We start from the raw sequence: 40,977 nt of genomic DNA, 5'->3' as shown, positions 1-40,977 counted from the left end.
CCCGACCAGGTCATCGCCTTCCGCCTCGATCTGCTTTTGCGCCCCCGATTGAGGAATCCGTTGCCATCGTCTCCAGGAAAAGTGGGCGCAAAAGCAGATCGAGGCGAGGTGCGCTCCGGGCACGCTCTGGGCACGCTCGGGGGCGCTCACTCCGACAGACCTGGCACCCCTGCACCCGGGTCACTTCCGGTAGGACTTGAAGCATGAACCTCGCGACCACCCAGACCCGCCGGCATGGCCACACCGTCAAGGAGCACATCCTCACCGCGCCACTGGTCCACGGCAGCGCCAGAAACACAGGCGACACCAGCAGCACAGGCGGCACCGGCAGTACAGGCAGCGCAGACACCCGGACCATCGACATCTACGCCCGTCAGTACGTCCCCGACGGCGGCGAGAACCTGCCGACACTGCTGTTTCTGCAGGGCGGCCCCGGCCACGGCAGTCCCCGGCCCCAGGCCAACGGCGACGGCGGGGAACTGAGCGGCTGGCTGGGCGAGGCGTTGAAGAACTACCGCGTGATCCTCTTCGACCAGCGCGGCACCGGACGGTCCACCCCGGTCGACGTCGCCGTCCCCGAGGCCTTGGGACCCAGCCCGGCCGACCAGGCCGAGTACCTCACCCACCTGCGTGCCGACAGTATCGTCGCCGATGCCGAACTGCTCCGTGAGGCGCTGGGCGAAGATCCGTGGACGCTGCTCGGACAGTCCTTCGGCGGTTTCTGTATCACCACCTATCTTTCGCAGCGTCCCGAAGGCGTGGCCGAGGCATTCTTCACCGGCGGGCTGCCCGGCTTCGTCGGTGCGTCCGACACCCGTATCGACGACGTCTACCGTGCGACCTACGCGAAAACCGCCATCCGCAACGACCGCTTCACCGCCCGGTACCCGTGGGCGCAGCAGCGCATCGCCGAGATCTGCCGACACCTCGACGACACCGAGGAGTCTCTGCCCACCGGCGAGCGCCTGACCTCGCGACGGTTCCGCACCGTCGGCATGAACCTGGGCCGCACCGGTGGCTTCGACACCCTGGCCTACCTGCTGGAAGAACCGTTCCGCACGGTTCCGGGCAGCCCGGGTTCCGCCGGACGACGCCGCCTGCGCACCCCGTTCCTCACCGAGCTGTCCAGTCACCTCAGCGTCGCCGATGCCCCGCTGTACGCGGTGGTCCACGAGACGATCTACGGCATCCGGGGGGCGACCAACTGGTCGGCGCATCGGATCCGCGAGGAGGTCCCCGGCTTCGCCGAGGAGGACGGCCACTACCTCACCGGCGAGCACTTCTACCCCTGGCACTTCGACGAGGACCCTGCACTGCGTCCGTGGAAGGCCGTCGCTGACCTTCTCGCCGACAAGGATGACTGGACGCCGCTCTACGACGCCGACCAGCTGCGTAACACCGAGGTTCCCACCGCCGCGGCAGTGTACCTCGACGACATCTTCGTCCCCTTCGAACTGTCGATGGAGACCGCTGCGACGATCCGGGGACTGCAGCCGCACGTCACCAACCGCTGGGAGCACAACGGCATTTCGCAGGACGGTGCGTCCATCTTCAAGCACCTGCGGGCGCTGACCCAAGACCACTGACGGCAGCCCCTTCCCGAGCTATGCATGTATAATGCATGCATGGGTGTCAACATGCAGATCCGCAACGTCCCGGAGGGGGTCCGCGACCGCATCGCCGAACGAGCTGCAGCGAAAGGGCAGAGCATCCAGGCCTACCTGCTCGAGATGGTGGAACGCGAAGCCCGGTTCGCCGGCAACGCCGCAACCTTCGACATCACTTCGGGTAGGCGCACGTCAATCACCGTCGATGATGCGGTCGACGTCGTGCGCGAAGGTCGCGAAGGCGGCGCCGAGGTCGACCGAGGGGACCTCCACGGGGAACTCGGATGATCGTCGTGGACGCCAGCGTCTGGGCAGTCGCCCTCACCGCTGACTCGGCAGAAGCATCCGCCGCGCGACAGGTTCTCGCCGACGACGTGCACTGGGCCATGCCGTCCCACGGACCGCTGGAGACTCTGCGGACAATCCGCCGTTTCGAAGCCTCCGGGCGTCTGTCCCCCGCATTGTCCACCGCCGCCATCGACGCGATGTGCGCCACCGAACTGGAAGTCGCGGAACCTTCGGCATCGCTGCTGCGGGACGTCTGGGCGCTCCGGCACCACATCAGCCCCTACGATGCGGCCTATGTCGTCCTCGCCGCCCGCCATGATTGTCCTCTGGTCACCTTCGACAAGCGTCTCGCCCGGGCGGCATCCGACGTCGGGGTGGAAGCCGTTGTCCCGTCGCCGGCCCCGCCACCGGACCACTAGGGCGATTCCGCGTCGGTGGGCTAACCTCATTCCCCGTGAATGTAACCCGGGACAGTAAAGACACCGTCCGCCTCCCCGTCCTGATCTCCCTGATCCTCGGCGCCTGCATCGGCTCCGGCATCTTCGCGCTGCCGCAGAACGTGGCGAACGTTGCCTCGCCGGGTGCGGCGATCATCGGTTGGACGATCACGGGCGTCGGCATGCTGTGCATCGCCTTCGTCTTCCAGTCCCTCGCCCAGCGCAAGCCGCACCTGGACTCCGGCGTGTACAGCTATGTGCGTGCCGGCCTCGGCGACTTCGTCGGCTTCGCCTCCGGCTGGGGCTACTGGCTGGCCTCGATCATCGCCCAGGTCGGTTACGCCACGCTGTTCTTCAGCTCCCTGGCCTACTTCTTCCCCATCTTCGACGGACGCAACCTGCTGCTCAACGCCCTCTGCGTCTCCGTGCTGAACTGGACGATCTTCGCCGTACTGGCCCGGGGAATCCGGCAGGCCGCGGTGATGAACCTGATCACCACCACGGCGAAACTGCTGCCGATCGCCGCCTTCCTCATCCTGGTGGCCTTCCTGGGTTTCAACACCGAGGTCTTCACCGCAGACTTCTGGGGACGCGCCCTGACCTTCGGTGACGACGGCGACGAGGCCGCCAGCCTGTCCACCCAGGTCAAGGGCATGATGCTGTTCACCGTGTGGGCGTTCATCGGTGTCGAGGGCGCGTCGGCGTACTCCCGGCGCGCCAAGACCCGGCGGGATGTCTCCCTGGCGACCCTGCTCGGCTTCCTCGCGGTGTTCGTCCTGCTGCTGCTGGTGAGCTTCCTGTCCTACGGCGTGGCGTCCCGCGAGGACCTCGCGGCGATGGGAGACAACTCCATGGCCGAGGTGCTGAAGCTGGTCGTCGGCCCCTGGGGCGGCGGGCTGATCTCCGCCGGTCTGTGCATCTCCGTGCTCGGCGCCTACGTCTCCTGGCAGATGCTCTGCGCCGAGCCGCTGACGCTGATGGCGCAGGACAACCTGCTGCCGAAGAAGCTGGGTCGCATCAACCCCTCCGGCGCCCCGGTCTCCGCGCAGCTGCTGTCCGCGCTGGTCATCCAGCTGTTCATCGTGATCTTCTTCCTCAACGAGTCCGCCTACACCACGATGGTGCAGCTGGCGACCTCGCTCTACCTGATCCCCTACCTCTTCGGCGCGCTGTACCTGATCTTCCTCGCCACCCGTGGGGAGGGCATCCGGCACCCGGAGGCCGGCCGGTCGATCAACCTCGACGGCCCGACGGTGGGCCGGAGGACGAACCGTCTGCACCTGCTGATCGCGGTGGTGGCGTTCATCTACTCGGTGTGGCTGTTCTACGCCGCCGACCCGAAGTTCGTGCTGCTGGGGATGGTGCTCGTGGTCCCGGGCATGATCGTCTACGCCATCACCCAGATCCAGGGCGGACGCCGGGTCTTCAACGCCTTCGAGTGGTTCGTCGCCGCCGTGGTCGTCGCCGCCGCGGTGACCGCCGTGGTGCTCTGGACGCAGGGAGCCATCGACCTGTCGTAGGCCCCGGAGTCTGGCGCCTGGGCCTGGTGTCTGGGCCTGGTGTCTGGCGCCTGGTGTCTGGCACCTGGTGTCTGGGCCTGGTGTCTGGCGCCTGGTGTCTGGCACCTGGTGTCTGGGCCTGGTGTCTGGCGCCTGTCCGACCCGGCTTTATCCTCTGCGTCATCGGAGTGTGCCCAGCGTCATCGAAGAATGTCGCTCTGGCTCATCAAAACGACATTCTTCGATGACGCTGGGCACACTTTAATGACGCAACTCGGCCTGACGGGGCGCGCGCGTGCCTGAGAGCAATGAACTTGCACACCTGACCGCAGATCCAGGGGCGAGACGCGAGTGCGCATAACAGGACGTGGGTATCCCGCATCCCTGCTGGGAACTCCCCCAGACATTCAAATGCAACGGCCACGCTGACCCCCCTAGAATCGCCACCATGCGCACCCGCCCCTTCACCCAGGTCGACGTCTTCTCCCCCACGCCTTTTCTCGGCAATCCGCTGGCGGTGATCTTGGACGCAACCGGGATGACCGACGAGCAGATGCAGGACGTCGCACTGTGGACGAACCTCTCCGAGACCACCTTCGTCCTGCCGCCCACGTCGGACGGCGCGTCCGGGGGCGCCGACTACCGCGTCCGGATCTTCACGCCCGGCGGCGAAGTCCCCTTCGCCGGACACCCCACCCTCGGGACCGCACATGCGTGGTTGGAGAACGGTGGGACGCCGCGACGGGACGACGTGGTCGTCCAGGAATGCGGGGCCGGCCTGGTGGAGCTCACTGTGAACACTGGGGACACTGGGGACACTGGGGACACGGCAGGTGGGCTCGCCTTTGCTGCCCCTCCAACCACCCGGTCTGGACCCGTGTCGGACGCGGACCTGGGTGCCTTCTGCGCCGCCCTCGGCATCGACCGGGACATGGTGGTCAACCACCAGTGGGTGGTCAACGGGCCAGAGTGGGCGGTGGTCCAGCTGCCGAGCGCACAGGACGTCCTGGATCTGGGGCCGGATTTCTCCGAGCATTCTGACCTGCTGCTCGGCGTGGTCGGTTTCTACGGGGACGAGGATGGCCACGACAATGGAGACGGTGACAGCGCAGATGTTGAGGTCCGCGCCTTCGCCCCGGGCGCCGGAATCCACGAGGACCCGGTGACCGGGTCACTCAACGCCTCGATCGGCCAGTGGCTGCTGCGCTCCGGCCAGGTAACCGGGGCGTACACCGCCTCCCAGGGCACCGTCATGGGGCGCACCGGCCGGGTCACCGTGACACCCACCGCGGACGGCGGGAACGTGCTCGTCGGAGGGGCCACCACCACACTGATCCGGGGAAGCGTCGACGTCTGATCAGCGCACCGTCGGCACCACCGGGGGCTAGCCGGGGACACCTGGCTCGACTACCATTCTGGGCACCACCCGATGTACCATCACCTGCCTTTTCTTTCCCCGCGACATCATCGCGGGTGCCCCCCGCGGGAGTCGTCATGACCGTGATCCTCTGGACCATCAACATCATCCTGACCGTCGGCTTCGTCGGCTCCGGATTGATGAAGCTCGGCCGGGCGAAGGGCTCGCTGGTCGATGCCGGACTGGAGTGGGCCGACGACTACGGTGAGAACACCGTGAAGTTCATCGGCGCGGTGGAGTTCCTCGGCGCCCTCGGACTGATCCTGCCCCGCGCGCTCGGCATCGCCCCGGTCCTGTCGACCGTCGCCGCAGCCTGCCTGGCACTGGTCATGGTGGGGGCTGTGAGAACCCACGTCCGACGTGGTGAATTCCCCGGCCAGGCAGGCACCCCGGCCGCAGCATTAGGGGTTCTCGCCGTGACCAGCGCGACACTGGGGACACTCACCCTCTAGTCAAAGATACCGGGGGGGGTACCCTATCCGGCATGAATGTTACCCCGGAGCAGGTCGCCGCCGTCCACCGTCGGACGCTGAACGTGGTGATCCTCAGTCAGGTCCTCGGCGGTGCCGGACTGGCCGCAGGCATCTCCGTCGGCGCCCTGCTCGCCGCCGACATGCTGGGGTCGGACGGCCTAGCCGGTCTTCCCACCGCCCTGTTCACCCTAGGCTCCGCACTGACCGCCTTCCTGGTGGGACGCTCCACACTGCGCCTGGGACGCCGCATCGGCCTCGCCGCCGGGTTCGTCGCTGGCGGCCTGGGTGCCGTCGGCGTCATCGTCGCCGCCACCATCGACAACCTGCCACTACTGTTCATCTCCCTGTTCGTCTACGGCGCCGGCACGGCGACGAACCCGCAGGCCCGCTACGCCGGCGCGGACCTGGCACCTGCGGACAAGCGCGGCCACGGCACCTCGATGGCGATGGTCGCCACCACCATCGGCGCGGTGGCCGGACCGAACCTCATCGAGCCGATGGGACAGGTGGCGGACGCCCTGGGCATCCCCACGCTCGCCGGGCCGTTCATCCTCGCCGCCGCCGCCTACCTCAGCGCCGGTGCGGTGCTGTTCGCACTACTGCGTCCGGACCCTTACCTGTTGGCCCGGCAGCTGTCGGGGACTGTGACACCGGCCGAGAGCACAAGCACTGAAGACGCGGTACCGCACCACGGCACAGCCGCCATCCCACCGGTCGGTGCCGGCGCCTGGCTCGGTGCCACGGTCATGATCCTCACCCAGATCATCATGGTCGCGATCATGACCATGACCCCGGTCCACATGGCCGCCCACGGCCACGGCATGGGCGCGGTCGGCCTGGTCATCGGACTGCACGTCGGTGCGATGTGGTTGCCGTCGCTGGTCACCGGACGCATCGTCGACACGGTCGGACGCATCCCTGTCGCCCTCGCCGGCGGAGTCACCCTGTTGACCACCGGGGCACTGGCCGCACTCGCCCCTGGCGACAACCTGACCCTGCTGGTCATCGCACTGATACTGCTCGGACTGGGCTGGAACCTCGGGCTGGTCTCCGGCACGGCGATGGTCGTCGATGCCACGGTGCCGGAGAACCGCCCGCAGGCCCAGGGCACCATCGACGTCGGTGTGGCATTGTCCGGCGCAGTCGCCGGTCTGGGCTCCAGCGTGATGATGACCGCGACGAGTTTCCAGGTGTTGGCCATCGTCGGTGGCGCACTGTCACTGCTGATCGTGCCGGCGCTGATCCGAGAACGGCGGGCCAGGAGAAGCATTGAAAGAGCCGAAAGTACCGAAAGAACATTCGTGTGACAAAATAACATCTGCAGTTCTATCCATGACTTCTCCTCGCCGCCGACTGGCCGCACCCTTCACCACGCCCAGGGCCGTGACCGTACCCGCCGCTGCTGCTGCCCCGGGCGTCCCACCGTCCCTCATCGCCGCCGACCCGAGCATCGCCGAGCCGGCGTCCGACCCCTTCTACACCCCGCCGGCGACGATCCCGGACGCCCCCGGCTCACTGATCCGCGACCAGCGGGCATCCCACCCGTTGGACGTTGCCGCCCGCGCCGACAAGATCCTCTACACCTCCACCACGCAGGACGGTGTGCCCGTCGCCACCAGCGCCACCGTCATCGAACCGGCGGGACGGTGGCAGGGCAACGGTCCGACCCCCACCATCGTCTTCGCGCCCGGCACCCGCGGCAGTGGCGACGACTGCGCCCCCTCGAGGGCGGACAACCTGCTCGGCGCGATTACCGACGACTCCAGCCAGCCGATGAACTTCAACTACGAGTACCCGTTCTATGCCGCGGCGTCCGCCATGGGCATCCGGGTCATCGCCGCCGACCTGATCGACCTGGGAACCCCTGGTCAGCACACTTACGTCAACCACACCGAGGAAGGCCAGGCCGTACCGGACGCCGCGCGTGCCGGCGTGGAGTTCGTCGGTGCGGCGGCCGACTCGCCGATCGGCTTCTACGGCTACTCCCAGGGTGGTGGAGCTGCGGCCGGGGCGGCCGACCATGCTGCTACCTACGCCCCAGAGCTCAATGTGAAGGGCACCTTCGCCGGTGCCCCGCCCGCCGACCTGCTCGAAGTCGTCAAGGCGGTGGACAACCACATGATTGCCGGAGTCGCCGGCTACGCGCTCAACGGCGCACTCGCCCGCCACCCGGAACTCGCCGATCTGCAGGACGAGTACTTCAACGAGAAAGGCCACGAGTTCATGGCCGCCACCGCCGACGAATGCATCGGCAACTCGGTGGAGAACTGGGAGAACACCGACACCCGTACCCTGACCAAGGACGGCCGGTCGTTCTCCGGGATCGCCGAGTCCGATCCCCGCCTGCGTGATGTGCTGACCAACTCCCACTACCGGCTAGGCACCCGGGCACTCAACGCACCGATGTTGGTCCTCAACGCCGCCCACGATGACACGATCCCCTACGACCAGTCCCGTGAGATGGCGGCGTCCTACTGCGCTCTCGGAGGGTCGGACGGCGCACACGCGCCGGTGCAGTTCATCACCGACCCGATGCCGGAGATCGCACCGAAGACCGCGGCGAACCACGCCGTGCCGATGTTCTCCCAGGCCGGGACGGCGTTCAGCTGGATCGTCGACCGGTTCAACGGGGTTGCCGCGCCGAACAGCTGTGGGTCGCTGTAACGGCACCCCGGGAGACTATTTGTCGGGACGCTCCTGGTCACGCCGTCCCTGGCTCGGCCTGTCCTGTCCACGCCCGTCCTGCCCACGGCGCCGCTGCTCCCACAGCACCACCGCGGTGGAGCGCGGCACGTGCACGATCTCGCCGCGCCGGCGTCCGCCAGCGGTACCAGCACCACCGGCACCGTCCCCCTCCGCACGCCGCTCGGCCGCGGCCAGGCGACGACGCAGGGCGGCCGCCTCATCCTCCAGGTCGCGGACCCGGTTCTGCAGGTCGATGATCGCCTTGATCCCGGCGAGGTTCACACCCTCATCGTGACTCAGCCGCTGGATCTCCTGAAGCTGTTCGATGTCGCCCTGGGAGTAGCGGCGTCCACCACCGCGGGTACGCTCCGGGGAGACCAGGCCCATCCGGTCGTAGGTGCGCAACGTCTGTGCGTGCATGCCGGTGATCTCGGCGGCGACGGAGATCACGAACACCTCGCGCTCGCCCCGGTCAGGACGACCGTTGCCGTTGCTGCCTTTCTGCTCCGCCATCCTCGATCACCTCATCAGTTCCCGGACCAGTCCGCACGGGGGTCGAACCCGGCCCGCTTCTCTTCCTCGGCATAGTGGCGCAGGGCACTGGCCGCGCCCTCGTCCAGCTTCTTCGGCACCGCGACCTTCACGGTGACCAGCAGGTCACCGGAGTTGCCGTTGCGCTTGGTCACGCCCCGGCCCCGCACCCGCAGGGTGGTGCCGTCGGCGGTGCCGGCCGGGATCTTCACCCGCACCTTCGTGTCCAGCGTCGGGACGGTGACCGTCCCGCCGAGTGCGAGTTCGGTGAAACTCACCGGGACGGTCATCTTCAGGTCGTCACCACTGCGGGTGAACAGGTCGTCCGGCTTCACGTGGACGGTGACGAACAGATCTCCAGCGGGACGTCCCCGCTCCCCGGCCTCGCCCTGGCCGGCCAGCCGCACCTTCTGCCCGTCGACGACACCGGCGGGCACCCGGACGGTGATCGTGCGGGTACGCGTCACCCGACCGGTGCCGGCGCAGTCGTCACAGGGGTCCTCGATGCGGGTGCCGGTGCCGTTGCAGTCAGCGCAGGGCCGTGAGAATCCGAACGCCCCACGGTTCTCCGAGACCATGCCGGAGCCGGAGCACGTGCCGCACTTCGGTGCGGAGGTCCCCGGGGTGGCACCGGAACCGTGACAGGTGGTGCAGGCAGCCGGGCTGGTGAGCCGGATCGGGACGGTGACACCCTTGGTCGCCTCGCGGAACTCCAGGGTGATATCGGTCTCGACGTCCGCACCGCGGGTGCGGCGGGTGCGGGTGGAGCGGGCGCTGTCTCGACCTGCCCCGCCTCCGAACATGTCGCCGAAGACATCGCCGAAACCGCCACCGCCGGAGCGTCCTGACCGGTTGAACAAATCACCCAGGTCGAAGCCCTCGGACGTCCCCGCCCCGCCGAAGCCACCGGCGCCACCGGCACCGGCACCGCCGCCGGTACCGAAGCCACTGAAGCCGCCGTAGCCACCCAGACCACCGCTGGCGACCATCTGCTTCAGCTCGTCGTACTCGCTGCGCTTGTCCTTGTCACCGAGCACGGAGTAGGCCTCGGAGGCAGTCTTGAAGCGGTTCTCAGCGACAGTGTCCCCGGGGTGCGCGTCGGGGTGGTTGTCCCGGGCGATCTTCCGGTACGCCTTCTTGATCTCGTCGGCATCGGCCGTGGATGACACGCCGAGGTCAGCGTAGTAGTCCTTGTCGATCCACTCCTTCTGAGCCACCGTCGTCCTCTCTGTCTGGTACGTCTTCGTTGTATCGATGTTCTCGCGGTACAGCGTGAAACTTGAGTCTATCACGCTAAGGTCTACCTCCCTCAACGCACACCCGGCACCCCACATTCCCGGCTGTTAGGATGTGAGTCCATGTTCTTCCGAGGCCGACGCAGACGACGTGCGACACAGCAGATTCAGCAGGACGACCTGCATTCTCGCAGCGTCGTCGACACTGACGGCCCGGACCAGATGTTCCCCCACCTCACCGCCGAGCGCGCCGATCTGCTGCGCGAGGAAGCCATGCAGGCCCTCCACGACGAAGGGTTCGACACCGTCTGGCGTCCCGACGGATACATCGCCGCCACCCCGGAAGGCCGGCCCAGCGCACCCCCGCGACTCGTCGGGCTCGACAACCTGTCGCTGCGCATCGCCCAGGAGCCCGTGGACACGCCGAGGTCCGACATCGCCCGGTTCGTCCGCACCTTCGTGCGCACCGTGGTCACCGATGCCGAGGTCGACATCGACGCCCTGCCGGACGCCGACTTCCTGCGTGGCCTGAAAGTCCGGATGATGCCCACCGAGATGCTGCAGGCAACTCCCGGCAACACGGCCGGGAACCCGAACTTCCAGGACGGCGTCCGCGAGATCGCCGAGGGCCTGTCCGCCGCACTGGTGCTCGACACCGATGCCGCAGTGATCACCCTCAACGACGACCACCTCACCGCCCACGGTGGGGACACCACCGACGGCCTCTCCGACCTGCACCGTGTCGGCCACCGCAACACCTGGCAGGAACTCGTCGACACGCCCGTCAACGTCACCCGGGTCACCGGCGACGACCCCGGCGCGCGGTTCTGGGCCCTGGACTCCGAGAGCTTCTTCCTGGCCACCGCCCCGCTGTTCCTCGACCAGTTCCTGGCCCGGTACATCCCGGGACTCGACACCTCCGAGGGGGTACTCGTCGCCGTGCCACACCGCCACCTGGTGCTGGTACGCGAGGTCAGCATGGGCACCGACCTGCTGGAGGGTATCAACGCGATGACGTCGGCGGCCGTACACCAGTTCACCGAGAACCCCGGTGCGGTGTCACCCCGGCTGTACCTCGACCACAACGGCGAGCTGAACGCCTTCACCGGTGTCACCACCCGGGACAACGGCCAGCAGGTGCTGCAGGTCTACCCCGACGAACACCTCATGCGACGACTCAACGAAGGAGACGGAATCGACGGCGTGGACGGTATCGAGTACGGCAACCCCGACGACCCGGATGGTCCTGACCGGCCGAACGGCGACGACGTTTGAGGGGACCGGAACGGAAGGTGAACCGGCGCGGATTCCTCCTCGGCGGCGCCGGAGCCGTCGGGCTCGGCGCCGCCGCCGTCGGTGGCGCGATGCTGCTCGGCGGGCAGGACGGCCCCATCGGCCCCGGTGGTGGCGGTGATGATGGCGCCGACAAGATCCCGGCCATCGACCCCGGACCGCTGCAGCTGCAGGTCAACGACGCCGATCACCCGGGGCGGGTCAGCGTACTCACCGCCGACGGAACCGCGCTGGTCCACTTCGACGGCTACCGGCTGACCTCGTCGATCGGCACCCGGGCCGCCACGGTGGACGACCCGTCCGGCGGGGAGCCCGGCACCGGTCCGGTGCGCGTGGAGTTCGAGGTCACCGACGCCGACTACACCGCCGCGGTGACCTACCGGGCGGAGGGATCGACCGTCACCGCCGACTGGGAATTCTCCGTGCCCGGCACCGGCTACGCCGATGGTGACGCGCTGCTGCGCTCCGGACGTATCTACCGCACCCTCGTCGACGCCGACAGCGACACCGGCATCCACATCCCCGCGACCCGCTGGAACCGCGACCCCGGTGGCGGCGTCCCGGTACTGGACCGTGTCACCGAGCTGCACTTCATCGACTGGACCAGCAGCGACGAAGATGGGGACACCCGGATCTCCGGCTGTCTCAGCGCCGAGGGCTCCCGCTCCCGCAACACGACCACCCTCCACGCCCCGCCCACCCCGCCCGCAGACCACACCGACGACGGACTCTGGCGGGCCCACGTCGAGTTCCGCGCCGACACCACCGCCGCCGCCGCCCGTGACCTGCTGGACGACGGACGCACCCTGCTCGCTGGCGGCGTCCTGTCCCACCCCGCACTGCCGGAGCGCACCGTGGACGTCAGCGGCCCGGGCACGTACAACGTCCTCACCGAGGCCGGCGAGCAGACCTTCACCGTCGGCGTCACCGACGCCCGAAGCCGCACCAGCAGCACCAGCAGCACTGACGTCGAGGTCGTCGCACGCAGCTTCACCGGCGAGGAGGTACACCGCTCCACCCACACCGTCGAGGTCCCCGAGGACACCGACTACGTCGACACCGAGGTCACCATCGACCTGCCGGGCCCCCGCTCCTGGACCGCCGTCGAGGTCACCTGCGCCGACTCCTTCGCCCGCACCGCCGCCGCCGTGTGGCCGGAGTACGAGTACGGTCCAGCCGAACAGTCCATCGTCGGGCTGAGTGGTTTCTCCGCCCAGGCGTCCGGTTCACAGGCCCCGGCCCTGGAATCCGCCGAGGACGAGAAGGAGCTGTGGCAACGCATCGGTGTCGCCCACCTGCGCAACCCCTGGCTGAGTGCCGAGGAGTCCGTCGACCTCGGCATCAGCAACGCACTGCAGCCCGGCGGCTCACCGGGGCAGTTCAGCGATGAACGCCTCGACCGCGGCGGCCAGACCTTCACCGAATGGGCCACCGACAACATCGACCGTGGCGAGGATGCCGACGTGTCCCACTACGAGCTGCTCAACGAGTGGAACATCGACGGCACCGACATCCGGGGCCGCGCCAGGGAGTACACCAGCGACTGGTTGATCCCCTTCCGCGCCGAACTCGACCGCCGCGGCTCCTCGGCGAAGCTCATCGCCATGGCATTGGCCGGATGGGACGCGTCCTTCCTCGACATCATCGACGACGACGGCGGGTGGGACGCCCTCGACGGCATCGCCGAACACGCCGGACGCGGCAACTACGTCCCCGACTACGACAGCGGGCGCTGGAACTTCCTCGGCCAGGTCCGCACCGCGCGGGCCTACCTCGACGGACGCCTCGAACGCGGTGGCAACGCCGAAGAACTGTGGCTCACCGAGTGCTACTCCTGCACCCGGCCGAATGCCTGGTGGTACGACGATGAACGCACCGCCGCCGACTCCGTCCTGCTGTCCCTGATGCTCGCCAAAGCCGAGGGCGCGACCGGCACCCACTGGTTCCAGCTCGCCGATGGACTGTGGCACGACAAGCACGGCGTCGACCCGGTGGAGAGCGAGTACCACTACGGACTGCTGCACGCCGACCGGTCGCCGAAACCATCGCTGCCGGCCTTCGCGCACGCGGCAGAGTGGCTGGACGGCGCGGTGTTCCTGGGGTGGGTCGAGTCGCCGCACCCCGACCTGCGCGGACTACGGTTCCGGCGCGGTGACGACAAGGTGTTCTGGGTCCTGTGGAGCCGGCAGGACGGCTACCTGAACAACGCCGACCACGGCACGGACAGCGCCTTCCCCCACCCCGAGGCATGGGTTGTCCCGGAGGGCGACACGGTGACCGTGACCGTGCCCGGGATGGAGACCGCCGTCGACGTCCTCGGCGCAGCGGTTCCACTCGGCGACGGCGGTGACGGCGACGGCGATGGCGATGGCGATGGCGATGGCGGCAGTGTCGCGGTGACCGTCGGAGCGTCCCCCATCATCATCAGCGGGGACCTCGACCCCGACCTGGCTGGGCCTGAGACCGTCACCGGGGACATGCGGGTCGACCTCACCGAGGTCACCGTTCGACGGGCTGAAGACTCCGACTCTGCACTGGTCATCGAGGGTGTCAACGGCACCGACTCGCGGTTGGGGCTGCGGGTGATGGGGCGTCAGGTCGACGGCGAGATCGACGAGAAGTCGGTCATCGTGCCCGCCGGGGAGTTCACCGAGGTCGTCGACATGGGTGAGTCCATGCCCCTGGACGACTCCTCCCCGGCCGCGTCGGTCGCCGGGGCCGTCGACGGGATACGCCCGCAGGTCCGGGTGTTAGCCCAGAAGCGGGAACGCACGGTGCCGGATGCCGCGGAGACGCAGGTCTACCGCGCGGAGTACTACCGCAGCGTATGAGCGGGGCGACTGGCGGGTGTGCGCGTCCCTCCCGTCCCCGCCCCCCACCTCACCTCACCACACCTCACCCCACCTCACCCCACCACACCTCACCACACCCACTGACAAATACCCATGGCTGGAGGTACGCTGACCAGCCCACACGCGTACCTCCAGCCATGGGGATTTCTCCGATTGCGACAAAGTGAAGCACCTGTCACCTCCCCACGGTTAGATAGGCCCATGGGGACATTCGGGGGACACCTGTGGATCAACGCCGAGAAGCAAGGGCGCATCAAACCGGGACGCGGACCGTACTTCACGCGCCGCGTCTACCCGTCGCGTACTCCTCGGCGACGCCGCGACGCGCTGGCCGACGGCACTCCGCGCAGGAAGGTCGACAGTTGGGAACGACTGGCCAGCGGAATCGTCCTACCACCTGATCCCCACGGAGCAACCGGCACACCGCCGGGCCACCGGCTCGGCCCCGCTGGATGGAGCGCAGAGGACCCCGGCACCTTGACCTGGGACATCCTCACCCGGCTCCGCGCCCACTGGCTGTCCACACCGGACAGCGTCGGCGCAGGATGGTGCGCCATCGCCGCCCACGGAATGCCGTACTGGGCCGACAGCGAGCCGGTCCTCCTGTTGTCGGAACGGCGTCGCCGGAACAGGACGAGCACCGGAACAGCAACCCACCGTCAGCTGACCGAAGGAACACCGACGGTCACCATCGACCCCTACTTCCCGCACCTCGAAGTGGTCGACGCGGGGACAGCCGTCGCCCAATGTGTCGCGACTATCTGGGCGGGGAAGAAGTCGTGGTGGGTGCCGGACGTACCGGGGCTCGACGATCGCGAGGTGCGTACCATCCAGTTCATCGACGCGTCCTACCAGTGCACACATCTCGACACCGACGACATCCGGTCCCGTGCACGGAACATCGTGGACCGTAGGACCCTCGACGGGTTCCTCGAGCTCTGCGACGTCGGGGCGCAGTCACCGATGGAGACGATCACCCGGCTGGTCCTGCGTGATGAGCTGCCGGCCGGGCACGGATGGACCTCGCAGGTGACCATCTCCCTGGACAGCGGGAGAGTCAGCAACCGGTCGATGCCCGGGGACAACGTCACCACACCCGACCTGGCGTGTACGTCATTGAAGGTGGCGGTCTACTACGACGGCAACCACCACACCGGCGAGGAGCAGAAGCTGAGGGACTTCCGGCTCTACCAGCGGCTCAAGAGTCTGGGGTGGGAAGCGGTGCGCATCGACAAGGAACTGCTGCGGGACCGGGCCGACATGTTGGATCAGATTCGGGCGGCGATCAACGCCGCCCGGCGCAACGCAATATGAAATGCCCATGGCTGGAGGTACGTGAACCGGGTGGTTCATGTACCTCCAGCCATGGGTATTCAGCGTGGAGAGCCGGAGGACGCGGCGGCGCTAGCGGTCGGCGATGACGACCATGGCGGTCCGCAGCACGCGGTCGCCGAGGCGGTAGCCCTTGCGCAGGACGGTGCCCAGCGCCTTGTCGTCGCCGGTCGACATGTCCTGCACGGCCTCGTGGTGCGACGGGTCGAACTCGTCACCCTCGGCACCGAAGGTCTCGACCTTCAGCGAGGCGAACACGGCGTCCAGCTTGTCGGCCACGGCCTTCAGCTGCCCGGTGAGGTCACCGTGCTGCTCGGCCAGGTCCAGGTCATCCCGGATCGGCAGCAGTCCGGCGACGGTGTCGGCCTTCGCGCTCTCACGGATCGCCCCCCGGTCGCGCTCGGTGCGCTTGCGGTAGTTGGCGTACTCGGCGCTCATCCGCTGCAGGTCGGCGGTGCGCTCGGCGAGCTCGACCTCCAGCGGAGATGCCTCGGGGGCGGCCTCCGCCTCGGCAACCGCCTCGTCAGCGGCGTCGGCGGCAGCATCTGCGGCGGCGGTGGCCTCGGTGGCGGTGGCGGGATCCTCGGCGAGGGCGTCTTCGACCTCGGCGTCCAGCACCTCGTCACCGGCACCACCGGCGTTACCGGCAGCGGCGTCGGCGGCTTCGGTGGCGTCGATCACGGCGTCCTCCTCCGGCGTGGTCTCGGCCAGGTCGGGGCCGGTGTACTCCTCGTCGGTCACGGCGGGATCACCGGGGTCGGCGGGGTTCGGCTGGGTCACTTGTTCTCACCCTTGTCGGCACTGTCAGCGCTGTCGGCGTCGTCCTCGTCGACGACCTCGGCATCAACGACATCGTCCTCGGCTGCGGCACCCTCGGCACCCTCGGCGCCGGCGCCCTCAGCCTCAGCCTCGTAGATGGCCTTGCCCATCTCCTGGCTCTCGGCGGACAGCTTCTCGACGGAGTCCTTGACGGCCTCGATGTCGTCGCCCTTGAGTGCCTCGTCGACGGCGTCGGCGGCCTCGGTGACCTTGGTCTTGGTCTCCTCGGAGACCTTCTCCTCGTTCTCGGTGAGGAACTTTCGGGTCTGGTAGACCATCGACTCGGCGGAGTTGCGGACCTCCTGCTCCTCGCGACGCTTCTTGTCCTCGTCAGCGTGGGCCTCGGCGTCCTTCACCATCTGGTCGATCTCCTCCTGGGACAGACCGGAGCCGTCCTGGATGGTGATGGTGGACTCCTTGCCGGTGCCCTTGTCCTTGGCGGTGACGTGGACGATGCCGTTGGCGTCGATGTCGAAGGTGACCTCGATCTGCGGCACACCACGCGGGGCCGGGGCGATGCCACCGAGCTCGAAGGAGCCGAGCAGCTTGTTCTGCTGGGCCATCTCGCGCTCACCCTGGAAGACCTGGATCTGTACCGACGGCTGGGAATCCTCGGCGGTGGTGAAGGTCTCGGAGCGCTTGGTGGGGATGGTGGTGTTGCGCTCGATGAGCTTGGTCATCACGCCACCCTTGGTCTCGATACCGAGGGACAGCGGGGTGACGTCGAGCAGCAGCACGTCCTTGACCTCACCGCGCAGGACGCCGGCCTGCAGGGCAGCGCCCACGGCGACGACCTCGTCCGGGTTGACGCCCTTGTTGGGCTCCTTGCCCTTGGTCAGGTCCTTGACCATCTCGGTGACGGCGGGCATACGGGTGGAGCCACCAACGAGCACGACGTGGTCGATGTCGCTGACCGGCACGTCGGCGTCCTTCAGGACGGCCTGGAAGGGCTTCTTGGTGCGGTCGAGCAGGTCCTGGGTGATGCGCTGGAACTCGGTGCGCGACAGGGTCTCGTCGAGGAACAGCGGGTTCTTGTCCTGGTCGACGGTGATGTACGGCAGGTTGATGGAGGCCTGCTGGGAGCTGGACAGCTCGATCTTGGCCTTCTCGGCGGCCTCACGCAGACGCTGCAGGGCCATCTTGTCCTTGGACAGGTCGACACCGTTGGCGGTCTTGAACTTGTCGACGAGCCAGTCGACGACGCGCTGGTCCCAGTCGTCGCCACCGAGGGCGTTGTCGCCCGAGGTGGCGCGGACCTCGACGACACCGTCGCCGATCTCCAGCAGGGACACGTCGAAGGTGCCGCCACCGAGGTCGAAGACCAGGATGGTCTGTTCGTTGTCGCCCTTCTCCAGGCCGTAGGCCAGTGCGGCCGCGGTCGGCTCGTTGACGATACGCAGGACGTTCATGCCGGCGATCTGGCCGGCATCCTTGGTGGCCTGACGCTGGGCGTCGTTGAAGTAGGCCGGGACGGTGATGACGGCGTCGGTGACGTCCTCACCGAGGTAGGACTCGGCGTCCCGCTTGAGCTTCTGCAGGGTACGGGCCGAGATCTCCTGGGCGGTGTACTTCTTGTCGTCGATCTGCTCGGTGGTCCATGCATCGTCACCGATGTGGCGCTTGACGGAGCGGATGGTGCGGTCGACGTTGGTGACCGCCTGGTTCTTCGCGGACTGACCGACCAGGACCTCGCCGTTCTTGGCGAAGGCGACGATCGACGGGGTGGTGCGGGCACCCTCGGAGTTGGCGATGACGGTGGCCTCGCCACCCTCCAGCACGCTGACGACCGAGTTGGTGGTTCCCAGGTCAATACCGACTGCGCGTCCCATGTGTTGATTCCTCCTGTGTATGTGGGCCGTATTCACCCGGGTGGCGTGAGTTTGATTGCCACCCGGGTCGCATTAAGTGAGCTTCACTCAAGTCTGCACCCCGGGTTCCGGAGAGTCAACTCAAGTTGAGTTCGCTCCACTCAATTGTCTGACATCCGGTACAACGGCCCGCAGCGCAAAGTTGTTCCCACTCCACTCAACTTTTTTTTCAGACAGCGCGAGCGCTCCCCTCACCTGCCTATATTCCCGGCATCCCCGACCCCGGACATGACCGAACCCCCGCAGCCGTCCGGGATGGACGATGCGGGGGTTCCGGGCCCCATGTCAGGGGCACTGTGAAATCAGAGACCGCCGAGCAGCAGGGAGAGCAGACCACCAACGATGTCGATAAGACCAGCAACGAGACCCGTGTTTTCCTCCTGAGGAAAATCGATTGATTGTGAGGGGTAATGGCTGTCAGGACTGTCCGGATCAGTTCCTTGAACCACCTATGAATCTATGGGCCCCGCACTACCAGCGGATTGCATGGCTGTTACAGGTCGGTGACAGTACTCAGACCCCCACCAGCCCACCGTGCCCAGCTTTTTCCCGCCGCCCACCACACCCCAGTAGACTGCTGCCACATGAGCCTGAGAATGCGGATCGTGGCCGCCTACATGAAACGGACCTCGCATCCTGTCATGTCCAGCGCCGAGAACACCGCCGCGGCGATCGCGGAACCGAAGAAGCCCCACAACCCACCGCATGAGCAGTACCAGGTCAACCACATCACCGTGGAGGAGCTCGACGGCTTCCCCGTCTACTCCGTGGTCCCGGCCACCGATGAACCCCGCGACACCCCCCGCGACATCGTGGTCTACGTGCACGGTGGCGCTTTCTTCCGCGAGCTCACCAAGTACCACTGGACCCTGGTCTCGGACATCGCCGCCGCCGGGTTCAAAGTCGTCGTACCCGTCTACGGCCTGCTTCCCGACCATGATGCCGAGGACGCCTATCCGTTCATCCGCGAGGTCTGGCGACGGGCAGCTGCGGAGGCCGAGGCATCCGGCCACACCGTCAGCATTGCCGGCGATTCCGCTGGTGGTGGCCTGGCGGCGGGATGCGTCCTGCGGTTCGCCGGCGAGGACGCGGCTGAACTGCCCGCCCCGTCCCGGATGGCACTGATCGCCCCGTGGCTGGACCTGACGGTCTCCGACCCGCGCGTGGAGGAGATCGTCCCGCGGGATCCGTGGCTGCATCCGACAGGATTACGTGTCGCAGGCGAGGCGTGGGGGCGCCGTAGCGGGGAGCAGGACGTCCTGACCACCCCCCTGTCGGCCGATCCTGCCATGCTCGCCGCCCTGCCGCCGACCCGGATCTGGTCGGGCGGCCGGGACGTCCTGCACCCCGATGCCAGCGCATTTGCGCAGGCCACCAGCTGTGACCTCACGGTGGTCCCCCACGCCCTGCACGCCTACCCACTGGTGCCGGCCCCGGAAGGGGCCACCGGACGCGGCGAGGTCGTCAGCTGGTTATCGGCCCCAGGGCGTTAGAATGGGTCACCACTGTCCTGCAGCTGTTCCTATCAGCGGCATAGTTTGACGAGACGAAGAGACACGATGAGCAACCCCTCAGACCCGCACCGGCACCACGGCGACGACCTCCCGCGCGACACCAGCGCGTTCGAGGACACCGAGTTCGCCTACCGTGACGGCGGTGCTGACGGTTACGAGGCGGAGGCCGTCACTCCGGACGAACCGGACGCCGCCGGCAACACCGGTGACAACAACGAGATCGTCGATGCGGAGGCCGAGGATCTCACCGGTTCCGACCAGGCCTCCGCCCCACTGGGCAGCACCGAGGACCCCGAGATGACCGGCATCATCCCGGTCATCGACGATTCCGTCATCGCCGAGCGCCAGACGCAGGACTCGCCGGACGCAGCGACGGAAGTGATCAGTGCTGCGGGTGCCGCTGGCGCGGCTGGCGCGGCTGGCGCGGCTGGCGCGGCTGGCGCGGCAGACCCGGATTCCCGGGGAGACGGTTCCGGTGGCGGTGGCGATGACGGCTCTGGCGGCGGTGGTAATGGCGGTAGCGGCGGCACAGCAGACGCCGACGGCGCGGACGAGCCGGGGAACGGCGACGATGCCACCGAGACTCGGCCGTGGTATGCCCGTATCCCCTCCTGGGCATGGATCCTGCTGATCGGGGCGGTCCTCGCCGTGATCACCGCTTTCATCGCCATGGGCCTGATGCGCTCCGACGACTCCTCGGACAACCGGACCCCCTACTCCAGCGTGGTGCCCAGCTATGAGCGTCCTGATGCCTGGGACCCCGATGACGCGGTCACCATGGAGAACCCCGGCAGCGGTGGCGGGCAGGAGTACTACCCGGAGCCTCAGGAGCAGTACGTCCCCGAGGAGAATGAGGGCAACCCGGACGATTCCGAGGTGAACGGCCCGTCCGACGACGAAGACAACGATGGCTCCGGCAACGACGACGACACCGGCAACGGCAACGGAAACGGAAACGGAAACGGCGGAGGCAACGACAACAACGATCTGCCCGGCGGAGGCAACGACAACGGTAACGGCACCGACACCGACAACGACAACGGTAACGGCACCGACACCGGCAACGGCGGCGGGGGCGACGACGGCGCCGGTGACACCGGCGGCGACGGTGGGGAGCCCGGCGGTGAATAGCGGCGAGTAGCCTCCCCGCACCCGACCACCGCACCCAAAAGGCGGGTCGGCGCCCGTGCGTCCGCACCAGCTGGCACAATTGTTGAAATGAGCACTGAAGACACACGCCAGCATTCCCGCGAGCCACGTCCGTCCGGTGCGCTGCGTCCCCTGGACCAGTCCACGAAACTCCAGAACGTCCTGTACGAGATCCGTGGCCCGGTCAATGCCGAGGCGGAGCGCATGGAGGCCGACGGCCAGCGCATCCTCAAGCTCAACACCGGCAACCCCGCCGCCTTCGGCTTCGACGCGCCCGACACCATCGTCCAGGACATGATCGCCGCACTGCCGTACGCACAGGGCTACTCGCAGTCCAAGGGCATCCCGTCGGCCCGCCGCGCCGTGGTCTCCCGCTACGAGGTCGTGCCGGGGTTCCCCACCTTCGATGTCGAGGACGTCTTCATCGGCAACGGCGTCTCCGAGCTGATCACCATGACCACCCAGGCGCTGCTCAACGACGGCGACGAGGTGCTGATCCCCGCCCCGGACTACCCGCTGTGGACCGCGGCCACGACCCTGTCCGGCGGCAAGCCCGTCCACTACCTCTGCGATGAGGAGGACGACTGGGCCCCGTCCATCGAGGACATCGAGTCGAAGATCACCGAACGCACCAAGGCGATCGTGATCATCAACCCGAACAACCCCACCGGCGCGGTGTACAGCCGGGAGATCGTGCAGAAGATCGTCAACATCGCCCGGGAGCACTCCCTTCTGCTGCTCTCCGACGAGATCTACGACAAGATCCTCTACGACGATGCGGTGCACATTCCCACCGCATCCCTGGCCCCTGACCTGCTCTGCATCACCTTCAACGGCCTGTCGAAGGCCTACCGGGTGGCCGGCTACCGTGCCGGCTGGGCGGTGATCACCGGTCCGAAGAGCCACGCCAAGGGCTTCATCGAAGGCCTGACCCTGCTGGCCTCCACCCGCCTGTGCGCCAATGTGCCCGCCCAGTACGGCATCCAGGTGGCGTTGTCCGGACGTCAGTCCATCGACGACCTGGTGCTGCCCGGTGGTCGTCTGCTGGAGCAGCGCAACGTGGCCTACGAGAAGCTCAACGAGATTCCCGGTGTCAGCTGCGTCAAGCCGATGGGTGCGCTCTACGCCTTCCCGCGGCTCGACCCGAACGTGCACGAGATCCACGACGACGAGCAGTTCATGTTCGACCTGCTGCGCTCGGAGAAGATCCAGATGGTGCAGGGTACCGGCATGAACTGGCCGGCGCCGGACCACTTCCGCGTCGTCACCCTGCCGTGGGCCCGTGACCTGTCCGAGGCGATCGAGCGTCTCGGCAACTTCCTGGCGTCCTACCGCCAGTAGCCGGAACGGCATCATGGCCACATACGGACGGGTGCGTCGCCGCATCCCGCTGGGCGCGGTGGAGACGGTCATCGCCGCGGGCATGGCCGTGGCACAACTGTGGATGCTCGATGAACCTGTCGGTCCACTCGCCATCCTCGTTGCCTCGCTGATGGTCGGGGTGGTGGCGCTGACGGCCCGCCTACCGCTCGTCGCCGCACTACTCTCCCTACTCGTACCGACCTCTGCTCTCTTCCTGGGGAGCTTTGCAGTCCTGTTCGCTCTCTTCTACGCCGCCCTGGTCCTGGAGATTGTCGTCGTCCGTGGTCTGTTGACCGTCGGCATCTTCCTGTTCATCGCCCATTGGGCACTCTCGACGGTCGACCTGGTGCACCAGGTCCTCTACATCGACCTGATGTCGCTGGTCATGGTCTTCGTCGTCCTGCTTGTGGCCTATCTCATCGGCTGGAACAGGTTCAACCAGCATCAACGGCAACAGATGCTGCGGGATTCGCTGGCCCAGCAGGAACGCGAACAACGCCTGGAACTGGCCCGCGAGCTCCACGACTCCGTCGCCACCTCACTGACCAGCGTGGTCATGCGCGCCCAGGCACTGGGTCTGGCCACGGAGGGAACCGGAGACACCGAGACTCGCTCCCAGCTCGAAGGGATCTCCGACACCTCACGAGACGCCCTCGACCAGTTGCGCACCATGCTGCGTCTGCTCAATGAGGAGCCGGCCAGCGCCACCTTCCGCACCCGTGGTGACAGTCGACCGCTGAAAAAGGCCTTCTCCACCGTGTCCAAGGAGATGCGGGCCCATGGCCTGAAGGTGTCCACCACCGTGGACCTGCCGTGGAACGTCAACCGCGCCGCCAACCGCCCCACATTGCCGGACGCACCCTCGCCGGGATCCCCCTGGTTCGACCGGGACACCGTGAGCAAGGTGCTCACCGAGATGGCATCGAATGCGGTCAAACACGCCAGCCCTCGCTCCACCGTGATGCTGGACTGCTACGTGGACGGAACCTGCCTGGTGCTGATCATGTCCAATGACATCACCGGCCAGTCATCCAGCGAGGAGGACCCTGTGCTGAGCTCCGGGCTGGGACTCGGGTCGATGCAGGCCCGGGCGTCCAAGGCCGGCGGGGTGTTGAAATCCGGCATCATGCGCCGGGACGCCACCTTTGTCGAAGCCGGACCGACCGGGAAAACCACCGGTCACGGGGAGAAGAATCTCCCCGACGGGGAAGAAAGTTCGGCTCTGGTATGGCGAACCTTGCTCCGACTCCCTATTGTAGTTATCGAACCGTGACCTAATCTGGACCGGACTGCCCCGGATCCAGGCGGATCCCACCGGGTCCAGTCACATGTGTCGTCACAAGGAGAAACCCCCATGCGCTCTACCCGTACCTCTGTCGTCCGTCGTCGCCTGCTTGCCGCTGGCACCACTCTCGTCCTCTCCTCCGGCCTGGGTGCCGGTGTCGCCTCCGCCTCTTCTACTGCCGCCGCCCCGACCGCCGGCGTCGAGTCCAGCGCAGTCGGCACCAAGGCCGCCACCGGCCAGCTTTTCGACTGCAACCTCTTCCCGAACTTCTGGTTCTGCCAGTAGGTCAGCCGGAATCACCTGAACCACCTAGAACACAGTGGCATCCACCCCCATCCGCCTGCTCATCGTCGACGATGACCCGCTCGTCCTGTCGTCGTTACGTCTCTACTTCGCTGCCCCCGCCGCCGCCGACATCGAGATCGTCGCCGAGGCAGCAACCGGGCACGAGGCACTGGAGATACTGCAGGCCACGCCAGTCGATGAGCGGATCGACGTCGTCATGGCCGACATCCACATGCCTGGTATGAGCGGGGTGGAGTTGCTCGGCGAGATCCGGGCGATCGACAATCCGCCCGAGTTCGTCGCCATGACCGCACTCGACGAAGAGGAGACCATGCTCTCCATCCTCGCCCAGGGTGGTCGCGGATACATCCTGAAGAGCTCACGCCCGGAATTCATCACCGACACCGTGCTTGCGGCCGTCGGCGGCGGCACCGTGGTCAGCCCCCAACCGGCGTCCCGGCTGGTCCAGCACCTGTCCACACTCTCTTCGGACGCTGCGACGGACGTTTCTGAGAACGTTACGGCGGACGATTCCGCGCCCACCGCCCCGACCACGACGGCCGGGGAACCTGGTCTCGGCGACGATGCCGGGGTGTCCGAATCGGCCGTCGCGTCACCGCAGGCTGGACGCACCCGCCGCCTGCCCCGCCTGTCCGCCTCCGAGGAGCGCGTCCTGGGACTGATCTGCGACGGGCTGTCCAACACCGAGATCAGCAAGAAAACCGGACGCTCCGCCAGCGCAGTGAAGAAGCAGATCTCGAACCTGCTGGTGAAGTTCGGCGCGGGCTCCCGCGTTCAGCTCGCCGTGCTAGCCATAGAGGCCGGCTTCATTCCCGACCCCCACTGACACCTGTGGTCCGCCCTGCAACCCGCGGCCGACGGAGCGCCCCAACCCACGGTAACTCCACCCCGCAGCGACCCACTCCTCGGCCGGCAGGCAGTTGCGTCCGTCCAACACCACCGGACGGGCGACGCACTCGCGCGCGGCGACCGGATCCAACTCGCGGAACTCAGACCACTCGGTGGCCACGATGACCACCTCCGCGTCCGTCAACGCCTCCTCGACGGTGTCGGCGTAGTCCAGCGTCGGGAACAGTCGGCGTGCATTGTCGTTGCCCATCGGGTCGTACACCCTGACCTGCGCTCCAGCCAGCGACAGCGAACCGGCGACATTCAGTGCCGGGGAATCACGGACATCATCGCTCTCGGGCTTGAACGTCGCGCCGAGCACCGTCACCCGGTGGCCCAGGACGTCGCCGCCGCAGGCCTTGCGGGTCAGGTTGACCAGCTTCTCGCGGCGGCGCATGTTGATCGAGTCGATCTCGCGCAGGAAAGTCAGCGTCTGGTCGGCACCCAGCTCGCCGGCGCGGGCCATGAACGCCCGGATATCTTTCGGCAGGCACCCGCCGCCGAAACCGAGGCCGGCGTGGAGGAACTTGCGTCCGATCCGTTCATCCATCCCGATCGCGGTCGCCAGCTGCGTGACATCCGCACCGGATGCCTCACACACCTCGCTGACGGCGTTGATGAAGCTGATCTTCGTGGCCAGGAACGCATTCGCCGAGACCTTCACCAACTCCGCGGTCGGCAGGTCGACCAGCACGAACGGCGACGGGGTCTGCTCGGTGACCTGATCTGGGGCGGCCGGGTCGATACAGCCGGCGTAAACCTCCCGCAGAGTGTCCTCCACCTTCTGCGCCGAAGACGTTCCCGGCTCCGCGACACCGACCACGATGCGGTCGGGGGCCAGCGTGTCACGCACCGCGCGGCCCTCGCGGAGGAACTCCGGGTTCCAGCAGACCTCCACGTTCTGCTCCGCGACATCCTCGCGGTAGCCCAGCTCATTGATCCGCTCCTGCAGAGCGACGGCGGTCCCGACCGGCACCGTCGACTTGCCGACGATCAGGTGGTCGCCGGCCAACAGGGGGACAAGCTCGTCGACGACCGCCTCCACGAACCGGGTGTCCGCCCGGTAGGAGCCCTTGCGTTGCGGGGTGCCGACACCGATGAAGTGGACACTGCCGTGCCCTGCAGCCTCGACGTAGGACGTCGTGAACCGCAGTCGACCTGCGGAAATATTGCGGGCCAGCAGTGAGTCCAACCCCTTCTCGTGGAAGGGTGCGTGTCCGTCGTTGAGGGAGTCGACCTTCGCCGGGTCGACGTCGACGCCGAGAACGTCGTGGCCGAGTTCTGCCATGCAGGCGGCGTGGGTGGCTCCGAGATATCCGGTTCCGAAGACGGTGAGCTTCATGAGTCCCATATCTAGCAGTGAGGGGCAGACTGCGGGTGGACCGAGCATTGCGTGGGGCTGAGAAGTCAGTGGCCGTCGGGTGAACTCGGGAGCAGAACTCTGCTTCGACACAGGGCCGACCACCTGCACGGATGTCCACAGCGCCCCCGGTAGGCTTGGCGCACATGACGAGGCGAGGCGACGAGGCCCCCGAGGACTCCACGCAGGACGGACTGTTCCCCGACCACCAGGGGGACTACCGGGACAGCGACCATCGCGGTGACGACCGCGGTGAGGACAGGAATGTCGCGTTGGACGACCGGGACGCATCGGACGCGTCCGACACGTCCGACGCGTCCGACACCTCCGCAAAGAAGAACGACCGCCCCGAACCGATCTTCGACATCGCCTGGGGGCCGATGCTCAACCGCTACCGGATGCGGCTGAGCTTCACCGGCATGCTCACCGCAACCGTCTTCCTCTTCCTCTCCATGTCCTCCTCACTGCTGCCCCGCGGCGCGGTGTTCCAGGGCCTAGTCAGTGGCGCGGCCGCGGCGCTGGGCTACATGCTGGGGGTGGCGGCGTCCTGGCTGTTCTGGTTCATGCTGTCGAAGGAGAAGCGCAGGATCAGCGAACGCAACCACAGTTGGCTCTGGTGGGGCCCGCTGGGTGTCATCGCGGCCGTCGGCTCCATCGTCATGCTGCGCCGCTTCCGGATGTGGCAGAACGAGGTCCGTGAAATGGTCGACGTCGACCCGCTGGGCTGGAGTGCGTACATCGTCGTGCCGCTGGTGGCGATCCTGGTCTTCGCCGTGCTGATGCTCATCGGACAGGGCTGGGGCCTGATGACCCGCACGATCTTCCGCTGGTTGAACCGCATCGTCCCGCCGCGGATCTCCGCGGTGACTGCTGGCGCGCTGATGGTGGTGCTCACCATGTTCCTGGCCAACGGTGTCATCGCCACCAACTCCATGCGGGCGCTCAACACCGTGTTCGCCGCGACGAACACCGACACGAAGAAGGGGACGGAGCGTCCGACCTCCGAGAGTCGCTCCGGCAGCACCGACTCGCTGGTGTCCTGGGAGTCGCTGGGCCGGGAGGGCCGCTCCTTCGTCGCCAAGGGGCCCACCACCGAGGAGTTGGAGGACTTCAACGGCTCGGAGGCCACCGAACCGGTGCGCGCCTTCGTGGGCATGGCGGACGCCGATGCCGACCTGCGGGAGAATGCCGAACTCGCTGCCGAGGAACTGGTGCGCGCCGGCGGGCTGGACCGCGAAGTCATCGCCATCGGCTCGGCGACAGGCTCCGGCTGGATCAACCAGGCCACCGTCTCCTCCCTGGAGTACATGTACAACGGCGACGTGGCGACGGTGTCGATGCAGTACTCCTACCTGCCCAGCTGGCTGTCGTTCCTGGTGGACAGTGAGCGCGCCCGGCAGGCCGGGGTCGCGCTGTTCGAGGCGGTGGACGCCAAGGTGCAGGAACTTCCGGAGCGGAAGCGTCCTGAGGTGGTCGTCTTCGGTGAGTCCCTGGGGTCCTTCGGCGCCGAGGCCGCATTCGGCACGGTGCCGACGCTGTCGGCCCGTACCGACGGTGCGCTGTTCGCCGGCCCGACGTTCAACAATGAGCTGTGGCAGGAGATGACCACGCACCGTGATCCCGGCTCGCGCCAGCGGCTGCCGGTGTACGAGGGTGGCGAGAGCGTGCGCTTCATGTCGGACGCGGAGGACCTGGCGGAGTTTGCCGAGGAGCACCCTGACGCCGAATGGGACAGACCGCGGACGGTCTACCTGCAGCATTCCTCGGATCCGATCACCTTCTGGTCGCCCGACCTGATCCTGGAGCGGCCGGACTGGATGGAGGAGCCGACTGGACGCGGCACGCCCGACATGACCTGGCTGCCGTTCATCTCCTTCCTGCAGGTGTCGGCGGACATGGCTGTGTCGCTGGACGTTCCGGACGGTCATGGCCACAACTACGTCTCCGGGATCCCGGTGGCGTGGGCGGAGATCCTGGAGCCGGACGGGTGGACGGACGAGAAGACCGAGGAGCTCATCCCGCTGCTGTCGCGCTCCTGACGGGAGCCGGACTCAGAGGTGCCAGACGGGAGCCAATCGTTACGGATTAGCGGTTCCGCCGCCAACGAAGCCTGCGATCTGTAACGCTTAGCTCCCCGACCACGTACCCGGCAGATCCCCACCGACGATGCAGAGACACTCCAGCGGGCTGCCATGGTTCTCCAAGGAGTGCTCCGTAGATTAAATGTCAGCGCCTCCGGAGAACCCCGGAGTCAACGCAACGATCATGGTGAAACCCGTTCCCCACGGAAGGACCGACATACGGTAGCTGAGCATTCTCCTCTTGAAACGTCAGCAGTGAGCCCCCGGCCAGCGTCCTGGACGCAGACCGGGGGCGAACTGTATGCGGGGGTTGCTGCATCGGAACGGCAGGACGCAGCGGCGCCACTACCGCCGGAAGTTCAGGTACGCCTTCGACGGCGTCGGTCCGCGCTGCCCCTGGTACTTCGACCCCAAAGGCCCGGAGCCGTAGGGGGATTCGGCGGCACTGCTCAGCCCGAACAGCGCGAGCTGGCCGATCTTCATTCCGGGGTACAGGGCGATCGGCAGGTTGGCGGTATTCGACAGCTCCAGGGTGATGTGACCGTTGAAGCCGGGGTCGACGAAGCCGGCAGTGGAATGGGTCAGCAGACCGAGGCGTCCCAACGAGGACTTTCCCTCCAGCCGGGCGGCGAGGTTGTCCGGCACGGTGACGAACTCCAGGGTGGAGCCGAGGACGAACTCGCCGGGGTGCAGGATGAAGGCGTCGGTGGAGACCCCACCCTCCACGACCGGGACATCGTCTTCACCGGAACCGTCGCCGACCTCGACCAGCGTGGTGAGGTCCTCCTGCGGCTGGCGCGGGTCGATGTGGGTGTACTTCGAGTTGTTGAAGACCCGGAAGTAGCGGTCGAGGCGCACGTCGATGCTGGACGGCTGCACGAGGTCGGGGTCGTACGGGTCCAGGGCGAGGTCGCCGGAGTCGAGTGCGGCGCGGATGTCTCGATCGGATAGAAGCACGGCACTTACTCTACCCGGCGATGATCCGCCGTAAGGTCTCGACCGGTAGCTTCGGTGAACGATCTGCCCGCAACAGACCGTTGGCTTCCTGCAGTGTGTCGGTGAGCTGCGTATAGCAGAAGCCCGCGAGGCGGTCGCTGGAGCGGATGGCCGCGAACAGGTCGCTGAGGAGTTGCTCGTAGGCCTCGGACGAGCCGACGGTGGCGTACCCCCAGGTCCCGGCGTCGCCGTCTCCGCCGTCCTCGCCGTCCTCGCCGGTGTGGGCGATGCCACCGAACTCGGTGACCATGAGCGGGGCGTCGGCGGGTGCGGCGTCCCGACCCGTGTCCGACGACAGTAGGACGCGACGACCGTTCGGCGCGAAGGACCGGAGCAGCTCGTCCGTCCGCGCGGGGTCGTTCCAGTTCTTCCTCAGAGCCGCGGCGTCGGTGGTGTAGTCGTGGACGCCGACGATGTCGCTGCCGCTGTCACCGCCGCTGTGTTCCCAGCCGTCGTTGCCGACCACGGGACGATGCGGATCGAGGGCTCGGGTCAGCGCGGCCAGCGCGGCGACGAGCGAGCGCTGCTCGGGCGCGTGGGCGAGGTCGGTGACACCCCAGCTTTCGTTGACCGGAACCCAGGTGACGATGGAGGGATGGCCGCGGTACTGTCTCACGATCTCCGCCCATTCGCTGGTCAGCGCCGCTGCCCCGCGAGTGCTGAAGGCGTAGGGTGAGGCGGTCTCACCCCACACCAGCAGCCCGAGGCGGTCAGCCCAGTAGTGGAAGCGTGGGTCCTCGGTCTTCTGGTGGACGCGCACCGCGTTGAATCCGAGTTCTCGGATGACCTCGACTTCTTCGCGGTAGGTGTCGACGGTCGTTGCAGTGAAGTGGCTGTCGGTCCAGTAGCCCTGTTCCAGGACGGAGCGGACGTAGTAGGGGTGGTCGTTGAGCAGGAAGTGTCCGCGGTCGACGCCGACGGTGCGTAGTCCGCAGTAGGTGGCGGCGTGGTCGGTGACATCATCGGCGACGACGAGTTCGAGTCCGATGTCGACGAGGTTCGGGCTCTCCGGGCTCCACAGGTAGGCCTCGCGGTGGAGCGTGTTGCGCAGGGTCGGCAGGTCGACGGTGCCGCGGACCAGGTCGTTGGACGCTCCTGTGCTGAGCCTCCCGAGGATCTCCTCACCCGAGCGCAGGGTCAGCCGCAGCTCGGTGTCCTCCCGTGGCGTCCGGCTGAGCTCCACCTCGAAGTCGACGCGACCATGCACGGGATCGTAGGTCCAGGTCGAGTCGATGATGTGGGTGGCCGGAACCTCCTCCAGCCAGACGCTGCGCCAGATGCCGGTGCTGCGCTGGTACCAGATGCCGTGAGGTTCAGGCTTCCAGTCCTGCTTGCCGCGCGGGTACTCACTCTGGATGGGGTCGTCCTCGGCGCGGACGACGAGCTTGTGGTGGGTGCCGTCATCCAGCGCGTCGGTGATGTCGAGTGTGAACGCGGTCTGGCCGCCGCGGTGCGAGCCGACGTGCTGTCCGTCGACCCAAACGTCCGCGGAATGGTCGACGGCACCGAAGTGCAGCAGGAGTCGGCGGTCAGGGTCGGACGCTGCGGCGGCGTCGGCGTCCAACGCTGCATCCAACTCAAGCTCCCGCCGGTACCAGACGACCTGGTGGTAGCCGGCGTCGCCGATGCCGGAGGCTGCAGATTCGGGGACGAACGGCACCAGGATCTCGCGGTCGAACCGGTGGGGTTTTTCCGGGGCATGCCAATGCTCGCGGCGTCCAACGTCCTTGTCGTCGTAGGCGAAGCGCCAGGGACCGTCGAGGGAGGTCCAGTGCTCGCGGACGAGGAGGGGGCGTGGGTGGGTGCCGTTCTGTGTGGTGGCGCGCAGTGGTGTCATCGCGAATCCACCTTAGCCAGGCGACCTGTGAGCTTGCTACGGCCGTGACCTGCCCGGTTGCTGATCGACCGGTCGATGCGTCGAGCGCTGACGGTGGTGTGTTAGAGTCTCTCTCGGAGCACCTCATCGGCGCCCCTGCCGATGTAGTTCAATGGTAGAACATCAGCTTCCCAAGCTGAATACGCGGGTTCGATTCCCGTCATCGGCTCCATATAAGAACCCCTTCCCCGCCTGCGGGGAAGGGGTTCATCGGTTCCTGGACCTCTGGGGGTTAATGGTCAGAATGTGTGTCTACTGCGGGCGTGTCACCGGCCGACCCAGCCTTTCTGCACTCCCATAGAGGGGACAACAACCATTCTCGATCGAGAGTGGTTGTTCTGATCCACACAGTGGCCTTCAGTGGTGTACTCGCGGCCTACCCCCCCCCACTCTCTGGACCCCGGCGGACTTCACTGGATCGTCGGTGATGGCACGGTGATACTCGCCCGCTCATCTGCGGCGGGAGGGCTGTCGGGCACGCATGCGGGTGGTGTTTTGTCACGTACCCTGGGCGAATAGCTGTCCGAGAGCTATTATCCTGTCTTTTCGCCGGGGTGATCTGCTACGCAGTGCGGAACCCGGACACACATTCTGACCATTAACCCACGTCTGGCGCCGAGTACAGATCTGTCACCGGCCATGGTGGCCATCTGCAGCTCCCCACCGTCATCGCCGAAGACGTTGTCGGAGTCGAGGGTGCCCTGCGCGAGGTTCTCGGTGGAGCCCTCGTAGGTGTCGAGCTCGTAGACCTCGGTGACGACGTCCTCCGGCAGCGCAAGCTGCGAGGTGGAGATCGCGTTCTCCGCGTCGTCGATCGAGTCGATGTCGGGGTAGACCTCGAAGTGGATGTGCGGCCAGCGTCCCGGGTAGCTGGCGGGGACGATGGAGGTGTAGGTGACCTGGCCGTTCGCGTCGGCGACTTGCACTCCGCGCAGCCAGGTGGCGTCCTCCACGCCCTCGGAGTACATGGAGTAGCGCCCCTCGGCATCGCAGTGCCAGGCGTAGACGGCCACGCCCTCGAAGGGCGCGTCGTCATTATCCATGTCGGTGATGGTGAGGGTGAACTCCAGCGGCACGCCGTCGACCGGGTCGTCTTCCCCGATGCTGGAGCGGATATCGCTGCGTTCGATGCCGGACTCCTCCAGGATGTCCGGCCCGTTCGAGCCGTCTGCCGGGTACGGGCCGGCGGTCTCGTCCGGGATCTCGCCGGACGGCAGGTCGCCGGACGCTGCGGCGGCGGTGCTGTCGGCGGTGGAGGAGGCTGCGCTGCTGGACCCGTCGGTCGAGCAGGCGACCAGTGCCAGCGAGCCGACACCGGCGGCGCCGACGCCGAGGAAGACTCGGCGGCTCATGAGGGTCTTGACGTCGAAGCTGACGCCCTGGTCGACGACCTCCTCGTCGGGGCGGTCGAGCAGACGGCCTTCGTAGGCCGGCCCGTCGGGGGTCTGGGTGGGTTCCGGGACTCCGGTTGCCATGATTCTTCTCCTTGGCTGGTGGTGGCCGGTGTGTGGTCTTGCCGGCCCTGCGGTTGTGACACCTATGAGTCTTCCGCCCGACCCCACCTGTCCGCGTCCCCCAGACGCAGACACCTTGCGTACCGCATCTGCGGTACGCCCCCTACTCCCCCGTACTCCCCCTACTTTCCGGACGCCCCGTTTTCGCCGTGCTACTTCACCTTGCCGACCAACTGCTCCCACAATTCGGGATCGAACCTGGTCGGCGAGACGTAGACCATGTGCCGGACCGCGTTGTCGAGCTTGCCGCGCCACACCCGCAGCGCAGTTTCCTTGCCGGACTCACCGGACATCAGCGCATCGAGGAGGGAGCGGTCATCGCTGACGATGCGCTGCACCGCCGGGGTGTAGTCCAGCTGCAGCACCGAGATGAACATGCGGAGACGCAGCGTGAGCTGGTGGAAGATGCGGGAAGACTGCGGCAGGCCGCTGGCGTCGGCCAGGGTCTGCTGGAAATGCAGGTCCGCCTGGTCCACGTCAGCCGCCGTGCCCTGTTCGGCGGCGGCGACCACACCGCGTAGCGCCAGTTGGGAGGCCAACAGGTGGTGCCGGGAGCGGGCTGTGCAGGCCCGCAGGATCACCCGGCCGACCTGGAGGCGGGCGGCGTACAGGTCGATGATGTCCTTGCCGGTGACCAACGGCAGGGCGAAGGAACCTCCGGAGGTGGTGAGCAGACCGTCGTCGACCATGCGCCGCATCGCGGAGCGGACCGCAGAGACCGGGATGTCCATGTGTTGGGCGAGCCGGGGGCTCGTGACCCGGTCTCCTGCCTGGTAGCCGGCGTTCATGATCTCCTTGCGCAGGGCAATGGCGATCTGCTCGGTGACCGAGATTTCGTTCTGCAAATGTCTCGGTGTTGTGTCCATCCTGGCGTTGGTCGGGGGAGGATACTCCGCCAGGGATAAGTAATTCGAGTCAAAATCCGCATCGCTTCGCCGGGTACGCCGTGCGTCGGATGAGGTATCAGGTGCAGAGCCAGAGGCAGTACCGGACGCCGCGTCCCCCTCCCCGGTGGACCGGGTGCGGGGCACCGTACGCTGCCACTGCACCCCGTGCAGTCCACGTCCCACCGCACCGGACAGTCGGGCCAGCAGATCACCGGGAATGGCGTCCACCGACGCGGCGCAGGAATCCAGTACCGCAGAAACCTGTGCCAGGAATGCATCCCACCCCTGCCCGCCGGGCTCCCAGATCACCCGCAGCACCCCGGCCGGGAGAGGATCGTCCCCGGCGTCGAACGCTGCCTGCCGCTGCGGCCAGCCGGACACCCCGGAAACCCGGAGCACCGCCATCACCGCCGCCGCACGACGTGCCGAGGCCTGCCGTTCACCGTGAACCTCCCGTCCACCCTGCTCGAACAGGATCGTCAGCCGCGGGTACTCCACCCGGAACTCCCGGACCCGGAGGTTGCGCGGGTTCTCAGGCTCGGCCCGCTCCACGACCGGCAGCCGCACATCGGCGGTCGCGGCGCCCTCGGCAACCCCGGCGTTCCCCGCAGCTCCGGCGGCCCCGGCAGCCGCGGGACCGGCACCGGAACGGATCCGGCGCATCGCCCGGCTCACCACCGGCTGACTCAACCCGGTCATCAGCGCGATGCGTCGGGAGGAGTAGTCGCGTCCGCCCACTCTCGGGCCGGCGGTGGCGAGCACGCCGGCGACGATGTCGTCCGCAGCGTCCTGAATCCGTGGTCGGCCCCGCCGCGGAAGCGGTGACTCCCCCGGCATGCCCGCAGCCCGGACTGCCGCTGCGTCACCAGTCGGATTGCTGTCAGTCATGCCCACCATGCTCCCACAATTGTCGAACAATCCCAGCATTTCTGACTCAAACAAGACCTGTCACCGGAATCACCCCTTTCCCCTTCGGACTGACCACAACCAGACTGATCGGACAAGAGACGCAACGGACAACGTTACGACTACGCGCACCCGAGGAGGACCCCATCGTGATCACCGACAACCGCACCCCCGACACCACTCATCTCACCGAACTGGCCGAGGCCGCTGTCGACAAGGTCGTCGCCTGGCTGAAGGCCAGCCAGTCTGCCGCGGGCACCAAGGGCGCCAAGAAGCACGCCAACCCCGCCGCCGAGCGCCTGGCCGCAGTGCTGTCCGACCCCAACGGTCTCGACTTCACCGTCGGCTTCGTCGACCGTGTGGTGCGCACCGAGGACCGCAAGGCCGCCGCCCGAGCCCTCGCCGAACTCGGCAACATCACGCCCGCCACCCTCGGCGCCCTGGACCGTGCCCAGATCATGATGGGCTCCAAGCTGGGAACCACCTTCCCCGACATCGTCGTGCCCGTCGCCCAGCAGCGCATCCGCGGCATGGTCGGCCACATGATCGTCGACGCCCGCGAGAACAAGTTCGGCAAAGCCGTCGCCGAACTCACCGCTGGCGGACACCGCCTGAACATCAACCTCCTCGGCGAAGCCGTCCTCGGCGAGACGGAGGCCGACAAGCACCTCGAGGACACCCGCCGACTCCTCGCCCGCGACGACGTCGACTACGTCTCGATCAAGGTCTCCTCCATCTCCTCCCAGCTGTCCATGTGGGGCTTCAACGACACCGTCGACTACGTCGTCGACCGCCTCACCCCGCTGTACCTCGAGGCCGCCAAGGCCCCGGCCGGCTCCAAGTTCATCAACCTGGACATGGAGGAGTACAACGACCTGAAACTCACCATCGCCGTCTTCCGTCGCATGCTGAGCCTCCCGGAGACCAAGAACCTCGAGGCCGGCATCGTCCTGCAGGCCTACCTCCCCGACGCCCTCGGCGCCCTCCAGGAGCTCTCCGCCTTCGGCAACGAACGTGTCGACAACGGCGGCGCGGGCATCAAGGTCCGCCTGGTCAAGGGCGCGAACCTCGCCATGGAGACCGTCCACGCCGAGGTCGCCGACTGGCCCGTCACCACCTGCGAGTCCAAGCAGGCCACCGACGCCAACTACAAGCTGGTGCTGCACTGGGCACTGCAGCCGGAGAACATGCGAGGACTGCGCCTGGGCATCGCCGGCCACAACCTCTTCGACATCGCCTTCGGCCACCTGCTCTCCGTCGAACGCGGCGTCACCGACCGGGTCGAGTTCGAGATGCTGCAGGGCATGGCCACCGAGCAGGCCGAGGCCGTCAGTGACGATGTCGGACAGCTGCTGCTCTACGTCCCCGCCGTGCGCCCCCAGGAGTTCGACGCCGCGATCTCCTACCTGGTGCGCCGCCTGGAGGAGAACTCCGCCAGCGCCAACTTCATGTCCGGCATCTTCGACCTGGCCCCCGGCAACGAGATCTTCACCCGCGAGGCCGAGCGCTTCCGCGCCTCCCTCAAAGACCTCACCGCCATCCTCGAGGCCAACGGCCGCACCGCCCCGGCAGCCAACCACCAGCAGGACCGAAGCGCCGAGGTCGAACCGTCCTCCGACGAGCTCGCCGCGTCCTACACCCCCGAGAACGGCGGCATCCCCGGCTTCGTCAACGAGCCGGACACCAACCCCGCACTGACCGCCAACCAGAAGTGGGCCGCCGACGCCATCGCCACCTCCGCGCAGGACGGCTGGATCGACGCGCAGCTCAGCCCCCGTATCATCGGCAACGACGAGATCGACACCCTCGTCGCCGACACCCACAACGCCGCCGCCGACTGGGCCGCCCGCCCGGCCGCCGAGCGCGCCGCGATCCTCTACCGCACCGCCGACATCCTCGCCGCCCGCCGCGGCCACCTGGTGTCCATCGCCGCCGCCGAGGTGGGCAAGGCCGTGTCGCAGTCGGACGCCGAGATCTCCGAGGCCATCGACTTCGCCCGCTACTACGCCAACCTCGCGATGGAACTCGAGGACATCGAGTCGGCTGACGGTGTGCGCTTCAGCCCGGACAAGGTCGTGCTGGTCACCCCGCCGTGGAACTTCCCGCTGGCCATCCCCGCCGGCGGCACCTTCGCCGCCCTGGCCGCCGGTGCCGCGGTGATCCACAAGCCCTCCAAGCCCACCCCGCACTGCTCCATGGCCATCATCGAGGCCGCCTGGGACGCCGGAGTCCCGCGCGAGGTGCTGCACGGTGTGTACCCCGCCGACCGCGGTGCAGGACGCACCCTGGTCAGCCACCCCTCGGTCGACCGCGTGATCCTCACCGGCGCCTCCGAGACCGCCGCGATGTTCGAGTCCTGGCGTCCCGAGCTGGTCATCAACGCCGAGACCTCCGGCAAGAACGGCATCATCGTCACCCCCTCGGCCGACCGCGACCTCGCCGTGGCCGACCTGGTGTACTCCGCCTTCGGCCACGCCGGCCAGAAGTGCTCCGCGGCATCGTTGGGCATCCTCGTCGGCTCCGTCTACGACTCCAAGCGCTTCCGCCGCCAGCTGCTGGACGCCGCCTCCTCGATGATCGTCGACTGGCCGACCAACATGCGTGCCGACATGGGCCCGCTCACCGAGCTGCCCTCCGACAAGCTGGAGCGTGCCCTGACCACCCTGGAGCCCGGCGAGTCCTGGCTGCTGAAGCCCAAGCAGCTGGACGACTCCGGTCGCCTGTGGACCCCCGGAATCAAGGAGGGCGTGAAGCCCGGCTCCTTCTTCCACCTCACCGAGGTCTTCGGACCGGTGCTCGGCCTGATGCGCGCCAAGGACCTGGACGAGGCCCTGGAGCTGCAGAACGCCACCGACTTCGGCCTGACCGGCGGTATCCACAGCCTCGACACCCACGAGGTGCGGCAGTGGGTCGACGAGATCGAGGTCGGCAACGCCTACGTCAACCGCGGCATCACCGGCGCGATCGTGCAACGCCAGTCCTTCGGCGGCTGGAAGCAGTCCTCGGTGGGCCTGGGTTCCAAGGCCGGTGGCCCGAACTACGTCATGCTGATGGGCCGCTGGAGCAACGCCGCGGGTGCCGGCGCCGCTGACACCGATCCCACCGCCGTGGTGGAGACCGGGTCCCCGGCCGTCGACGGCTACATCGCCGAGCTGCGGTCCTCCTCCACCGTGTCCGAGTCCGAGGCCGCCTGGCTCTCGAAGGCCGGCCAGTCCGACGGTCGGGCCTGGGAGTCCGAGTTCGGCTCCCCGCGCGACCTCACCGGGCTGACCGCGGAGGCGAACATCTTCCGCTACCGTTCGGCGAACGTCGTGATGCGTATCAGCAAGGACGCCCCGGCGGTCGAGGTCGCCCGTGTCCTCCTCGCCGCCCACCAGGCTGGCGCAACGCTGCGGGTGATCGTGGACCCGGCCGCCTCCGACGAGGCGCGGTCCGTGCTCCGCACCGGGGCCCGGCTGTTCCCGCAGCTGAACACCTTCCTGGCCGACGACGACGCCTTCACCGCCGCCCTCTCCGCAGGTGACTACGATGACGAGACCGGTGTCGGTGCCCGTGTCCGCGTGATCGGGACGCTCGCCCCGGAGACGGTGACCGAGCTGGCTGCCCGCCCGGAGTTGTGCCTGCTCGACGATGACGTGACCGTGTCCGGACGCGTCGAGCTGCGCTACTGGCTCAAGGAGCAGGCCGTCTCCATGACGCTGCACCGCTTCGGCAACCCCAGCCCGGAGTTCCACGCCCTCTCCGACGAGCTGAAGCGCGGCTAGGACGTGTCTCCTAAAGGGGCCAGCCAGGCAACAATCGTCGACAGCACCGCAGCTGCCCGGTACACCACCGCCAGCTTGTCGTACCGGGTCGCCAACCCTCGCCACTGCTTGACCTTGCTGAACGCCCGCTCGACCACATCGCGGCCCTTATAGGCCTGCGCATCGAACGCCGGCGGCCTGCCACCGGCAGAGCCCTTGCTCTTCCGGCCGCGAACCTGGTCAGACTTCTCTGGAATGACTGTCTTGATCCCCCGACCGCGCAGGTAGTCCCTGGTTCCCCTCGACGGGTAAGCCCGGTCAGCGATCACCGCATCCGGGGTGGTGCGTGGCCTACCTCCACCGACCCGTGGCACACGAATGTCCTCGATGACCTCACGCAGCACCGCCCCGTCATTGCGTTGCCCACCGGTGACGACCACTGACAGTGGTCGGCCGGCCCCGTCGACACCGACATCGATCTTGGTCGACAATCCACCCCGTGATCGGCCGATTCCGTGACCTGCTGGCTCAGACGGGCAGAACCCCAGTTTCGTGTAATTCGCCCGTGCCCCCTGTGTGCTGCTCGACCCGGGGTGTGTTCGTGGCGTGCTGGTGGGCACGGTTGATCGTGGCGTCCACCGACACCGACCAGTCGATGTCACCGGCGGCATCGGCCTCAGCGAGGATCTTCCCGAGCACGGCGTCCCAGGTGCCGTCGGCGGCATACCGGCGTTGGCGTTTCCACACTGTCTGCCACGGGCCGAAGCATTCGGGCAGGTCACGACAGGCTATGCCCGTGCGGTACCGGTAGATGATGCCCTCGACGACTCGGCGGTTGTTGCGGAAATGTCGGCCCCGTCTGCCCGCCGAGGACGGCAGCATCGGTTCGATGTAGGCCCATTGGCTGTCGGTGAACTGTTGGAAGCGGTTGGTGGCCATGTCTCCACGGTCACATGTCGGACCGCTACCGTTTGGGAGACACGCCCTAGTGGCTCTCGAGAGTCGGGGACGTGACGGCCGCGGTCTCTGAAGCAGGAGCAGTCTTCGCGACCTTGGACGCCGCCTTGCCGGTCCCGTCCATCCCGCGGATGAAGATCAGCGACGCCAGGGCACCGAGCACCGCCAGCACCGCGGCAATGATGAAGATGCCGTGCAGTCCGTCGATGAAGAAGCCGAGGGTCTCGTCCGCGATGTCCTGCGACACCGCGGCGATCTCCTGGAACAGCCCGCCCTCGGCCGCGTCACGCACCGAATCGACCGTCTCCTCAGGCATGCCCGGCGGGAACGCCATCCCGTCGATCCCGGAGTTCACCCGGTCCGACAGGTACGCGCCGTAGACCGCCACACCGAACGCCGTACCCAGCGGCAGGGCGGTGTTCGCCAGCCCGGTCGCCATACCGGTGCGCTCGGTGGGCACCACCGCCACCGCCAGCGACATCACGTGCGGCAGCATCAGGCCGGTACCGGTGCCCAGCACCAGATACATCGGCAACAGGTCCGCCCAGCCCGACTCGGTGTCCATCAGCAGACCCAGCATCAGACCACCGGCCACGATGAACATGCCGATGGCCTGCACCACACCGACCGGGATCCACCGGGTCATCACCATGCCCACCGCCGAGAAGATCACCATCGGCACCGCCAGGGCGCTGGAGACGTAGCCGATCTCCAGGGCAGACAGTTCCAACTGCCCGGCGAGCCACAGGATGATGAAGGGCATCATGCCGAAGCTGAACATGCGCGAGGCGAAGGCGTTGAACGTCACCGTGGCGAACGCGGGGATGCGGAAAAGTCGGAAGTCGATCATCGCGGCGTCCCGCTTGGAGAGCTCGAACAGGATCAGCGCGGCGAACAGCAGCACACCGCCAGCCAGCGCGGCGATGATGATCTCGCTGGTCCAGCCCTGTTCCTGACCGTCGATGATGCCGTAGTTCACCAACACCAGGGAGACGATGGTGAAGATCATCGCAGCCACGGAGATCCGCGCACCGGTGCCGAGTCCCTTCCTGTCACCCTTCACAGCGCCCGTCCCGGCCCACTGCCGCTCGCTCTGCCGGGCCGCCAGCATTTTCTGCTCACCGTGAATGTCGGGGATCACGATCAGGGTGGCGATGATGACGAAGATGCCGATCGGGATGTTGATCGCGAAGATCCACTCCCACGTCCCGGTCTCCACCAGCGCACCGCCGACCAGCGGCCCAAAAGCGCTCGCCGCGCCGCCCATGCCCATCATCGCCGCGACGGCGCGGGTACGCTTCGCCGAGTTCTCCTTGTAGGACGCTGCGTCCGGGTCGCTGGTGTCGAAGGCGTCGGCGAGCAGCGGGGTACAAGTACCGAACACCAGTGCACCACCGGCTCCCTGCAGCGCGCGGAAGATGATGATCCCGGCTTCGGTGCCGGTGACAATACAGCCGATCGACGCCCCGAGGAACAGCACATGCCCGATGAGGAAGATGCGGCGACGTCCGATGATGTCCGACAGTGCCGCCGCGGCGAGCATCAGCGAGGCGAAGGTGAGGCTGTAGGCGTTGATCACCCACTGCGCGCCGGACAGCGACAGGCCGAGGTCCGCGGTGATCGCCGGCAATGCCACCAGCACGATCGTGATGTCGATGGTCATCATCACGGTGGACAGTGCGGCCACGGTCAGGCTCCACCCGACGGGACGGGGGGAGAGCCGCCGGTGACGACCGGGGACGGGACGAGAGGAAGGCATTCCACAACTGTATCGGAGGTGAAAGCTGCCCAGTACCGGGTCACGGGTTATGGCGGGA

31 protein-coding genes and 1 tRNA gene are annotated in these 40,977 nt (G+C 67.4%); 20 read left to right on the top strand and 12 right to left on the bottom strand.

Going from position 1 to position 40,977, the window contains the following annotated elements; all coding sequences use genetic code 11:
* Nucleotides 1–203: 203 nt before the first annotated feature.
* The 8 genes from ACTXPP_RS11650 to ACTXPP_RS11615 all read left to right on the top strand — a co-directional run bounded on the left by ACTXPP_RS11650 (nt 204) and on the right by ACTXPP_RS11615 (nt 8,385).
* Complete coding sequence (locus ACTXPP_RS11650; protein WP_301497891.1) at nt 204–1,586, top strand: alpha/beta fold hydrolase; 1,383 nt, start codon at nt 204–206, stop codon at nt 1,584–1,586.
* A 39-nt stretch (nt 1,587–1,625) separates the two neighbouring features.
* Entirely contained in the window at nt 1,626–1,895 is a 270-nt protein-coding gene (locus ACTXPP_RS11645) for a FitA-like ribbon-helix-helix domain-containing protein (protein ID WP_301497893.1), read from the top strand.
* A gap of 5 nt (nt 1,896–1,900) precedes the next feature.
* Nucleotides 1,901–2,314 carry a type II toxin-antitoxin system VapC family toxin gene (locus tag ACTXPP_RS11640; protein WP_301520588.1) on the top strand — a complete coding sequence of 138 codons (414 nt, stop codon included), beginning with the start codon at nt 1,901–1,903 and terminating at the stop codon, nt 2,312–2,314.
* 35 nt (nt 2,315–2,349) lie between these two features.
* Entirely contained in the window at nt 2,350–3,852 is a 1,503-nt protein-coding gene (locus ACTXPP_RS11635; protein WP_443342221.1) for a basic amino acid/polyamine antiporter, read from the top strand.
* A 427-nt stretch (nt 3,853–4,279) separates the two neighbouring features.
* Nucleotides 4,280–5,188: a PhzF family phenazine biosynthesis protein gene (locus tag ACTXPP_RS11630; RefSeq protein ID WP_443342219.1), complete on the top strand. Its 909-nt coding sequence runs from the start codon at nt 4,280–4,282 to the stop codon at nt 5,186–5,188.
* Nucleotides 5,189–5,325: 137 nt separating this feature from the next.
* Nucleotides 5,326–5,700 (top strand): DoxX family protein, encoded by a 375-nt coding sequence (locus ACTXPP_RS11625; RefSeq protein WP_301498727.1) that lies wholly within the window; start codon nt 5,326–5,328, stop codon nt 5,698–5,700.
* Nucleotides 5,701–5,732: 32 nt separating this feature from the next.
* Nucleotides 5,733–7,028 (top strand): MFS transporter, encoded by a 1,296-nt coding sequence (locus tag ACTXPP_RS11620; protein WP_301498728.1) that lies wholly within the window; start codon nt 5,733–5,735, stop codon nt 7,026–7,028.
* Nucleotides 7,029–7,053: 25 nt separating this feature from the next.
* Entirely contained in the window at nt 7,054–8,385 is a 1,332-nt protein-coding gene (locus ACTXPP_RS11615) for a lipase family protein (protein ID WP_301520866.1), read from the top strand.
* 15 nt (nt 8,386–8,400) lie between these two features.
* Here the strand turns inward: ACTXPP_RS11615 and ACTXPP_RS11610 are convergent, their stop codons facing one another.
* Nucleotides 8,401–8,919 carry a heat shock protein transcriptional repressor HspR gene (locus ACTXPP_RS11610; RefSeq protein ID WP_301498225.1) on the bottom strand — a complete coding sequence of 173 codons (519 nt, stop codon included), beginning with the start codon at nt 8,917–8,919 and terminating at the stop codon, nt 8,401–8,403.
* A 14-nt stretch (nt 8,920–8,933) separates the two neighbouring features.
* A complete protein-coding gene (gene dnaJ / locus ACTXPP_RS11605) occupies nt 8,934–10,154 on the bottom strand; it encodes a molecular chaperone DnaJ (protein WP_301520867.1) in 1,221 nt (406 codons plus the stop codon).
* A 141-nt stretch (nt 10,155–10,295) separates the two neighbouring features.
* Between dnaJ and ACTXPP_RS11600 the strand changes: the two genes are divergently transcribed.
* The 3 genes from ACTXPP_RS11600 to ACTXPP_RS11590 all read left to right on the top strand — a co-directional run bounded on the left by ACTXPP_RS11600 (nt 10,296) and on the right by ACTXPP_RS11590 (nt 15,631).
* Nucleotides 10,296–11,447, top strand: coding sequence for a hypothetical protein (locus tag ACTXPP_RS11600; protein ID WP_301498227.1), 1,152 nt, complete (start codon nt 10,296–10,298; stop codon nt 11,445–11,447).
* A 17-nt stretch (nt 11,448–11,464) separates the two neighbouring features.
* On the top strand, nt 11,465–14,296 hold the full coding sequence (locus tag ACTXPP_RS11595; protein ID WP_443342215.1) for a hypothetical protein: 2,832 nt from the start codon (nt 11,465–11,467) through the stop codon (nt 14,294–14,296).
* Nucleotides 14,297–14,518: 222 nt separating this feature from the next.
* Nucleotides 14,519–15,631, top strand: coding sequence for a DUF559 domain-containing protein (locus ACTXPP_RS11590; RefSeq protein WP_443342213.1), 1,113 nt, complete (start codon nt 14,519–14,521; stop codon nt 15,629–15,631).
* A gap of 90 nt (nt 15,632–15,721) precedes the next feature.
* Here the strand turns inward: ACTXPP_RS11590 and grpE are convergent, their stop codons facing one another.
* Nucleotides 15,722–16,429 carry a nucleotide exchange factor GrpE gene (gene grpE, locus ACTXPP_RS11585; protein ID WP_301520430.1) on the bottom strand — a complete coding sequence of 236 codons (708 nt, stop codon included), beginning with the start codon at nt 16,427–16,429 and terminating at the stop codon, nt 15,722–15,724.
* The gene (dnaK, locus tag ACTXPP_RS11580) at nt 16,426–18,297 is read right to left on the bottom strand and encodes a molecular chaperone DnaK (protein WP_301524948.1); all 1,872 of its coding nucleotides are present in this window, start codon (nt 18,295–18,297) and stop codon (nt 16,426–16,428) included. Before dnaK ends, grpE begins: the two co-directional genes overlap by 4 nt.
* Nucleotides 18,298–18,920: 623 nt before the next feature.
* On the opposite strand from dnaK, the gene ACTXPP_RS11575 reads away from it, so the two are divergent.
* The 6 genes from ACTXPP_RS11575 to ACTXPP_RS11550 all read left to right on the top strand — a co-directional run bounded on the left by ACTXPP_RS11575 (nt 18,921) and on the right by ACTXPP_RS11550 (nt 24,778).
* Nucleotides 18,921–19,829 carry an alpha/beta hydrolase gene (locus ACTXPP_RS11575; protein ID WP_443342211.1) on the top strand — a complete coding sequence of 303 codons (909 nt, stop codon included), beginning with the start codon at nt 18,921–18,923 and terminating at the stop codon, nt 19,827–19,829.
* A 66-nt stretch (nt 19,830–19,895) separates the two neighbouring features.
* Nucleotides 19,896–20,981: a hypothetical protein gene (locus ACTXPP_RS11570; protein ID WP_443342209.1), complete on the top strand. Its 1,086-nt coding sequence runs from the start codon at nt 19,896–19,898 to the stop codon at nt 20,979–20,981.
* 87 nt (nt 20,982–21,068) lie between these two features.
* Nucleotides 21,069–22,340: a pyridoxal phosphate-dependent aminotransferase gene (locus ACTXPP_RS11565; protein ID WP_301496622.1), complete on the top strand. Its 1,272-nt coding sequence runs from the start codon at nt 21,069–21,071 to the stop codon at nt 22,338–22,340.
* Nucleotides 22,341–22,353: 13 nt separating this feature from the next.
* Nucleotides 22,354–23,634 (top strand): sensor histidine kinase, encoded by a 1,281-nt coding sequence (locus ACTXPP_RS11560; protein ID WP_443342207.1) that lies wholly within the window; start codon nt 22,354–22,356, stop codon nt 23,632–23,634.
* Between the two features lie 81 nt (nt 23,635–23,715).
* Nucleotides 23,716–23,931, top strand: a complete 216-nt coding sequence (locus tag ACTXPP_RS11555; RefSeq protein ID WP_443342205.1) for a hypothetical protein — start codon at nt 23,716–23,718, stop codon at nt 23,929–23,931.
* 34 nt (nt 23,932–23,965) lie between these two features.
* Nucleotides 23,966–24,778 carry a response regulator gene (locus tag ACTXPP_RS11550; protein WP_443342204.1) on the top strand — a complete coding sequence of 271 codons (813 nt, stop codon included), beginning with the start codon at nt 23,966–23,968 and terminating at the stop codon, nt 24,776–24,778.
* Here ACTXPP_RS11550 and ACTXPP_RS11545 read toward each other — a convergent pair.
* Nucleotides 24,740–26,182, bottom strand: coding sequence for a UDP-glucose dehydrogenase family protein (locus ACTXPP_RS11545; RefSeq protein WP_443342203.1), 1,443 nt, complete (start codon nt 26,180–26,182; stop codon nt 24,740–24,742). The genes ACTXPP_RS11550 and ACTXPP_RS11545 overlap by 39 nt on opposite strands.
* Nucleotides 26,183–26,346: 164 nt before the next feature.
* Here ACTXPP_RS11545 and ACTXPP_RS11540 point away from each other — a divergent pair, with 164 nt between their 5' ends.
* Nucleotides 26,347–28,239 (top strand): alpha/beta hydrolase, encoded by a 1,893-nt coding sequence (locus ACTXPP_RS11540; RefSeq protein ID WP_443342202.1) that lies wholly within the window; start codon nt 26,347–26,349, stop codon nt 28,237–28,239.
* A 387-nt stretch (nt 28,240–28,626) separates the two neighbouring features.
* On the opposite strand, the gene dcd is transcribed toward ACTXPP_RS11540, so the two are convergent.
* Together dcd and ACTXPP_RS11530 are read right to left on the bottom strand one after the other, a co-directional pair.
* Entirely contained in the window at nt 28,627–29,238 is a 612-nt protein-coding gene (dcd, locus tag ACTXPP_RS11535) for a dCTP deaminase (RefSeq protein ID WP_301496630.1), read from the bottom strand.
* Between the two features lie 10 nt (nt 29,239–29,248).
* Entirely contained in the window at nt 29,249–31,114 is a 1,866-nt protein-coding gene (locus ACTXPP_RS11530; RefSeq protein ID WP_443342201.1) for a glycoside hydrolase family 2 protein, read from the bottom strand.
* A 137-nt stretch (nt 31,115–31,251) separates the two neighbouring features.
* Here ACTXPP_RS11530 and ACTXPP_RS11525 point away from each other — a divergent pair.
* Nucleotides 31,252–31,325, top strand: a tRNA-Gly gene (locus tag ACTXPP_RS11525).
* A 361-nt stretch (nt 31,326–31,686) separates the two neighbouring features.
* Here ACTXPP_RS11525 and ACTXPP_RS11520 read toward each other — a convergent pair.
* Together ACTXPP_RS11520 and ACTXPP_RS11515 are read right to left on the bottom strand one after the other, a co-directional pair.
* Complete coding sequence (locus tag ACTXPP_RS11520) at nt 31,687–32,628, bottom strand: dioxygenase family protein (RefSeq protein WP_443342200.1); 942 nt, start codon at nt 32,626–32,628, stop codon at nt 31,687–31,689.
* Between the two features lie 191 nt (nt 32,629–32,819).
* Entirely contained in the window at nt 32,820–34,442 is a 1,623-nt protein-coding gene (locus ACTXPP_RS11515) for a GntR family transcriptional regulator (RefSeq protein ID WP_443342199.1), read from the bottom strand.
* Between the two features lie 167 nt (nt 34,443–34,609).
* On the opposite strand from ACTXPP_RS11515, the gene ACTXPP_RS11510 reads away from it, so the two are divergent.
* Nucleotides 34,610–38,224 carry a proline dehydrogenase family protein gene (locus ACTXPP_RS11510; RefSeq protein WP_443342198.1) on the top strand — a complete coding sequence of 1,205 codons (3,615 nt, stop codon included), beginning with the start codon at nt 34,610–34,612 and terminating at the stop codon, nt 38,222–38,224.
* On the opposite strand, the gene ACTXPP_RS11505 is transcribed toward ACTXPP_RS11510, so the two are convergent.
* Genes ACTXPP_RS11505 through ACTXPP_RS11495 form a run of 3 tightly spaced genes read right to left on the bottom strand, consistent with a single transcriptional unit; the run spans nt 38,221 to nt 40,919 of the window.
* Complete coding sequence (locus ACTXPP_RS11505; RefSeq protein WP_443342197.1) at nt 38,221–38,823, bottom strand: IS5 family transposase; 603 nt, start codon at nt 38,821–38,823, stop codon at nt 38,221–38,223. The two genes, ACTXPP_RS11510 and ACTXPP_RS11505, sit on opposite strands and share 4 nt — an antisense overlap.
* A complete protein-coding gene (locus ACTXPP_RS11500) occupies nt 38,732–39,142 on the bottom strand; it encodes a transposase (RefSeq protein WP_443342196.1) in 411 nt (136 codons plus the stop codon). The genes ACTXPP_RS11505 and ACTXPP_RS11500 overlap by 92 nt, the downstream gene beginning before the upstream one ends.
* Before the next feature lie 46 nt (nt 39,143–39,188).
* Entirely contained in the window at nt 39,189–40,919 is a 1,731-nt protein-coding gene (locus ACTXPP_RS11495; RefSeq protein ID WP_443342195.1) for an MFS transporter, read from the bottom strand.
* Nucleotides 40,920–40,977 lie beyond the last annotated feature (58 nt).

Source organism: Candidatus Corynebacterium faecigallinarum (genome assembly GCF_052264515.1).
Classification (GTDB): domain Bacteria; phylum Actinomycetota; class Actinomycetes; order Mycobacteriales; family Mycobacteriaceae; genus Corynebacterium; species Corynebacterium faecigallinarum.
The sequence above is the reverse complement of the archived record's forward strand: the minus strand, read 5'-3'. Positions and strand labels throughout refer to the sequence as shown.

Bases quoted from the DNA above. Each gene is read 5' to 3' on its own strand.
- ACTXPP_RS11530 (WP_443342201.1), bottom strand. From the start codon at position 31,114: ATGACACCACTGCGCGCCACCACACAGAACGGCACCCACCCACGCCCC.
- ACTXPP_RS11610 (WP_301498225.1), bottom strand. From the start codon at position 8,919: ATGGCGGAGCAGAAAGGCAGCAACGGCAACGGTCGTCCTGACCGGGGC.
- dnaK (WP_301524948.1), bottom strand. From the start codon at position 18,297: ATGGGACGCGCAGTCGGTATTGACCTGGGAACCACCAACTCGGTCGTC.
- ACTXPP_RS11520 (WP_443342200.1), bottom strand. From the start codon at position 32,628: ATGGCAACCGGAGTCCCGGAACCCACCCAGACCCCCGACGGGCCGGCC.
- ACTXPP_RS11625 (WP_301498727.1), top strand. From the start codon at position 5,326: ATGACCGTGATCCTCTGGACCATCAACATCATCCTGACCGTCGGCTTC.
- ACTXPP_RS11565 (WP_301496622.1), top strand. From the start codon at position 21,069: ATGAGCACTGAAGACACACGCCAGCATTCCCGCGAGCCACGTCCGTCC.
- ACTXPP_RS11650 (WP_301497891.1), top strand. From the start codon at position 204: ATGAACCTCGCGACCACCCAGACCCGCCGGCATGGCCACACCGTCAAG.
- ACTXPP_RS11545 (WP_443342203.1), bottom strand. From the start codon at position 26,182: ATGAAGCTCACCGTCTTCGGAACCGGATATCTCGGAGCCACCCACGCC.
- ACTXPP_RS11600 (WP_301498227.1), top strand. From the start codon at position 10,296: ATGTTCTTCCGAGGCCGACGCAGACGACGTGCGACACAGCAGATTCAG.
- ACTXPP_RS11630 (WP_443342219.1), top strand. From the start codon at position 4,280: ATGCGCACCCGCCCCTTCACCCAGGTCGACGTCTTCTCCCCCACGCCT.
- ACTXPP_RS11615 (WP_301520866.1), top strand. From the start codon at position 7,054: ATGACTTCTCCTCGCCGCCGACTGGCCGCACCCTTCACCACGCCCAGG.
- ACTXPP_RS11645 (WP_301497893.1), top strand. From the start codon at position 1,626: ATGGGTGTCAACATGCAGATCCGCAACGTCCCGGAGGGGGTCCGCGAC.
- ACTXPP_RS11560 (WP_443342207.1), top strand. From the start codon at position 22,354: ATGGCCACATACGGACGGGTGCGTCGCCGCATCCCGCTGGGCGCGGTG.
- ACTXPP_RS11495 (WP_443342195.1), bottom strand. From the start codon at position 40,919: ATGCCTTCCTCTCGTCCCGTCCCCGGTCGTCACCGGCGGCTCTCCCCC.
- ACTXPP_RS11620 (WP_301498728.1), top strand. From the start codon at position 5,733: ATGAATGTTACCCCGGAGCAGGTCGCCGCCGTCCACCGTCGGACGCTG.
- ACTXPP_RS11540 (WP_443342202.1), top strand. From the start codon at position 26,347: ATGACGAGGCGAGGCGACGAGGCCCCCGAGGACTCCACGCAGGACGGA.
- ACTXPP_RS11500 (WP_443342196.1), bottom strand. From the start codon at position 39,142: ATGGCCACCAACCGCTTCCAACAGTTCACCGACAGCCAATGGGCCTAC.
- ACTXPP_RS11515 (WP_443342199.1), bottom strand. From the start codon at position 34,442: ATGACTGACAGCAATCCGACTGGTGACGCAGCGGCAGTCCGGGCTGCG.
- ACTXPP_RS11570 (WP_443342209.1), top strand. From the start codon at position 19,896: ATGAGCAACCCCTCAGACCCGCACCGGCACCACGGCGACGACCTCCCG.
- ACTXPP_RS11555 (WP_443342205.1), top strand. From the start codon at position 23,716: ATGCGCTCTACCCGTACCTCTGTCGTCCGTCGTCGCCTGCTTGCCGCT.
- ACTXPP_RS11590 (WP_443342213.1), top strand. From the start codon at position 14,519: ATGGGGACATTCGGGGGACACCTGTGGATCAACGCCGAGAAGCAAGGG.
- ACTXPP_RS11575 (WP_443342211.1), top strand. From the start codon at position 18,921: ATGAGCCTGAGAATGCGGATCGTGGCCGCCTACATGAAACGGACCTCG.